Origin of the sequence: Sphingobacterium sp. WOUb80 (assembly GCF_050058145.1) — a bacterium.
GTDB lineage: Bacteria > Bacteroidota > Bacteroidia > Sphingobacteriales > Sphingobacteriaceae > Sphingobacterium.
In genome coordinates this window covers 4,498,379-4,556,049 of the sequence record NZ_CP165617.1, presented here as the reverse complement: position 1 = coordinate 4,556,049, position 57,671 = coordinate 4,498,379, and the positions used below count along the sequence as shown (strand labels likewise).

Sequence of the window (57,671 nt, the reverse complement as noted above, 5' to 3'; positions counted from 1 at the left end):
ATTCAGAAACGTGTTCGCCTGATGGGGATTGATATAAGCCTGCGTTATGAACACAAGCAACCTGTGTTTATAGGCGTTTTGAATGGATGCTTTATGTTTATGGCAGATTTGCTTAAGCAAATTGAAGTTCCTTGTGAAATGTCATTTATTAAGCTGGCTTCTTATATCGGAACAGGCCAATCTGAACTGAACGAGCTTTTGGGGCTCGGTATCGATCTGGAGGGGCGCGATGTGATTATTGTGGAAGATATTGTTGATTCCGGGCATTCACTTAAGCATACCTTAGATGCTGTGAAAAAATTAAATCCAGCTAGTGTTATAGCCTGTGCACTTTTGGTGAAACCGGAGGCGCTGCAGTATCATTTCGAGGAATTGACCTATGTTGGTTTTGAAATAAGTAAAGAATTTGTGGTTGGGTATGGGATGGACTTTAACGGTCTTTGTCGAAATCTTCCTGATATCTATAAAAATATACCGGTTTAAAAATTCCGCCTACTCTCGGGCTTGTGAAGGAGAGCAATTTCCACGATGTTCTTGTTGTCCTGCGCTGTGGATCTATCACAGCGCAGGACAGTTGAATACTGGTTTCAGATGTTATGATATCTGCTCGTATTTAAAAGAGCAGGTTTCAATATGATCATTGACCATGCCAACGGCTTGCATATAGGCATAACAAATGGTAGATCCAAAAAACTTGAACCCTTTTTTCTTCATGTCCTTTGCTATTTTGTCTGAAATCTCCGTAGTAGCAGGTACATGCTGCAAACTTGGCCAATGGTTTACGATGGGCTGCTGTTCAGGTAGGAAGCTATATAGGTAGTTATAAAAACTGCCATATTCAACCTGGATTTTTTTGAAAAGCTGTGCGTTGGCAATAGTTGATTCAATTTTATTGCGATGTTTGATAATACCGGATTCCTTGAGTAACTGTTCGACAGTTTCGTTGCTGTACGCCGCTACCTCATCGACATCAAAGTTAGCGAAAGCTTCCTGGTAGGCGTTTCTACGACGGAGGATAGTAATCCAGCTCAAGCCCGCCTGAGCAGATTCCAGTACTAAAAACTCGAATAAGGTTCTGTCGTCTCTGACTGGCCGCCCCCATTCTTTATCGTGATAGGCAACGTATTGCTCGTCAGATCCGCACCATTGGCAACGTGTAATCTCTTTGTACATGTTCTATGAAGATTTTTTGGACGCAATATAACTTTTTATCCTAACTTTACGACCACAATTAAAGAGTTTCGAATGTAGACGGTCGTTGAGCATCTCATTGCCGTTAAGAGACAATTCATTTTAATGAGCGTAACAATCTTCAAATATCATATTCTATTTGTATTATTTCTGCTGTTTTCAATATCGGGATTGAAAGCACAGCGGCGGGCGCAGCGAGCTGTTATTCAAAGCAGCACAGTTGCGGCTGATAGTCTAAATGCTGTAAAAGATTCCGTTATTTCACCCAGCCAGAAAGTTTTGGAATCCTTGAATCCAGCACTACAAAATCAATATCGAATTGTAACCGTGGAAGAGAAAGGACTAATGGTTCATAACATTGATAATTTTGATGTACGGCAGTATTTTCAGGGGGAATTGAGGTACAGCAATTTGGATCGGCAATATGGAACGCTCAAGGTTCATCGTGAAAACTGGATCCTATTTACGGTTCTCGCATTAATTTTGGGGGTTGGGATGATTCGGGTATTTTTTCCTTCAGATATTAAATTGGTCTTTCAGGGGTATTGGGATGATCGTGTTTTATTGTCTGTGAGTAAGGAGGATACGATCTTGACATCTTGGCCATTTATATTTCTATTTATATTATTTTCGGGAGCGATAGGCTTATTTGTAAGTCTATTTTATGCGTATGAATTGAATAGATTCGATTTTATTACTTTCCCTAATTATATGAAGACTGTAGGAATGGTTGGTGGTTTGTTCGCGTTAAAAATCGGATTTATCAGATTCTTATCCTTTGTTTTTGAAATTAGAAAGTTAGTAAAAGAATATGTGACGGTGTTGTATCTGATCTATTTCAACACACTTTTTTTAATGCTTCCTGTGTTATTAATTTTGAGCCTTGTTCCCTTGACATCGGTCGGTGTTGTGTTGCATTTGGCCATTGTTGGAGCCGGTTTGCTCTTTTTCTATCGGTTTCTTAAGACAGCGGCTCATATTATGTCCATGTATAAATTTTCAATTTCCTATTTAATTTTGTACCTTTGTTGCCTAGAAATAGCACCAATATTAATACTGTTAAGATTATTGAGCTAAAACTGGTTAATATGCAAACTTCAGACGTAGAAAGAGCAAAGAAGGTAAAAAGTGTACTGGTGACTTTACCAAAGCCTGAAAACGATAAGTCCCCTTATTATGATTTAGCAAAGAAATACGGGTTAAAATTAGACTTTCGAGGTTTTATACACGTAGAAGGAGTTCCTGCCAAAGATGTGCGTAGGGATAAGGTTAATTTAGCAGATTATTCTGCGGTAATATTTACAAGCAGAAATGCTGTAGATCATTATTTTAGAATTTGTGAAGAGATGCGATTTGAAGTATCTGCAGAAATGAAATATTTCTGTATTTCAGAAACAATTGCCCTCTATCTTCAAAAGTATATTCAATATAGGAAACGGAAAATTTTCTTTGGTAAACAGACCGCAAAAGATCTTGAGGAGGTGTTGAAAAAACACAAAGGAGAGAATTTTTTATTCCCATGCTCGGATGTTGCTAATGAGGAAACAAGTAATTGGTTACAGCAAAATGGCTATAAGTTTACGCCGGCTGTTCTTTTTAGAACTGTTGTAAGTGATTTGACTGATCTGAAGGATGTTTTCTACGATGTTATCGTGTTCTTTAGTCCTTCCAGTGTGCAGTCTTTATATGATAACTTTCCGGACTTTAAACAGAACAATACCAGGATTGCTGCATTTGGTGCATCAACCCAGCAGGCACTTTTAGACCATGGATTGATTTTAGATATTCCAGCTCCGACACCAAAAGCGCCTAGTATGACAATGGCTGTTGAAGAATATATCAAAAAAGTAAATAAGTAATAGCCTAGCATAAGGTAAATAACAAAAAGAGGGTTTTTTAAGACCCTTTTTTTGTTATTTAATAAGTTGGAAGTCCGGAAGGCTCTATGCACTTTTCCGTTGGTGTTGTTGCAGACTTTACCTTTCCGTATTGGATCGACACGATTGCTGTCTTTTGGCCAGATTTGACAGTTTACCCGCTGATATGCTTCTATTTATAGGCTACAAGGGGTTAGAAAAGAGGCGGCCTATTTGTGTTCAGTAGGGTACAAAAATGACTTCGGGAGAGATCAATCGTGTTAAAATGTAATAAAAGTGACGTAGGTCATTGAGATTTTAAGTATATTTCTATTAAATTGCTTGGGGTAATTTATTCCAATTAAAAATAAGGTCTAGGCCGTATTTTTAAAATTTGATAGAAATATTTTTTTTATGTTTGTAATTAAGCAAAATTAGTCAGTCGTGAAGTTAAAGCAAGTTGATAAAATTTCGGGCATTCGATCAGAGGACTTCTTAAAAAATTATCTGAAACCAGGTTTTCCTGTCATTATATCAGATTTTATCAGTGCAGAAAGTCCAGCGTGGAAGAAATGGAGTTATGATTACTTTAAGGAAATTGCAGGAGATATAAAAATAGATGTCTACGGAAAAGAGGAGGAGTCAATGGACCGTGCTGCCAGTGCCCCTGTTGGCCATATGACATTTGCAGAATACTTGGATCTGATTACAAAAGAACCTACTGAATTGCGGTTGTTTTTGTTCAATCTGCTCAAAATACGTCCTGAACTGAAACACGATGTTATTTATAACGATGTGACAGGAGGCAAGGTCTTGCAATGGTTGCCATTTATGTTTTTTGGTGGAGAGGGTTCAAGTACCCGTAATCATTTTGATATTGACATGTCACACGTGTTTATTTCTCAGTTCCAGGGATTAAAACGTATCTGGCTTTTTCCGAATGATCAATCTGATTTGATGTATAAATTGCCGTACAACTTTCATAGTATTGCCAATCCAAAATATAGCAGCGAAGAGGAGTATCCTGGTATTAAGTACCTGGACGGCTACGAAGCGGTAATCCATCCTGGAGAGACCTTATACATGCCAGCAGGATGGTGGCATTATATTCAATATGAAACGGAGGGCTACTCGATTTCTGTTAGGGCTTTAGCAAATTCGATCAGTGAGAAATTGAAAGGCGCGCGTAATCTGTTTATCACAAGGCATTTTGATAATACGATGCGAAAGATCTTTAAAGACCATTGGTTCCACTATAAAATTAACACAGCAAAACGTCGAGCCAATAATGCAATTAAAAGAAACAAACGTTAATATAGAAAGGGGACTTTAAAATGTCCCCTTTTGTTTTTAAGTATATTTTATATAAAGGATTTAGTTTGATCTCTCCTTAGAGCCTTTGCTGTATTCATTCTTCTGCATCAGCCCATTTACTGGCTTCCCGATAGAATAGGGTATAAGGGTCGCTTGGGTAAACTACCGTGTCCGGATTATGTCGAAATGGAATATCTGGGTTGAAGATTTCCTGAAGAATATCTCGCAAGAATCTGACAAAATTCTCTTTCTGGAAAGCAAGGAATTCATCGGTCATTATTCCCTCTTTACCACTGAATAATGTCCCTTCTTCCCGCATTTTGCGCGCGACATAGAGATGAGGCTCAAGTTGTTTTCTTCCTGTTTTCTGTTCGAATACATAGGCATAGAATAGCGTTTGGACCATCGCTTTATTTTCGGTATTTGGAGCAAATACCTGATCGATTTCTTTAAATATGATCGAATCCCCTCCTGTTTTGTAATCGACAATTCTACTGATGATGCGGTCGTCGTGTGTTATGACCTCGTCTACACGGTCGATGATGCCGTATAGCGAGACTTGTCGTTCCTCTCCATTGATTTGAAGGGGGAAAGGCAATATATAGTCGTTATCATTCTCGAGTTCGATAATCCGAAATGCTTTGTAGTTGTTGATGTCATATTCGAGATACATCTTGACATATTCGCAGGCAATCTTCAGCATGATCCGCTGCAAACTGTTTAAATCATTTGCCGCCTTTAATTCGACCTGATATTGAATGCCGATTTCACGAATGACATGTGCCTCTATCTTGTCGATCTGCCCTTGCAGGATACTCGTCGGTGTAAAGTCCTGTTGCCCCTTGAATGGCAGAAATATGCGCTCCATTACATTATGAATGACTGTTCCCAGCTTATTCATCTCAAATTCCTGGGAGATCGAAGGTGGTTCTTTGATGTTGGCGATATGTTTCAGGAAAAACTGCAAAGGAGATTGTAGGTATGTCGTAAGTGCTGTTGCCGATATCTTTTTCTGGTTAACGATAAAGTCCTGATACATCTTTTCCCAGACTTCGCCACGTTTCTCGATAATAATTTCTTGAGCTTTATCTGCAAATTGGATGGTCTGCTGCTGAATTCTTCTGTCAAATTTAAAATTGCTTTCAAATTCCAACTGTTTGATAAAGCGACTTTCTTCACCCGTTGAGCTCTCGTCAACCAAGCCATTGTAGAAAATATGTATTCCTTCACTGTATTGAAAATGGCGATAAAATAAATAGGCTGAAAGGGCATCTTGATTCTCCAATATAGGGAGTCCATAAGCACTTCTTAGACTATTGGGTATAAAGGTAGGTGAGTTGGAAGTCTTGGGAAGAATGCCTTCGTTTGCTCCTAGGATATAGACATTGTCAAAATTTAAACAACGACTTTCCAAGAGACCCATTATTTGGATGCCTTCGAGCGGATCACCTTCTATGGCCGAATTTATTGGAGCAATGGCTTTTTTAATCAAGCCGATCTGAAAGCTGATGCTTAAAGGAGCTACGGTTTCAAAACCTAAAAGTAGCTGGTTTAGCGTTTTCTTTGTCTCGATCAGGAGGTTGTTGTCAATTTGGCGGATTCGCTCCTGGGAAGAAATGCCATGTAAAAGATCATCAACGAGTAGGATGAGCGATGGTATCAAATAGGCAGAATTTTCAATTGGAACAAAAAATTGGGGCAAAGCGCTCTCGAAATGAAGTTCTTCCAAAGCGATCTCAAATAACTGTTTGTCGGCGATTTCCCGTTGAATCTGCAGCTTATCTGCCAATGGAACCATTGTCAGCGGATGATTGATGAAAGTCTCGATAACCTGATAGGAGATCTTTCGCCGTTTGAACTGTGATATTTCCAAATGCACCTCCATCCATAAGTCCAGTATGCCATAAATTGGAGATTGCGTCAGTGGATAACCCGTCGTGATATTGGGTTTTACGTCCGGCAGGCTTTGCAGCAAAGGTACAAGCAGGTTTTCATCGGCCAGCAGGATAGCGGAAGTCTGTTCCGTGTTGTTGTGCTGTTCGAGGATATCATACAGCAATTTTGTCTGGCTTATTTTCCCCGTACTCGCATATAGATTGACGGTGGATTTTCTATTTCCAATAATATTGGGGCTATCACCCAGTGCATTGACCAAGCCTGTCTGAAAGATGTTGCGACGAATAAAGAGGCCTGCTTCCTGCATGTTGTCTTCTAGGTAATAAGCGTCTGCATCGAAGTAGAATAATGCGCGACCCTGATCCTGCCATTGTCTGAATAACTTCGCTTCGGCCTTATTCAACGCATTAAACCCGACAAACAGGATGTGCTGAAAAGAAGATGCAAATTGCTGATTTGTAGCCTTGCCTTCAACCAGGTCGCGGTAAATTGTTGGATAATTGGTTTGCCCCTCTGCTTTAAGTTTTTCTTTGAAACGATCGTATAGAAAGGGCAATCTTTTCCAGAGCTGCAGAAAGCGTTCTTGGACCCCACTATGCCCAGCAATAGAAAAGGACTGCCAAAACTGACGGATAAATCCTTGCTGTTCTTGCGTGAGATGTTGAAAAGCAATATCAATTTTGGTATTGTCATAAAGTTCTAAATAGATCTGCTCGATGGGGACGAGATCATAATCCAGCTGGCCAAAGTCGCTCAATATAATTTCTGCAATTGGATAAAATTCTTCCAATGTTTCCGGCTGTTTGCCTTCTGCGATCAATAGCTCATTATGAATATTAAAAAGATGGAAAAATTGTGCTAGAGGACTTGCTTCAGTATCGTCGGTCGAAAGTCTAAAAAATTCCTGAATTGTAAAAAACTGAGGTGACCAGATCGCCTGTCCATACACTTCGGAAAGATGTTTTTTGAGGTAGGTAATCGGCCGTTTATTATTAAACACGATGGCAATCTCACTCAGATCGTTCCCAAAACGTTTTTGAATGTCTGCTGCTACTAATTTTAGAAAGGCTGTCTGCATCGTGCTATTATTTTACTTCAGTTAATTGATTTGATTTCGCATAATAGAGATAGGCTTTAACGTTGTTATAGCCAAGGTTCTCCAAATTCTTTTTATAGTTGTCGACTTGGTACTTATGTCCGATATAGTCTGTTTGTGTAAACTTGAAATCCAGGACGATTGTTTCTTCTTCTGAGGTGAAGACTTTATCAGGACGGATGGTCTCACCTTTGGCGGTAATGATACTCGCCTCGTTCCAGATCTTATAATTTCCGGTAAGCCATTTATTGATCATGGGGTGTTTCCAGATCTGATTGATCTCTTGCATGAGAAAGGGTTCTTCCTCTTTGGAGAGAATACCTTCTTGGATCAGTTGGCGGACTAGTTTATGGATATCTTCTTCCTTTGAAATCTGAGCCATAATATCATGGGCCAATATACCGTACTGTGCCGCTTTTTCTAGCATCATGATATCATTGATGCTGCGTGAGCTCGATTTTTCTAAGGCCATTTCCAATTCTTTGGAAATAGGATAATGGCTCAGCGAAATAATATTGTCTTTTTGAGCCTGATGTTTTTTTTGTTCGATCGTTTGGTCGATGTATACACCTTTTTCTTCCAGTGCAAACGGAGCTATCGGGGTATCCAAGACCTGATAGAGTACATCGCTGATATATTCGTCTTTCATATCATAGCCTGTAATCTCGCCCGTCTTTTTATCAACAGTTTCTTTAAAGGACGGAGCTGTAATATAAAGGTGCTCAACTGCGCGGGTTGTTGCCACATAGAATGTATTGAGTGCATCCATGTAGTTGAACAGCATCTCTTCAAAGTATTGTTTGAAAAAAACAGATTTTCCGACGGTGGAAGTATATTTAATTGGAATTTTTCCCAATTGAGCAAAGGGTGTATCTGACGTCTCGATCCAAAAATCGCCATTGATCATGCCGTCGAGATCCCAGGAACAAAAAGGAATCATCACCACATCATAAGCCAGCCCTTTTGATTTGTGGATTGTGGTTACTTCGATCGCATTAATTTCTCCGTTGGAAGGGAGCACGGCCCGATTACCATCTTCTTCCCAGAATTCCAGAAACTGTATAATTCCACGTTCGCCGTTGGTGGAGAAGGTTGAGATCATATCTTTGAATGCGAGGAGGTAGGGGAGATGAATGTTGTCCATGGTTGTGAAACCGTAGATTTCAATAAGCTTTTCAATCAAATGAACCAAAGGCTGTTTCTGTGCCATTTCCCAGGAGTCAATCAGCGCCTCAGGGAGATAGGCTTTAAGAGCATGGATATCATTGACAGCAAATTTTAACCACGCATCCTGATCGATTGTGTTATTTTGTATATGCTGATAGAGATAGACCATCTTTGCTTTATGGATGGTATGTTTATCCGAATTATAGACTAGCGCTTTCAAAGTTTCGATCAACAATAATACGGCATCATTACTCGCCAGCGACAGCGCATCACCGGATATGACTTCAAATGCAAGCTGCTGTTCTTTTTTGAAGTCCATGAGTTTCTGGATGACCGATTTGGCTTGCGCATTGCTCCGCACCAGAATCCCGATCTGCTGTGATTGATAACGTCCGCTACGGAGCCAGTCACCTATTTTCTGACATAGTTGTACAAGCGATTCCTCAATAACCTGGTTTCTTCTGTAACGCCCATCAGTAACGGGGATGTAGGAGATCTCAATGGATCCTAATTGGTCAAGGTTTCCTTTTTTATGTTTAGGGACTTCCTGTTGGCTGTTTTCATAAGCTTTGACAAGCATCTGATCATTGCCAGAAGAAACCCACCACTGTTTACCTTCTTCATCGAGGCTTTCGGATACTTTTTCATTCAGTACCTGTTGCAGGTGCTGGGGAATACTGCTAAACAGATAATTGTTTAATTGAATGATATTCGGAAGACTTCTAAAATTGGTGTCGAGGCTTCCGTTTTCGATAAAAGTCGTTTTGCCATGCTCATCCAGGTGAAAGGCCTGGCCAACCTGTTGCTCGACCTGTTGCAGGAGGATACGCCAATCCCCGTTTCGCCAGCGGTAGATACTTTGTTTAACATCACCTACAATCAGGTGTTCGCTGACTGTGCCTCTGGCATCTGCTAATGCATTGATCAATAGGGGGCTGTAGTTTTTCCATTGGATCCGCGAGGTATCCTGAAATTCGTCGAACAAAAAGTAGTTGAAGCGATTGCCGATTTTCTCCCAGATAAATGTGGGATCACTATTTTCATCAAGTCCGAGTTTATTTAATAGAATCTGCGAATCGGAAATTAATTGAGCCCCATTGTCCCGTCGCCACTGTGTCAGTAAGTCGCTCATTTCCTTGAGCAAGCGTAGGTAATAGAGATTGTTCTGTACTGCTTGATAGGCAATATAAGCCGACAGGTTATCGTGTAGCTTTTGGAACGATGCCAGGATGGGGCTAAGTGCTGCGATAAGATCATGGCGTATATTTTTGTCACTATCCGTAAATGCATCTTCATTGTCGATCAATTGGAGATATTTTTCCAATACTTTGGCGATTTCAGAAGCGCTCAGTTTTTCTGTTTTTTTGTTGGTTTTGCTAGCGGATATTATTTTATTGCGCGATTTGCCTTTTAGGTCACTTTCGGAGATGTTAAATTTCTTGAACGTTTCACTAAACGCTTCAATCGTCATAGAGAGTGCTTCGGTGAAGGAGTTTATCTTCTGTTCAACCTCCTGATTAAGGAGATTAAAGACTTCCTTTGGATTGGCGGAGTTGATGTAACCATCAAATTCTTGGAAATTTTCAGAAAAAATAAGGCTTGCCAGGCCCATTAATTGTTGGCGGTAGTTCCAATTTTCATTTTTTGCTATTTTCTTTTCCGCATAGGCAATAATCCAGTCAAGGAGATCGGGGCGTTCATCCAGCAATTGATTCAGCATGACTGTGAGGTCATTTTTCACTTTATTGACATTCATTTCAATCTTATAAGCTGCATCAAGATTGAGTTCATAAGTAAATGCACGAATGACTTTTTGAGAAAAACCATCGATTGTACTGATCGTAAAATGACTGTAGTCATGTAGAATACGACGATAGACCCGATAAGCTTTCTCTTGTACGAGATGTGGATTCCAATCGGGCTGTTGCTCGAGTAAAAGCTTTCTGAAATCTTCAATTTTAGCGCTGGCATTGCCTGTTGCCAAACCATGGAGTACCGAAAGTATACGTTCCTTCATCTCCGCAGTTGCCTTATTGGTGAATGTTACAGCCAAAATCTCTTTATAGCTATGCTCGTTGGAAAGCAGGAGAGTGAGATAGTGCAAAGTCAAGCTAAAGGTTTTTCCCGAACCGGCCGAAGCTTTAAGTATTTTTAATGGCGCAACAGATTTCATAGAATGAAGGTATAAAGTAAAAAGTGAATTGGCAAAAATGTCGAAGACAATTTCGCCGGCAAAATACACAAGCGGTTCATCCTGTTTACATTTCGTAAAATAGCCCTTTTTTTCTGAAAGTGCCTGATCTTATTGGCCAGGAAGAACCTTCAGTTTGCTTTCATTGCTGTTGGTGTCTGCGAAGTCATGAAGGTTTTGAGGAGAAAGGCTATTTTGTACACTGATTTTTAAAGACTTATTTTAACTGCTGAATAGCAAGAACAAAACATTGGAGAACAGGGGCGGTGTTTAGCCTAAAAGCGGATACTGAAAGAAGCTAACCCTGTCGTTTTCAGTGAATTTTTATCAAATAATAATGATGATTAAAAAAAAATAACTATCTTTGCATCCCCTCTAGCATGAAGCTCGGGGGATATGTTGAATACATAAAATAAAATTAAAAAATGGCAACTAAAATCAGATTGCAAAGACACGGTAAAAAAGGACGTCCTTTTTACCACGTAGTCGTAGCGGATTCTCGCGCTCCACGTGACGGTAAATTCATCGAACGTATTGGTTCTTACAACCCAAACACAAATCCAGCAACTATCGTTTTGGATTTTGAAAAAGCTTTGGATTGGATGAATAAAGGTGCTCAACCAACTGACACAGCTCGTGCTATCCTTTCTTACAAAGGTGTTCTTTACAAGAAACACTTGCAAGGTGGTGTGAAAAAAGGTGCTTTTGATGAAGCTGCTGCTGAAGCTAAATTTACAGCTTGGACTGAAGCTAATGATGCAAGAATCTCTGGTAAAAAAGATGGTTTAGCACAAACTAAAGCTGAAGCTAAAAAAGCTGCTTTAGTAGCTGAAGCTAAGAAAAAAGAAGAAAAAGCTGCTGCTGTAGCTGCTAAAAATGCTCCTGTAGCGGAAGAAACTGCTGCTGAAGAGACTGAAGCTCCTGCATCAGAAGAAACTGAAGGTTAATTCTTTCATAAAGTATTCGAGAAAGCCGACTCAATCTTGAGCCGGCTTTTTTTGAAACAGCCAATAGGCAAATGGTTTGCCAAATCATGTCTCACATCTAATTGCTAAATACGAAAATATGACTATTGATCAAAGCTTTTACATCGGTTATGTCAGTAAAACAAGAGGTCTTAAAGGAGAGGTACAATTGTTTTTTGAATTCGAGGAATACGAGAGTCTGGATATGGATGTTGTCTTCGTAGAAGTCAACAAAAAGCTTGTTCCCTATTTTGTTGATACGATTAAATTTCAAAAAAATAGTACAGCTTATGTGACATTTGAGGATGTAGATCATATCGATAAGGCTCAGGTACTCGTTCGTAAAAAATTATATCTATCCAATGATAAAATGCCTGAGCGCGATCCAGATGATTTTAGGTATACTGATTTAATCGGTTTTTTAGTGATCGATGAAAGCCATGGTGAACTGGGTGAAATAACAGATGTTCAGGAATTTCCGCAACAATTTGTCGCAACAGTCGATATGGATGGCAAAGAGCTGATGTTCCCTTTATCGGACGATTTAATCTTAGGAATCGATGGTGAAGAGCAGATCATTGAAGTCGAATTGCCAGAGGGTTTAGTGGATCTCTATAAAGAATAAGCTATCCCCGAGCTTATTCAAATGAATAACGATATACTATAACTATTGCAGTAATTTCTTATCTTGGTTCGTGTATTATTATTGGCCATAATTATTAATTGATTTTGAAACCGTTATTACTGCTGCTATTCACATTTTCGTTGTCTTCTTGTGCTTTCTTTGGAAAGAAAAAGGAGTTTCCTGAAGGCAATTACCAAATGATATTTGGTTATTCAAATGAAGAGTATCGTAAATTAAAAAGCGAATCTCCCCAAAATGTGGAGGCAGATACCTATGGTAATGATCCTACTATATACCGATCCTTTCTCTCACTTCATGATAAAGACGAGTTTGTCCTGGCGATTGATGATATCTTACTTTTCGGCAAGTATAGATTCAATGGAGATCGATTAGAATTGACTGATGAGAAAAAAGGCAGCGTCGCATTGGATATTATTAAGGTAAAAGATGGTTTTGTTCAGCTGAGAGGTGATTTTTCACAGTTTAACTCAGCACGTGTCCCCACTACCGAAAGACTTTATATCAATTTTGCGTTAGATAAAACCCTTGTTCGGGAGACGCCCAGTAAATTTGATAGCCAAGTGAATCTCTGGCGGAACGCGCCTGTAAAATCAGAAAATGAAAAGGAGATAAAAGCCAGAGCTTTGAATTTTGTAGATTATTCTATCGCTTATTTTCAGCATATATCAAGTTCCGGTACACATCACGATTATCGAATGGATGGTGTTGAATCGCCAATTATCTATGCTGAGAATGGTATTGTGCTAAAGCAGTGGGCAGACGTTCCTGCATCATGGAAAGAATTGTTTTACAACGAACAGAATGCATTGCTCGCTTATCAATATTTATTTGATGGTTTTAAATATGGGTCGAAAGAGGAGTATCATGTTACAGGGCTCTTATTGATCACATTTTATCTCAAAAATCTACGGAATTCCCTGGCGACTAATCTTTAGTCAACTGTTATGATTCAGTCAATATCTTCTTAGTCCATGAACCTCAATCGCTACTTTCACCTATTTTTTTAAAATCGTCGGTTTTTGGTGGCGTGTAAATTCCTGTTGTTGCCTGGGAATAAATCTGAAGCCGTATTTATTGCAGTCTTTTTGTCGCTATTTTTGCCTTTTCGAAAAAATATTTTTGTCTTTTGATTTTTTAAAACGATATTAGCAACGCTTATAGAGAAAGGCCGAGGGACTAGACCCAGTGAAGCCTTAGCAACCTGTATTGTTCAAGGTGCTAAATTCTACCCTGCTCCATGTGGGAAAGATAAGTTACATGTAGATAAACGATTCCTCGACTTGTGCGTTTCGATGTAAGCCAACCAAACTAAAAACAGTTTTTTAATGAAGATTATCGATCATATCCAGAATGCCAAAGGAAAGACATTGTTTTCTTTTGAGCTATTGCCACCGGCGAAGGGACAGGGTATCCAAAGTATTTTTAAAACCATGGATGAACTGATGGAGTTTAAGCCCCCTTTTATCGACGTAACCTACCATCGAGAAGATTATATCTACAAGGAGCATGCGAGTGGATTACTGGAGCGCGTATCTTATCGTAAACGTCCGGGGACAGTGGCGATATGTGCTGCCATCATGAATAAATATAAAGTGGATGCCGTTCCTCATTTGATATGTGGTGGTTTTACGAAAGAGGAAACCGAAAATGCACTGATCGATTTGAATTTTTTGGGTATAGATAACGTTTTGGTATTGCGGGGGGATGCGCGTAAAGGAGATGCCGATTTTATCCCAACCGATGGCGGACATGCTTTTGCAACGGATCTATTGGAACAGGTAACTGATATGAATAAAGGGAAGTATCTGCATGAAGATATTATCACATCAGAGAAGACTGATTTTTGCATCGGCGTAGCGGGGTATCCCGAAAAGCATTTTGAATCACCAAATTTCAACACGGACTTTAAATATCTAAAACAAAAAGTCGATATGGGAGCGGAATTTATTGTGACTCAGATGTTCTTTAATGTCGAAAAATACAAGGAATTTGTTACAAAATGTAGAGACAATGGAATTCATGTGCCTATTATTCCTGGACTAAAACCATTGACAACGAAAAAGCAATTGGTGACTTTGCCTCGGATCTTCCATTTAGATATTCCGGAGGAACTAAGTGACGCTGTCGCGGCATGTAAAACGAATGCCGACGTCAGACAAGTCGGCGAGGAGTGGCTGGTACAGCAATGTCAAGAGCTGATTAAATTTGGCGCTCCGGTATTACATTTCTATACGATGAGTAATCCTGGTCCAACAAAGAAGATTGTTGAAAAGATAGCATAAATGGTAAACGGAAAGGGAGCATATAGGCTCCCTTTCTTGTTCGTATACCCCTATGGAAACTGCCATCTGATCTGACTTTTACGGATTTTTTATAAACCGACTTATATAACCTGAGTAGCATGTTTATTGTCAGTTATTTGTGTTAAATAGTGTTAATTAACCTATTGGAGTCAAGATAACTTTTTAACTTAAAGTGCTAAAAAGGATTTTAACAATAGACCAATTGACCTTATGACGTATAACAGATTAAATTCTCTACTCGGTTTTGCTTGCGGAATTATAGCTACATGTGTGTATATCGCTACGGTAGAAAGGACCGTAAGCTGGTGGGATTGTGGTGAATTTATCGCCTGTGCCTATAAATTGGAGGTGGCACATCAACCCGGAGCACCATTGTTTCTTCTTATTCAGAATATATTTTCTAATCTCGCTTTAGGGAATAAGGGGCAGATCGCCTATTGGATGAATATAGGTTCTGCAGTTTGCAGCGGACTTACCGTGACCTTTTTATTTTGGACAATAACGGCGATTGCCAAAAAGATACTTAATAAAAACAAACAGGCTTCTTTATCAACCTGTCTGCAGATCTTCGGCGCAGGAATTGTCGGTGCAATGGCATTTAGTTTCAGCGATTCATTTTGGTATTCGGCAGTAGAATCTGAAGTTTATGCAATGTCTTCCCTATGTACGGCAGTCGTATTTTGGGCAATTTTAAAGTGGGAAGTCCGCGCAGATGAAGAAGGTAGTGATCGTTGGCTGGTTTTTATTGCTTTTGTTATGGGGCTTTCGATTGGAGTGCATCTATTAAATCTTTTAGCAATCCCGGCTATCGCAATGGTTGTCTATTTCAGAAGGGCAAACCGGGTTAGTGCGAAAGGGACAATAAAAGCTTTCCTCGTAGGCGTACTGATCTTGGGCGCAGTTTTGTGGGGAATTATTCAATGGTTAGTCGGTTTAGCGGCTAAAGTGGATCTCTTATTTGTAAACTCACTAGGAATGGGATTTGGTAGCGGAATTTTCTTCTCTTGCCTATTATTAGGGGGATTGATAATTTATGGTCTATATTATTCCAATAAAAAGCAGAAATATACACTCAATACCGCTTTGTTGGTTTTTTGTTTTGTTTTATTTGGATACAGCTCTTACACCATGGTCATGATCCGGGGAAAAGCCAACCCATCCCTTAACAATAATGCGCCAGACAATGTATTTTCTTTTTTAGGTTATTTGAGCCGGGAGCAATATATTCGAGAGCCTTTACTCAAAGGACCCTATTATGATTCACAAGCCGTTGGTGTCGAAAGTAAAACGGGTTATCGTAAAGATGAATCCGGATATATTCCTTTTAGTCAGGTTGATAAGTATAAGTTTGATAAGGAAACTTTCTTTCCACGCATATATAGTCAAGATGGGGCCCATCAGGCTTATTATAGAAGTTATCTTAATTTAAAGGAGGGGCAACAGCCACAATTCTCTGATAATTTTAAGTTCTTTTTTAATTTTCAACTAGGCGATATGTATACCCGCTATTTCTTATGGAATTTTGTTGGTAGACAGAATGACAGGCAAGGATATGGGACCTATAGTGACGGCAACTGGTTGTCGGGGATCAGACCATTAGATAATTGGCGTTTAGGGGGGCAAGATAAACTCTCCCAATCGCAGGAGCATGATCCGAGCCGGAATACCTATTTCTTTCTTCCGCTGCTTTTGGGGATCGCCGGTGCGATCTGGTTGTATAAAAACAATAAACCTTATACCTTGGTCTTGACCTTGCTGTTTGTGTTTACGGGAATAGCGATCGTTGTTTATCTCAACCAAACTCCGATGCAACCTCGGGAACGAGATTATGCTTACGTAGGGTCTTTCTATGCTTTTGCGATCTGGATCGGGCTGGGGGTAATTGCATTTGTTCGGTTTTTCAACCGTTTTGTACAAACACGGTACGCATTAGCGACGGGTATTTCTTTCGCTTTATTGGGAGGTCCTATTATTTTGGCTTATCAAAATTGGGATGATCATAATCGTTCTGAGAAATCGTTGGCAAGGGATATGGCACGTAATTATTTAGAATCCTGTGCTCCAAATGCGATCCTATTTACCTATGGAGATCATGATACATTTCCTGTTTGGTATTTGCAAGAAGTGGAGGGAGTACGCCCGGATGTCCGGGTTGTCGTTTTAAGCTATCTCACTGGCGATTGGTATATGCAACAGGCTAAGCAACCAACCTATCAAGCGGCAGGTCTCCCTGTGACGATTCCAGCTGAAAAGACAAAAAAAGGCGTCCGTGATTATATTCCTTTTGTGGATAGACAACTTGACAATGCCGTAGATATACAGCAATTATTACAGTTTGTTACATCGGATGACCCGGATTATAAGGTTCAGTTGAATTCTGGTGATATGGAAAACTATTTCCCTTCCAAGAAAGTCCAATTGCGCATTGATAAAGAGGAGGTGGTTAAGAAAAATGCGGTCCCGGCTTCTTTTCAAGGAGCTATTGTTTCTGCAATGGAATGGGAAATTCCGAATGATCATCTGACCAGGGCGGATTTAACCTTGTTGTCGGTGCTTGAAAATAATCATTGGGACAGACCAATATATTTTTCGAATATGCTACCAAGTGACATAAAATTGGGTTTGGATAAATACCTGGTCAATGAGGGCTTTACATCCCGGTTAATGCCTATTACTGCTACAGATCAGTCGATAGGAAAACGAAGTGAGCAGGGAGGGCTAGTTAACATAGAAGCGTTATATAACAATATTATGCATACGTACAATTGGGGTAATGTTAAAAATGCAAGATACTTGGATACAGATTCGTTTCGCTTTGCAAGCATGTATGCCCGTGATATATTTGGAAAAGCTGCCCGAATGCTCTTGGTCAATGGTCAGGTCAAACAAGCTGGAGAAGTAGCAAAAAAAGCATATGATCAATTACCTGATCGTGTATATGCGATGTCGGATGCCATCAATTATGCAGATATTATTGACAGTCTGTATCGCTCGGGGCAACCTCAGCTAGCCAACAGGATGATGGACCGAAACCTTGACTATGTTGCTGAAAATATGGAGTATCTACATCAGTTGGTGTCGGATAAGAAAAACCTGAGCTTCGAGTGGAATGATATTCAGACCGGTTTGGACTCTGTAGACCGGTATAAGGCTATCTTGTTGGAAGCAAAAGATACCAAGCGATTGGCACGAGTTGAGCGCTTGAGACAGCAATATCAAAATTGGTACGGAATAGAATAATTTTGATGATAAACTGAACCAAATTTACCCGGTCTGCCTAAACGGCAAATTGACCGCTATATTTGAGGTAAAAAAACCAGATGAGGCCTCTTCTAAAATATTGGAAGAGGCCTCGATACATATAGGATAGGGAATGAGCCAAATGATTAGAATTTCATGCCGACTCCAAAGCCGAGCAGGAAGGGGTTGATGTCTACTTTTGCCGGTATGGATAAGTTAGGTGCAAGATTTGATGCATCAACATTGACATCGGTTTTTAAAAGAATATACTTCGCATCCAAATTCACGAAATATTTTTCGGATAGCTTAAAATCAATTCCCAGCTGAGTCGCAAAACCGAAAGCATTATCATATTTTACATTCTTAACCGTTTGTCCCGCATTGACGTTATAGAATATGGTGTAATTTATTCCCGCACCTACATAAGGTTTAATGGCACCGTCGGGAAAGAAATGGTATTGTGCAGTCAGTGTGGGAGGAAGGAGCCATACGCTGCCAAGATCGACATTGCTGGATGAACTGCCACCAATGGCAGTCAGATTTGAACCTGTTGTATTAACTTTATGTTTTGTAGTCCCAAGGATCAATTCCGCAGCAATGTTTTTTGTGAAGAAATAGGTGAAGTCCAGTTCAGGGATAAATTTCGTATTGATGTCGACGTCTCCGCCTATTGTGTTGATATTGGCCGATTCGTTTGGCATGACTGTCACACCTCTCAGTCTCATTTGCCAGCGTTGATTAGGGATTGTTTGTGCCTGTAAACTTAATGCGCCCAAGGTGAGGGTTAGTGCAATTAAAAGTAACTTCTTCATATCGTTAATGGTATTTGTTTGCTGTAAAACTATTGCTAAAACCACAGCAAAAAAGTGACGATAATCAGGTTGAAAAATGAATGATACAATGCTTTGCTTATTGCAGATGGCGTATCTTTATAAATTACTGTTTAAAAAAAGGAAAGTATGGGAAGAAGGGGGCTGGAGTTTAGTTTAGCAAGATTAATGGGGATAGAAATCCTGCATGCCAAAGAATATTGAATGGATAGGAATGGCTGTAAAATAGAACAGGTCGGAATCAATCCGACCTGTTCTATTTTATAAGTTACGGTTTTACGCGTTTTTCTTCACTTCCTTACCCCAAGAATCTTTTAATGTAACCGTACGGTTAAAGACTAAATGAGTTGGAGTTGAATGTGTATCTAAGGTAAAATACCCCAATCGTATAAATTGATATCCTTTCTCCGAGGTTGCATTTGCAAGATCCGGTTCGATGTAAGCACGTTCAATAATATGTAGGCTTTCAGGATTGATCGATGCTTTAAAATCTTCGGCAGCAGCAGGATTTTCATCATTGAACAATCTGTCGTACAGTCTCACTTCGGCCTCTTTTGCATGTGGAACCGAGATCCAGTGGATTGTTCCTTTTACTTTTAATCCTGAAGTGTCTTCTCCTGATTTTGAGTTTGGAACATAGGTACAATGCACTTCTGTTACTTTTCCATTTTCATCTTTCACAAAATCATGACAGGTGACGATGTAAGCATGTTTTAAACGTACGGAAAGACCTGGTCCCAAGCGGAAAAATTTCTTTGGAGCGTCTTCCATAAAATCATCGCGCTCTATCCAAAGTTCTTTTGAAAATGGAATGGAGCGTGAGCCTTCTCCGCCTTCAACTTCAGGGTTGTTTTCACCAATAAGTTCCTCAACCTGATCTTCCGGATAGTTTGTGACCACCAATTTGATCGGGTCAAGTACAGCCATTCTGCGCCATGCCGTTTTGTTGAGATCCTCACGGATACAGAATTCCAAAAGGCTGACATCAATCATGTTTTCGCGTTTTTGAACACCAATCTTCTCACAGAAGTTGCGGATACTTGCCGGCGTATAACCTCTTCTCCTCAATCCTGAAATCGTTGGCATGCGCGGATCATCCCAGCTTTCGACAAATTTGTCATTGACCAGTTGCAACAACTTACGTTTACTCATGACCGTATAGGTCATATTCAAACGGGCAAACTCGTATTGTTTAGATGGGAAAATCTCCAATTTATCAATACACCAATCATAAAGTGGGCGATGTGGAATAAACTCCAATGTACAGATCGAATGTGTAATTTTCTCAATGGAATCGGATTGTCCATGTGCAAAATCATACATCGGATAGATACACCATTGATTGCCTGTTCTATGGTGATGAGCGTGTTTGATGCGGTATAACAAAGGGTCGCGCATGTGCATATTTGGACTAGCCAAATCTATCTTTGCACGGAGTACTTTTTCGCCATCTTTGTATTTTCCGGCACGCATGTCTGCGAATAAAGTCAGATTTTCTTCAATAGTTCTGTCGCGGTATGGTGTTGGAACCCCCGGTTCTGTAGGAGTGCCCTTTGCTGCCGCAATTTCTTCAGCTGTGCTATCGTCAACATAAGCTAAACCTTTTTTGATTAGCTCAACTGCATAACTGTATAATGTCTCAAAATAATCTGAAGTATATAATTCCTCTGCCCACTGGAATCCAAGCCATTGAATATCTTTCTTGATGCTTTCAACATACTCCGTATCCTCAGTGACAGGGTTAGTGTCATCAAAACGTAGATTAGTCTTGCCATTATACTGCTGTGCTAATCCAAAATTCAAGCAGATGGATTTGGCGTGACCAATGTGGAGGTAACCATTTGGCTCAGGAGGAAAACGTGTCAATACACGTCCGCCATGCTTTCCTGTACGAAGATCCTCTTCGACAATTTCCTCGATAAAATTTAATGATTTTTCTTCACTCATAGTACAAAGTTAATTATTCGCGGCGAGATATTAGCTAGGAGATCGTAGATATTCGGCTTAGTATGAGCGATCGAATGTGCTAGCTGTTTCGGTAAGAATGGGGAGACTTAATAACATTTGGACCTTCAATAAAAAAGGGACGAAACTTCGTCCCTTTTTACCGATTTTTATTACTACTCTATTTATAAGCGAAGACTTCACCTAGCTCATCATTATTGGTAAAAGTGCAGTGTTGATCGATCAATTCTCCCGTGCCGATATTGATAATCATGCCATGTACTGCAAGATCATCACGCTCTTTCCACGCATTTTGAATGATCGACGTCGCACACAGATTAAAAACTTGCTCTTGTACATTGAGCTCAATTAAACGGTCCACTTTTTTGTCATGTTCTTGGATCGCATCGATCTCTGCACTGTGTAGGCGATATACATCTTTGATATGACCCAGCCAGTTGTCGATAATACCATACTGCTTACGGCTTAAAGAAGCCGCAACACCACCGCAGCCATAGTGACCAGCGATAATCACATGTTTTACTTTCAGCACATTCACGGCATAGTCTAATACGGAAAGCATACTCATATCCGAGTGAATGACCATGTTGGCAATATTGCGATGTACGAATACCTCTCCCGGCTTTGTACCTGTCAATTCATTTGCAGGTACTCGGCTATCTGCACAACCGATCCAAAGAATTTCCGGATTTTGACCTTTAGAAAGCTGTTGAAAACGTCCTGTGTTGTCATTCTTTACGAAGTCCATCCACTCTCTATTTCCTTTAATGATATTGTCAAATCCTATTTTTAAATCTTTATTTTCCATATTCTTCTTATTTCACTCTTGCCCGAAGGCGTCGTTTTTATTTTATAATAATACAAATGTCTAAATTCATTGTTTACTTCAAACAACTTATTTTTATTGAAAATCTTTTCTTGATATTCAATAATCGTTCTCCCTGTTTCAACCCAGAGTTGTTGGCGGAACGATGGAAGGTAACGGCTTACGATATACGGCGTAGGCCTGTACCCTATGAAGGTTTCTTATAGACAACCTGCAAAAGTTCGATGTCTTTGCCCTTACTTCTTGCATTCTGTTCAAAATCTTTGATGACTTCGATGACATCCTTGTCTATAAATTTACTGAATGTCCCATCAATACGGATTTTGCTGATCGATTTTGGTAAGCTGTACAATTTCTGCTGGATGGGAACTTTATTCAAAAATGATACTTCCTCAGCTAATGTAATGACAGCTTTATCTTCTTCATTGTCTTTTTCAATATTATATTTAAAAGCATTTTTCATATTTGCTCTCAAGATATAGAATGTCGCCACGACAATACCTATTCCTACGCCCATAAGGAGGTCGGTAAATACAATTGCTACAATAGTGACAAAAAATGGGATAAATTGATCTAGACCTTTTCTGTACATGGAGGTAAACAAACTAGGTTTAGCCAATTTATACCCCGTATGGAGGAGGATAGCCGCCAGACAGGCCAAAGGAATCATATTCAGCATTGTCGGGATGGCAAGCATCGCGACTAGCAGCCAAATGCCGTGCATGATTGCCGATTGTCTGGTTTTTCCACCTGCATTTACGTTGGCCGATGAGCGTACAATGACTGATGTCAGTGGCAGACCTCCTAGAAGTCCGCTTGTCATATTTCCGATCCCTTGTGCAACAAGTTCGCGGTTAGTTGGCGTATTCCTTTTGTAGGGGTCTATTTTATCAACGGCCTCGATGCTCAATAAGGTCTCAAGGCTGGCGATAATCGCAATGGTAAATGCTGCGATCCACACCTCTTTGTTGGCAATCTGCGTGAAATCTGGAAGGGTAAATAATCCTGTGAATTCGGAAAATGATCCTACAATAGGTACCAGAACAAATTGTTTGTCATGCAATTGGAATGCTGAACCGTTGAAAAGATAAGCTAAGCTTACGCCTAGAATCACGACAACCAATGGGGCCGGAATCTTATTGAGCTTTGGAATAGATGGCCAAAAGATAAGGATAGCCAATGATAAGGCGCAAATGATCAAGGCGCCAAAGTTGATCGCAGAGACTATTGTATCAAAATAGGCGCCAATACCGTGTCCATTGTCCATTTCGAAGGCATGTGCTTCTATCAAGCCTAATGCCAAGGGAATTTGCTTCATGATAATTGTAATACCGATGGCAGCCAGCATCCCTACAATGACCGCTGAAGGGAAATAATTGCCGATCATCCCAGCTTTTAATATACCAAGGATAACTTGCACTACGCCGGCGATTACAACGGCAAGTAGAAAGGTTTCATATGCACCTAGGCTTTGAATTGCACCTAAGACAATAACTGTAAGACCAGCAGCTGGTCCGCTTACACTGAGTGGTGATTTACTGATTGAAGCGACAACGATTCCACCAATTACACCAGTCAATAATCCTGCAAACAATGGCGCACCAGAGGCCATTGCAATTCCCAAACATAATGGAAGTGCCACCAAAAACACCACAACACTAGCAGGGAAGTCATATTTTAAGTCTCTTTTCGATAATTTTAGAAAAGCCGACGTACGAGTTCCAAACATAAAATTTGTGTTTATCTGTAAAAAAAATTCATCTGGCAACCTTTACGTTACTGCAGCATTATGTCGCGTATATCGTTTGACATGCAGCATTAAAAAATGCGTTGTGCTGGGTAAATCCAACGATAAAATTCGATCATGCTAGAGCAGACAGATTACTTCAGAAAAATCAAGGATACCACACATGCTTTCTCTTTCGCATGCAGGTCGATGGGAGTACACCCCTTAAGGATGCCTTTATGAATAGTTAGGAGGCGGTGTTGGAACCGTAGGATGGAAAGCTAAAATGCTTTTCTCATTTTTAAGATAATTCTTCTGTTTTCCTTGGTTCTCAACGATAATGGTTTCAAATACAATAGGTTCTTCTGTTTTTGTATTGAAAAATTTTGAGGCGGTTTCAAGTGTATCATTACTTGCGCCGTTATTGTTTTCTATTTCCAGTTGTAAAACGACCTGTAAGATGGTGCTTTGATCTAAACTGTTGGAAAAAATAGGCGAAATAGAGATGGCCATCTTTGTGAAAAAGATGATAGCACAAAGGAATGCTGCCACAAATCTAAACCGCTTATTTAACATTTTTTATTACCTTTAATCTTACTGTTTTACATCGTAAAAATAGTAATTCTATGTTAAATTCAAATTAATAGTGCACTAAAAATAAAATTTGGCACGAAATTGTGACGAAGAGATTATTTTTTGAAAAGTTTTCAATTTTTATTGATTTATAAACATTAAGCCTTTCGTATGGCAAATAAAGAACAATTTATTGAGAAGGTCCAGGCTTCCTATAATCCCAAAGGAGCATTTATCTATCTGGGAGCGGGAATGCTTAATGGCGAAATTTTGGCAGAGGCAAAAGTGAATTTAGCCTTGAAAATGATGAACCGTCACGGACTTATTGCCGGAGCCACAGGAACTGGTAAAACACGTACGCTACAATTAATTGCTGAACAATTGTCTGATGGCTCTGTGCCTGTATTTATGCTAGATGTAAAAGGTGACCTATCGGGCCTAGCAGTGCCAGGGGTGACCAACCAAGCACTTATTGATCGGGGAAATGCTGTGGGGGTACCGTTTGAGCCATCGTCGTTTCCGGTAGAACTGTATTCACTTTCCGGCAATAAGGGGATTCCGATGCGGATTACTGTAGAAGATTTTGGTCCGGTCTTGCTGGGCCGGATACTCGAACTCAATGAAACACAGACGGGAGTATTGGCTGCGATGTTCAAATATGCACAAGATCACCAGATGCCGTTGATCGATTTTTCAGATACGAAGAAACTGCTGACTTACCTTTCAGAAGGACCCGGTAGCGAAGAGATCAAAGCTGATTATGGTAAGATTAGTTCGGCAAGCTCGGGAACCATCCTGCGTAAGATCGTCGCCTTGGAGCAGCAGGGTTTGGCTCATATCTTTGGCGAGAAAGAGTTTGATATCAACGATTTGTTTCAAAAGGTCGATGGTAGAGGGGTGATTAGCCTATTGAATATTTCTGATGTGCAAGATCAGCCGGTGCTTTATTCTACGTTCTTATTGAGCTTGTTGGCACAGCTGTTTAAAAATATGCCTGAGGTGGGTGACTTGGACAAACCTAAGCTGGTCTTTTTCTTTGATGAAGCCCATCTTCTGTTCAATGGGGCTCCTAAAGCCTTTTTGACACAAGTAGATCAAATCATTCGCCTTATTCGATCGAAAGGGATCGGTGTTTTCTTTTGTACACAGTCTCCAACCGATGTGCCGGAATCTGTATTGGCCCAGCTGGGGAATCGTGTGCAACATGCATTGCGAGCCTTTACACCCAACGATGCCGAAAATCTGAAGAAGACCGTAAAAACCTATCCAAAATCCGATTTTTATGAAATAGATCAGGTTTTGACTTCTTTGGGTACTGGACAAGCATTAATTACGGTATTGAATGATAAAGGTATTCCTACAGAGGTTGTTGCTACACATCTGGTGCCAGCGCGTGCCGTGATGGGCCCGGCTGATGATGCGACGGTGAACCAAATTATAAACCAGTCTGATTTGCGTGCAAAATACCAGGAGCGGCAAGAAAATCGCTCTGCGGCTGAAATCATAGATGAGCGAATGCAGGCCGCTGAGCAGGAACAACAACGTGCGGCGCAGGAAAAAGAAGCGGAGAAGGCAAGTCGGCCTTCTTCCAGGAGACAGACGCCTTTGGAAGCTGCACAACGAACGGCGACAACGACTCTAGCAAGAGAAGGCGTTAAGTTTTTGGGCAAATTGGCGACGGGGTTATTAAACGCATTCTTAAAAAAGAAATAACAATAATTTTTTGATTCTTTTCGTTTCAATACTATACCTTTGAAGGTGGAGCTGAACTTAGCTAAATTTGCTTTTAAGGGCAAATTTAGCTAAGTTTGCGGACGAAAAGAAAATTCTATTAACGCAATTTAAATATGAGTAAACCAACCCTTTTGATTTTGGCAGCAGGAATGGCTAGCCGGTATGGTTCTTTAAAACAAGTAGATGGTTTTGGCCCACACGGCGAGACAATTATTGACTATTCAATTTACGATGCCATTCGCGCAGGATTTGGAAAAGTTGTATTCATTATCCGGGAAGAATTTCTGGAAAAGATGAAATCGGTATTTGATGAAAAATTGAAAGGTAAAATAGAAGTAGATTACGCTTTTCAAGATTTTGACCTAACAAAATTCGGTGTTAACCACGTTATCGAAAGAACTAAACCTTGGGGTACTGCCCATGCGGTGATGAGCGCTAAGGATAAAGTGCATGAACCTTTTTGTGTAATCAATGCAGACGATTTCTATGGCTCGGATTCTTTTCAAAAAATGGCCCAATTCTTAACAACCGAAGTTTCTGATGAGCAAATGTCATTGATGGGCTTCCAGGTTGGAAATACCATGTCTGATTATGGTTATGTTTCACGCGGAGTATGTGAGGTTACCCCTTCTGGCCACATGGAAAGTGTAACTGAACGTACAAATATATACTATAAAGGTGAAGGTGACGATCGTAAAATCGTTTATGAAGAAAATGGTGTTGAAACAGACCTAGATCCAAAAACTCGCGTTTCGATGAATTTTTGGGGTTTTACACCAAAGATTTTCGAAGTAGCCCAGGCGATGTTCCCTGCATTTGTTGAGGAAAATAAGGAGAATTTAAAAGCAGAATTTTTTATCCCTTCTGTCCCTGATTATATGGTGAAACATAAGTTGGCTGATTTTAAAGTGATCCCAACTTCTTCGAAATGGTTTGGCGTAACTTATAAAGAAGATAAACCTATCGTACAAGAATCAATTTCAAAATTAGTAGCTGATGGAATATATCCAGAAAAGTTATTTTAAGAGCTAAAAGAAATACCTTATATTGAACCTGTATTGTCAAGCAATACAGGTTTTTTTTTGCCCTGTATGCTAGATGAATGAGTGGAAATAGATCTTAGATGAAAAAAATTCTTAAAGTGTTAGGTTATCTTATTTTAGGATTGTTGTCTTTTTGCGTGCTCTATATTGTTGCAGAATACAGCCTGTCGAGAATTTCGGCTCCAAGAAAAAATATAGACGAAGAGAAGACGATTCAGGTTTTTGTTCAGTCCAATGGAATTCATACCGATATTGTAGTGCCCGTCGTCAACGAAGAAATGGATTGGTCACTGCTATTTCCTTATGCAAATACGGTTGGTAAACATAGCGGATATCGGTATGTGGGTATCGGTTGGGGTGATAAAGGATTCTATTTAGATACACCAGAATGGAAGGATCTGAAAGCATCGACGGCCTTTGTTGCTGCCTTTGGATTGGGGGAGTCTGCCATTCATGTGACCTATTACAATTCAGTTCAGCAGGATGAGTTATGTTTTGCTTATCAAATCAGTAGATCCCAATATCGGGATCTGATAAAATACATAGAAGATTCGTTGGATCGAAATCAAGCGGAAACTATCTTGGTGAAAACAGATGCACAGTATGGTGATTCAGACGCTTTTTATGAAGCAAAGGGAGCCTATAGCATGTTTTATTCCTGCAATACCTGGACAAATAATGCCTTAAAGAAGGCGGCTATGCCAGCAGGTATATGGGCGACATTGGACAAAGGAATATTAAGCCACTATAAAAATAAGAAGTAGCTAGAAATCCATAAGCAGGATCTCGTTGAATGTGAAGTGGGATAGTGAAAATGATAGACATAAAAAAAGCTCCAGGATTAATCCCGGAGCTTTTTTTATGAGGAGGAGTGATTACTTCACTTCTTCGTAATCTACGTCAGTTACATCATCACCACCTTGGTTTCCACCTTGAGCTTGACCTGCATCACCTTGAGGTTGTTGTGCACCACCTTGAGAAGCAGCATACATTTCTTCAGAAGCAGCATTCCATGCATTTTGCAATTCTTCAGAAGCAGCATCGATATCAGCAAAGTTTTTCGCTTCGTAAGCAGCTTTTAATTTTGTTAAGCCCGCTTCAATTGGCGCTTTTTTATCTGCTGAAATTTTATCGCCATATTCTTTCAATTGTTTTTCAGTTGAGAAGATTAAAGCATCAGCTGCATTTACTTTGTCAGCTTCTTCTTTCATTTTTTTGTCAGCATCAGCATTTGCTTCAGCTTCTTCTTTCATGCGTTTGATTTCGTCGTCAGACAAACCTGAAGATGCTTCGATACGGATATTTTGTTCTTTTCCAGTAGCTTTATCTTTTGCAGATACTTTGATGATACCATTGGCATCAATATCAAAAGTAACTTCGATTTGAGGAACGCCACGAGGAGCTGGTGGAATGTCATTCAAATGGAAACGGCCGATTGTACGGTTTTGGTTTGCCATAGGACGCTCACCTTGTAAGATGTGAATTTCTACAGATGGCTGATTGTCTGAAGCAGTAGAGAACGTTTCCGATTTTTTAGTTGGAATTGTTGTATTTGCTTCGATCAATTTAGTCATCACACCACCCATTGTTTCAATACCCAATGAAAGTGGAGTAACATCCAATAATAAAACGTCTTTTACTTCACCTGTCAAAACACCACCTTGGATTGCAGCACCTAAAGCGACAACTTCATCAGGGTTTACACCTTTAGAAGGCTCTTTTCCGAAGAATGCTTTTACAGCGTCAACGATTGCAGGGATACGAGTAGAACCACCTACTAAGATAATTTCGTCAATATCAGATTTGCTGAAACCAGCATTTTTCAATGCAGACTCACAAGGAGCAATTGTTCTCTTGATCAAGTCAGCTGCCAAAGCCTCAAATTTAGCACGTGATAATGAACGAACTAAGTGTTTTGGACCAGTTGCATCTGCAGTGATATATGGTAAATTGATTTCAGTAGAAGTCGCGCTTGATAATTCGATTTTCGCTTTCTCAGCAGCTTCTTTTAAGCGTTGCAATGCCATTGGATCTTTTTTCAAGTCAAAGCCATTGTTTTCGCTTTTGAATTCTTCATTTAACCAGTTGATGATTACGTTGTCAAAGTCATCACCACCTAAGTGAGTATCACCATCCGTAGATTTAACTTCAAATACACCGTCACCTAATTCCAATACCGAAACGTCATGTGTACCACCACCACAGTCAAACACAACAATTTTCATGTCTTTGTGTGCTTTGTCCAAACCGTAAGCTAAAGCTGCAGCTGTAGGTTCGTTGATGATACGTTTTACAGATAAACCAGCGATTTCACCAGCTTCTTTTGTTGCTTGACGTTGTGCGTCGTTGAAATATGCAGGAACTGTAATAACAGCTTCAGTTACTTCTTGACCTAAGAAATCCTCAGCTGTTTTCTTCATTTTTTGAAGAATCATTGCAGAGATCTCTTGTGGTGTATATTTACGGTCGTCAATTTCTACACGCGGTGTATTGTTGTCACCTTTAACGATATTATAAGGTACGTGTTCAGCTTCTTTTACAGCTTCATCGTATGAAAGTCCCATAAAACGTTTGATGGAATAAATAGTTTTATGTGGGTTAGTAATTGCTTGACGCTTTGCTGGGTCCCCAACTTTGCGCTCGCCACCTTCTACGAAAGCTACGATCGAAGGAGTTGTACGTTTACCTTCGTTGTTCGTAATTACTACAGGCTCGTTACCTTCCATTACGGCAACACATGAGTTTGTAGTACCTAAGTCAATTCCTATAATTTTAGACATATCTTGTGTTTTAATTTTTTACTTAAATAAATTCTATCAGTCTATTATCAACCCTTATGCCAATCCAAAAGTTTTGTAAAAAAAACACTATTTGTCATCAATTTGTCCTTAGGTACTGCCAAACTGACATTTTCAATACACCAGTTGTTCTAATATCCTTTTTTTGGCTGACTCGTTTTGGCGATTGCGTGGCATATATCTGCCAAAGATTTCCGAGAATTCAGCAAGTTTCATTTTTTTTGATTTTTTATCCCGCCAGTCAGCAGGAACAAGTTTATTGGTATAGGCGATATTTGTAGCCCAATATTGAATGTGCATTTCAGGGATGACAAGACCCAATATCATGCCTGGGAGGCCATGGCTTAATGCTGGTCCTGCCGAGACTGGAATCTCTTCCGAATAGTAAGCGATCAGATAGAGTGAGTCTTTGGTAGCACCATTGACTCTGCGGCAGTTTACTCCGGCAATATTGCGGAATTCCTCGGTGAAACGCCAGGTAATGCTGTCCAAAGTTTCTGAAAGAATGTATTTTTCGTCAATGTCAAGCTGAATGTCTGCTGTACCAGCTTTTAGATCCTGGTAGAGGACTTTGCCGTTCTTGTTGGCACCGCCTCTAAATTGCCCCCTTTGGTTTCCTCCGATTCGGGCTGCACCCTGAGATCTACCCCCTCTGCCATTGGACGATGTTATTGTAGGTGCAGCCATTTTTACTTCACCACGTTGTTTTTCGCTATCTATGCTTTCCTCAGGCATCAACACGGTAGAATTCTCGTCAAAGTAGAAGTTTAGTTTTTCTGTATGCGAATCTGGCATCCTGTCTAGATATTCCGACATTCCCATACCTCTGTCCATCCTTTTCGAGCTCATCTCGTTAGAGAGCTGACGCATGCGGGCTTTCGTATACGTGACTTTGTCAAAACTGATCGTACCCCTACTTCCAAAATAGGCATATTGCGCCTGAAGCGATAAACCGAATAGGCAGCAGATGATTACTGTTAAATATATTTTTTTAATCATTTCCTTTTCCTAGATATTTATTAAAATCCCATTTTACACCGACCAAAAAATACTGTGTTAATACCTGTTGAACAGATTCAGAGTAATTGGTGTCACTCGAATTGCGGCGTGTGTTATTAAACGTGTTGAAAAGGTCAAAGGCCTTTAAGCTGAGTGTCATGCTCTCATCCTTCAGTACTTTTTTCTCCAATTCGATATTGGTATAAAATTGATTGATTGATTTCTTATAGAGTTTCGTGGGACCTGTATAGCTATAGAATATGTTGGCCATGATATTAAACTTCTTCGGTAGAAAGTATTTGACATAGGCCGAGGTCCCACCTTGAAAACTTGTTGCGTTGTATTGTGTATTGATTGAATTTTGCTGGATATTAAAACCGGCGTTCGCGGAAAGATCAAAATCGAATCCTTCTGAATCTTGTTCATTTAAGCTAGAACCTAAACTAAAGTTGGTATTCTTTGCATTATTCAACAGAAACTCGCCGCCGGATTGTCCGCCTTCAAATTTGGTATAGCTATAGCTATTGTTAAACCTGACGTTTGCACTCTTGTTAAAATTGATGCGACGATTGGCCAATGGCTGCATATGATTGATGTTCAAACCGCCATTCCAGTTGGATTTACCCGATAGGTTTTCATAAGAACTGATCTGAGCCGAATTGTCTAGTATGGTTGTTTTGTTGACAATAGGATTGTTAACGAATGACAAGTTCCCGTTGATATTAATATTCGTTCCTTTCAATAAACTGAACGCATTATAATTGGCCGAAATATTATTGTTCACCGCGCGTTTTAGGTCGGGATTACCAACTTGTTGAAATAAAGGATTGGTCTGGGGCTGTAGTGGTTGTAGCTGGTCAAACGATGGAATGATATTGGAACTTTGATAGGCTAAACGTATATTTCTACTATTTGAAATACGGTAATTGGCATCAACATTTAAATTGTTGTCCCAAAAATTACGAGCAAGATCGATTGATCTATAACTATCATTTAACTTTTGATTCTTGTAGAATGTGCGGTTGGAAAAATTGATCTCCAGCTTTTCTTTGCGATAGGAAAAGTGCACATTAACACCCTGATTGGTATTGTCGTCGATCTGATTTTGAGAATAAAGGGAATCCAATTTTTCGGTAATATTGTCTATTGATCTTTGGGTGTTTGTATTCTTCGAATGATTGAAACTATAGCCCAACGCGAGGTTGATGTAGTCGTTGATCCGGTTATTGAAGTTGATCGAAGAATTGAAATCATTACCTTTATTATTGCCGTATCGAGTTTGGTTGATAATTGTGCTATCCCCCGTTTTGTAGAAATAAGTTCGTGAATTGACTTTACTTTCTGAATCTGATTCTTTGTGATTGTTGCCGACCATCAGGTTTAAAGAACGTCCCGCTTTTAACCGTTTTCTATAATTTAATCGAAAATTATTGTTCGAGCTTGAAGAGTTCGATTGATTGTTTTCCCTAAAGTCGCTGATCGGATTTCCCGAATCATCGCCTGTTTTACTGTCTGTATACGTCTGACTCGTGTTGCTTGCCCAGTTGGCATTGGATTGGAGTTCCATATTTTGCGTGGAATCCAGCCGCATGCTGAGGTTCGACCTGAGACCATTGCTTCGGCTATGTCTCTCGCTATCGTTTTTACTGTTTTTTTCCTGAATGGATTGGTCAGGTAGCACATTTTTATTGTAAGTCTCTGAGTGGTTCTTGTTGCTGTTGTTGTCATAACCATAGTTGGCGTTTACCTTTAAGGCCTTTTTGAAGAACTGATTTTCATAGTTGGCCCCAAGATTTGTGTTCAGTGGTTCGCCTGTAATTTGGTTGTTCATTCGTAAAGAACCTTCACGACCACTTGAACTCCCCATGTTATTGTGACTGCCCGTGATGCCAATGCGCTCAGTCTTATTGAATTTGGCTGCAAAGAGATTTCCAGCATACAATCCTTTGGATCCCGCCAATGCCTCCATGTTCCCAAAGATACCCTTTCTTGCTTTCTCCTTAAGGACTACGTTAACGGTTTGGATCCTTACGCCATCATCGATGCCTGACAGCTCCGCTTCCTCGGATTTTTTCTCATAGAGCTGCACCTTGTCAACGGCATCTGCCCGTACATTTCGAATGGCTATTTTGGGATCATAACCAAAAAATTCTTCCCCATCGATAAACACTTTCTGTACGGATTTTCCTTGGGCCGTGATACTTCCATCGCCGGTAACTGTGAAACCGGGAAGACGACGTAGTAAATCTTCTAACTTGGCATTCTTTTCTGTTGCAAAACTCGCTGCATCATATTCGATGGTGTCACCTTTCAGTGTAATTGGAAGACGACGGGTAACAATTACCTCCTGCAAGACATTTTTTTGAGAATTGATTTTAATATCATGTAAGTCGAGATCTTTGTCTGCGATTTGGATCGTATCACTATAGAGTTCAAACTTGGGATAAGTGGCCAAAATAATGTAGCTTCCCGGTTTGATATTTTTTACCTGGAACTTTCCCTCCTCGTTGGCTCGGTTAAAATAACGGAGAACTGAATCGCGATTCAATAAAATAATTGAAGCATTGGTAAGCGGTTTATCATCTGCTTTATCTAGAATCCTCCCTTTGATGTTTATTTGGGAGTAAGCACTGTTGATAACGATAAATAGTAAAAGTATTAATTGAACTAATCTTTTCATGTACGGGTTGTATCTTTCAAAGATAATTTACTTAATCGTTAATAAATGTAAAATATCTTTTCTGAATGTAAAATCTTTGGTATATGAGGTAGAGGAGAGGACATTTTTTGTTGCTATAAATGTGCTTTTCGAAAATCATATTTTTTATTGCATTCAATACAGATTGTTGACCTTGGGTTTTTTGAGAAAGTTGGAAGTAAAATTTACCTTTGCACAAATTTGATGTTATGACGTTTGAAAATTATTTGCAACAATTCGAAGATATCTTAAATCATCCTGAGAATCACCCTACCTATCAAGATGACGAATATTATCAGTACACAAAAATGAACTGGACAAGAATGGGCCGTTGGTTAAAACGCTTTGAACCAACGTCGACTTTTGAACAATTTGTGGAGTCAATTACTGAAAAGCAACAATGGATCATTATTACTGAACCTTGGTGCGGGGATGCAGCGCATTCGGTGCCTATGTTGGCGAAGATGGCCTCAAAAAATCCCAATATCACCGTGGATATCCAACTGCGTGACAGTGCTCCATTTCTGATCGATTCTTATTTAACTAACGGTGGTAAATCTATTCCGATTCTAGTGATCCGTAATGAAGCTGGACAAGATTTGGCTGTCTGGGGACCAAGACCCAAAGCCTGTCAGCAACTGTTTTTAAACTTGAAAGAACAGGGCGTAGATTTCTCCGAAATCAAAGAGGAGATTCAAAAATGGTATAATGCTGATAAAGGAGCCGAAATCCAAAAAGAAATCCAGACACTGCTAGAGAAATAATTGTGTGCTGCTGCATTTAACGGCCTTTTGTCTATTCAGATGAATTATTTCCTACGGGATAAATTGATAATAAGCTGTATCGAACGAGCGCTAATTTCGACCGCTTTACAAGTATAAGACATAGGTATCATTTTCGGAGATTACTCAGTGCTTGTTCGGTGCTTGTTCGGTACTTCTTCGGTGCTTGTTCGGAGCTCGTTCGGTCGTAACCGAATAAGCTCCGTTTAATCTCCGTCGGAACTCCGATGATAAACCGACTGAATCACGAATTTGTCCTCTTTGTTATATAATCCGATTGTATACTTTACCCTTGCTCATCCGCTAATTGATTTTTGTGTTTTTTTGTCTGTTTTTAACGTACAGCCATTAAAAAAATAAATTAAAACGACCCACTGTTTTTTGTTAGCTTTATATAGATTATTGTCCAGCTTATTGTGGGCATTTAGCTTAATTTGGAGATAATTAAAACAAAAAAAATATGAACATTGAAGATCTGAGAGAATATTGTTTATCTATTGGGCCAGTCATGGAAGAAACGCCATTTGGTCCGGATACACTGGTATTTAAGGTTGGTGGCAAGATTTTTTTATTGGTCGGGCTGGATCAGATTGATGAGTTGCGGTTTAATGTGAAATGTGATCCGGAACGAGCCGTTGAACTGCGTGAAAGATATGAACATACAATACTGCCAGGGTATCATATGAATAAAAAGCATTGGAATACAGTTATTGCCAATCGGGAACTTAATGACCGAAAACTGGAAGAATTGATTTTGCATAGTTATCAACTGATTGTTGAAAGTCTGCCCAGTAAGACCAAGCAAGAAATCGGCGGACTCTAGGTTGCTTTGCGTGTAAATAATTAGTTGCTCGATGAGAAAAGGGCGTTAAAATGACTCTTTTTGAGACTAGGAATGGTAGCTTTGCCAAATCAATGCGTCGCTCGATAGCTTTGATCATTAAATTTACACTAAATATTATTTTTATGAAACGAACACGAAATTACTCGTGGGTAATTTGTTTTATACTTCTTCTCGGCTTGGGAAGTTGTATAAAGGAAGAAGCGCTTAATATGGAAGCAGATATTGTTGGAGTGCATGCAGATGAAGATGTTTTTTTGTTGAATCCGGTCATCTCAAATACACAAGTTACGCTTTATCTTCAACCTAAAATTGATGATCTGACTAAGTTGAATATGACTTTTGATCTGACTCCTGGAGCATCCATTGAACTTTTAAAGGATTCTTTGAAAATGCCTGCAGGAACGCAAAACATTGATAAGGCCTTTGTGGATCAATTACTAAAAGACGGGGTGTACTATAAGGTTACGTCCGAAGATCATCAGTTTACAAAGAACTATCTGATTAAAATTGTCAAAACAGACGGTGGATTTGTGCCAACGGAGTATGGTTTTGAGGATACCGCGATCGATAAAGATGATAAATACACTATTTTTTATAATAAAATTGACGGTCAGGATTTCTACAATTGGGCTTCCGGAAACCCAAGTTTTTCCTTAACACTGAGTTTAGGAGGAGGGAAAAAAGAACCTGAGTCATATCCTACCAAGACGACGTCGGATGCACATTCAGGAACGAAAGCAGCCTTATTGGAGACGAAGCTGACTGGTGCTTTTGGAGCGATGTTTAAAAAACCTATTGCAGCAGGAAACCTGTTTATCGGAACATTTGACACCGGTCCAGTATTGACAGATCCACTGTCGGCAACGCAGTTTGGTCTTCCTTTCAACCAGATACCCTTAGCTCTGGAAGGTTACTATAAGTATAGTCCTGGAGCAAACGTGACCGATGAAAACATGAAGCCTGTGAATATCAAAGATTCCTGCGATATCTATGCGGTGTTTTATAATCGCAAGCAGCTGATGGATTCCGAGCCTGATCCGAAGAAGAAAGTATCCTATTTGACGGGGCACAATATTTTAAAAGATCCAAGCATTGTGGCTATTGCTAGGTTAGAAAATGGTGGCGCAACAGCGGCAGATGGCTTTGTCAAGTTTACATTGCCGTTTAAATATACGGCTAAAGTAAGTGACGCTGATGTAGCTAACTTGGACTACAATATCGCTATTGTGATGTCTTCAAGTAAATATGGTGATAATTTTATTGGGGCCGTCGGAAGCAAGTTAACGGTAGATGATCTCAAAATTGTAACGAAGAAATAATGAAAATGATAAAATATACAATCGCACTTACTGCGATGGTTTTGATCGGATCTATTGCAAATGCGCAGGAAAATACAGCAGATGAAAGTAAATTGGACTTCGATGTGATGGTGGGCGGTAAGATCGGTGGGGCGGCACCGCTATCATTGCCGCGTGAAATCCGAAAAATTAAAAGTTATAATCCTAATGTTCCTTTTTTTGTTGGAGCAAGAGCAAATTATCATATTGATCCCAAATGGGGAGTATCCTTGGGGTTAACCTTCGAAGGAAAGGGGATGGATACGAAGGCGAGTGTTAAGGGATATAAGACGACATTCAATGCTGTGAATGATGCAAAAGAGGAGCTGAGAGGTTATTATACGGGTGATATTACAACCAAAGTGCATAATCTGTATCTGTCTGTGCCGATTCAGGCGACTTATCAGCTTTCAAATCGTTGGAATGTGCAGGCAGGTCCGTATATCTCCTTCGCGGTGAAGAAGGAGTTCTATGGTGAGGCCTACAATGGGTACCTTAGGCATGAACAGCCTACAGGAAATAAAATTGTTGTTGATAATGCCGATTATGACTTCGCGGAGAGTGTCAGGAGTATTGATGTTGGCATGAGTTTGGGAGCCCACTATGCGATCGATAAAAAGTTTTTTGCCTTAGCGCAGTTTGACTATGGCTTCAATAATATTATGAAAACCGGATTTGAAAGCATCAGTTTTGGTTTACATAATATTTTTATGAATGTTGGCGTCGGTTATCGATTGAAATAGTCTAACGATCCGAAAAAGTAAAGGCCGATTCTAAGATCGGCCTTTACTTTTTTATGCTGTTATGATCACTTAAATTAAATGATGGTAAGTATTACATTTTTAATCCAATTTCTCTTAAGCGTTCATCCAGATACTGACCAGCAGTATAGTCTTCGTAGACTTTTGGATGCTCTGCGTCGATACAAGAGTCTAGGGAAGCTAAGCTCATGGAAGATTTTGGATGCAAAAAGAATGGAATAGAAAAACGAGAAGTGCCCATTTTTTCACGTGGAGGATTTACAACTCGGTGTGTCGTTGATTTCAGCTTATTATTGGTCAAACGTTGCAACATATCGCCTACATTAATAACGATATCTTCACCTTTGGCTTTAATAGGGAACCATTCACCATCTTTTGTCAATACCTCAAGACCATCTGCGCTAGCACCGATCAATAAGGTAATGAGATTGATGTCTTCGTGGGCGCCTGCACGTACAGCGTCGGGAGCTAAGGCATCGGGATCACTGATTGGGAAGTAATGGATCGCACGCAGAATAGAATTACCATTGATAACAAATTTTTCAAAGTAATTTTCTTCCAGATCAAGGTAGGTTGCAATCGCTTTCAATAAGTCACGGCCCGTATCCTCTAACTTTTTATAAACCTCAGCTGTAACACCATTAAAGCGGGGAATTTCAGCTACTTCAGGATTATCTGGAAAATCAACTTTGGAATATTCTTCACCAACGATCGTTTGACCACGTTGCCAAAATTCTTTTAAGTCTGGGGTCTTCGAATCTTTGGCTTTTTCTCTTCCCTTTGCTGTATAGCCACGTTGACCTGCAAGTTCCGGAAATTCATATTTTTCCTTGGTCTCGGTCGGCAAACCAAAAAATTCAGGAACTACTTGATATAATTCCTCAATCAGTTCTTTTGATAAACCATGATTAGCAATCGTTACAAAGCCTGTTTCGTTAAAAGCCTTGCCAATATCTTGAATAAATTGATTTCGTTGTTCTTGGGTTCCTTGTGTATAATGTAGCAAGTCCAAGCGAGGTATGTTTACTAAAGCCATACGATGTTGATGTTTGTTCGGGACAAAGTTAACGGAATTAATTTTGATTATTAAACAGGACTTGTTAATAAAAGTTTTGTGTTTTGTTTTATTGTGCTGTATTTCAGTGTTTAAAAGTTTTCCACATTTCACGTTGCTAGTGGGTGGGGCAGAAAGATAGAGGCAGATCCATACTGACGAATAAATGACAAAATTTATATTTTCGAGCTTGTTATTCTAATTACTAACTAGTATATTTGTTATGCAAGCATAATAAATAACTTGTGAGTACGCTTATGAACCAAAATCAGACAATCGACTATTTTTTAAAAACAGGCTGGCAGACAATTGCCAATAAATATAATCAAATTGCTTCACAGTACGGTTTTACCCAGGCTGCAGGCTATATTTTGATTAATATTCATAAAGAAGGTACGCCTGTTTCTCAGATTGCAAATTTGACAGGAGTTAAAACAACTAGTTTGTCTCGGGTGTTGAATAATTTGGAATCATTGGGATTTATTTACCGCGAAACTAGTGAAACGGATAAAAGATCTGTAAAAGTGTACTTGACCGAACTAGGTCGGGAGAAAAGAAGAATTGCCAAAGATGTGGTCCGTAATTTCAATCAATATCTAGCGGATAATTTTTCAGAAAATGAACGTGATCAATTGATTGCTTCTTTAGCAAAACTCAATGAGCTGGCAACGAGCTACAAGGAAGAGGTAATCGTTTAGAAGTTAAACCAAATGTACAGAAGTGCATACTAAATATGTTATGATGAACAGAAATATTAGAAAAGTGGCAGTTCTCGGTTCGGGTGTTATGGGCTCGCGAATTGCTTGTCATTTTGCTAACATTGGTGTTGAAGTTTTACTGTTGGATATTGTTCCGCGTGAACTGCTCCCGGCGGAAGAAGCCAAAGGTCTAACGTTGGAGAGTAAGATTGTCCGAGATCGTATTGTCAACAGCTCCTTAGAAACGGCTCTAAAAACAAATCCGTCACCAATTTATAGCAAGTCATTTGTCAAACGTATCAAAACAGGAAATTTTGATGATAATCTAAAAGATATTGCTCAGGTGGATTGGATTATCGAGGTTGTCGTTGAGCGGCTCGATGTTAAAAAATCTGTTTTCGAGCGTGTTGAGCAATTTCGTAAACCCGGAACATTGATTACTTCCAATACTTCTGGTATTCCTATTCATTTAATGACAGAAGGGCGAAGTGAAGATTTTAAAGATCATTTCTGTGGTACACACTTCTTCAATCCACCGCGTTATCTCCCTTTATTGGAAGTCATTCCAACACCGCATACCAAGCCTGAGGTCGTTGATTTTATTCTTCACTTTGGCGATAAGATGCTGGGCAAATCGGTTGTATTATGTAAAGATACTCCGGCTTTTATTGGTAATCGTATCGGTGTTTATTCTATGCTGGCGGTGACTCATCTGGTGGAGCCACTTGGTTTGACCGTTGAAGAGGTCGACAAATATACTGGCCCTGCAATGGGACATCCCAAATCTGCAACATTTCGTACGGCCGATGTGGTAGGACTTGATACTTTGGTGAATGTTGCCAATGGGCTGGCGCAGAATGCGCCTGAAGATGAAGCCAAAGGCGTTTTCCAGCTTCCTGAATTTATCAGTAAGATGGTAGAGAATAAATGGTTGGGAGAGAAAACCAAGAAAGGGTTTTATGAAAAAGTAAAAGCTGCCGATGGTAATTCGGAGATTTTGTCTTTAAATCTAAAAACACTGGAATTTGGTTCACAGCAAAAAGTGAAATCCGCTACTTTGGAAGCCACCAAGCCTGTAGAGGATATCCGCAAGCGGATGAAGGTATACGAACAAGGAAGCGATAAAGCGGCGGAACTCTTCCGTGCCATGCATTATCCATTGTTTGAATATGTTTCCCGTCGTGTTCCCGAAATTACGGATGATTTCTTCCGGATCGATGATGCCATGCGTGCTGGATTTGGTTGGGAATTGGGACCATTTGAAGTATGGGATGCGCTAGGTGTTCGCGAGACTTTAGCAAAAATTAAGGCGGAGGAAAAGAGACTGCCAGGTCAAGATGGGGAGGTTGCTTCCTGGGTACACGAGATGTTGGCAGCGGGATGTGAATCATTCTATAAAATTGAAAATGGTGTGCGTCACTATTATGATATTGCGACCAAATCGTATAAAGCTATTCCCGGCACGGAAGATCTGATCGTATTGGATCACATTCGGGAAAGTAAAACAATCTGGAAAAATACGGGTGTTTCTATTATTGATCTTGGCGATGGTATCATTAACTGTGAATTTCATACCAAGATGAATACCATTGGTGGCGATGTTATCCAGGGCTTGAATAAAGCCATTGACCTTGCTGAAAAGGAATATCGCGGTTTAGTGGTGTCCAATGATGGGAAAAACTTTTCTGCTGGAGCCAATATCGGAATGATTTTCATGATGGCGGTAGAACAGGATTTTGATGAATTGAATATGGCCGTCCGTGCATTTCAAAATACATCCATGCGCTTACGTTACTCTTCAATTCCCGTAGTCGTTGCGCCTTTTCAAATGACGCTCGGTGGAGGCTGTGAATTCTCCATGCATGCCGATTTTGTTCAGGCTCATGCCGAAACCTATATGGGTTTGGTTGAACTGGGCGTCGGTGTTATTCCTGGTGGCGGTGGAACTAAAGAATTTACACTGCGTGCTTCGGAGGAATTTAAAGAGGATCAAATTGTTCAAAATACGTTAAAAGATAAATTCCTGACCATTGGCCAGGCGAAAGTTTCAACTTCTGCTTATGAAGCCTATGAACTTGGCTATTTGCAGAAAGATAAATTTGCAATCACCATGAACCGTGCCCGCCTTTTGGCGGATGCCAAGGCAAAGGCATTGGAATTGGCTGACGAGGGCTATGTTCAGCCTGCTCCACGCAATGATATCAAAGTTTTGGGAAATCAAGGATTAGGAATCGTGTATGTGGGCGCTTCATCGATGCGTGAAGGTAATTATATCTCTGATTATGATCGTAAGATCTCAGAAAAACTAGGCTGGGTGATGTGTGGTGGAAATTTATCGTCACCGACTGAAGTGTCTGAACAGTATTTACTGGATCTTGAACGTAAAACGTTCCTTGAGCTTTGTGCCGAGCGCAAAACGCTTGAAAGGATTCAATTTATGTTGACCAAGGGTAAGCCTTTACGGAACTAAAACTCACTACTCACGAAAAAATAAAAATCATGGAAGCATACATAGTAGCAGGATTTCGTACAGCAGTAGGCAAAGCGCCCCGGGGAGTATTTCGCTTTATGCGGGCGGATGATTTAGCCACGGATGTTATTAAACATCTTGTATCCACTGTACCGAATTTAAATAAAGAAGATATAGATGATGTCATTGTTGGGAATGCCATGCCGGAAGCGGAGCAGGGGCTTAATATGGCACGTTTCATTTCACTTATGGGATTGGATACGGATAAAGTCCCCGGAGTAACCGTTAATCGGTACTGCGCATCAGGCTTAGAAACCATTGCAACAGCGGTCGCAAAGATCAAGACTGGGATGGCAGATGTTATCATTGCCGGTGGTGTAGAGGTGATGTCCGGAATGCCTTTTGGAGGTTGGAAGATTGTGCCTAATCCTGTTGTGGCAAAAGAGCATCCCGACTGGTACTGGGGTATGGGATTGACTGCTGAAGCTGTAGCCAAAGATTACAATGTTTCACGCGAAGATCAGGATGCTTTTGCCCTTAAATCGAATCAAAAGGCAGTTGCAGCCATTCAAAATGGTCATTTGAAAGATGGTATTGTGCCGATCACTGTAAAAGAGAATTATCTGAAAGACGGTAAGATTGCAACGCGCGAATATGTTGTTGATACAGATGAAGGTCCTCGGGCCGATACTTCCCTGGAGGCTTTAGGAAAATTAAAGCCAGTTTTTGCAGCGAATGGTTCAGTGACAGCAGGGAATTCCTCACAAACTTCTGATGGAGCAGCATTTGTTTTGGTTATGTCTGAAGCAAAAGTGAAAGAACTTGGTGTAAAACCGATTGCAAAGCTTGTTAGTTTTGCTGTGGCAGGTGTTCCACCTCGCATTATGGGTATAGGACCTATCTACGCTATACCAAAGGCTTTGGCGAGAGCTGGGCTTAAAAAAGAAGATATTGATCTATTTGAACTGAATGAAGCTTTTGCGTCTCAATCGTTAGCCGTTATTCGCGAACTTGGATTAGACGAAGAGAAAGTAAATGTCAATGGTGGTGCCATAGCATTAGGGCATCCACTTGGTTGTACAGGAGCGAAATTGACAGTCCAGGTCTTAAACGAGTTGAAACGCAGAGGTAAAAAATACGGCATGGTGACGATGTGTGTGGGAACCGGTCAAGGAGCAGCGGGTATTTTTGAGTTATTGGACTAAAATAGGTCTTTAAAAACAGCAATATAAATAAAATATGGGTCTTTGATCTCATAGCGAATAGAAGTATTTAACAACATTGTGGACAGCGTTCGTCGCATAGTAAGATTTTGCTGCCCATACAAATCTAAAAAGACAATGAGCGAAAATAAAGCAATTAAAGGCGGAGAGTTCGTGATTAGGGAGACTCCCTATACAGCAGTTTTTATTCCGGAAGAATTTGATGAAGAAGCCAAAATGATTCGTCAAACTTGCTTGGATTTCCTGGATACGGAAGTACTGAACAAACTGGACCGTATAGATGCGCAAGAGGAAGGTCTTATGCCTAGTTTGATGGATAAGGCCGGTGAACTGGGGATGTTGGGTGTTTCTATTCCCGAAGAATATGGTGGTTTCGGCAAAAATTTCAACACTTCTATGCTTGTTGCAGATGCGGTAGGTGGTGGCTTTTCTTTTGCTGTGGCATTGTCTGCTCATACGGGAATCGGTACGTTGCCTATTTTGTATTACGGTAATGATGCCCAAAAGGCGAAATATATTCCAAAGCTTGCTACCGGTGAATGGAAAGCTTCATATTGTTTGACAGAACCCAATGCTGGATCGGACGCAAATTCGGGACGTACCTCGGCAAAATTAAATGCCGAGGGAACACATTATTTGATCAATGGTCAAAAAATGTGGATTACGAATGGTGGTTTTGCAGATATCTTTATCGTATTTGCAAAAATCGATGATGATAAAAATCTGACGGCATTTATTGTCGAGAAAGACTTTGGAGGTATCACGATGAATCCCGAAGAACATAAATTGGGTATTAAGGGATCTTCAACACGTCAGATCTTTTTCAATGATTGCGCCGTTCCCGTAGAAAATATGCTTTCTGATCGTGAAAATGGATTTAAGATTGCTGTAAATATCCTGAATATCGGACGTATAAAACTGGGCGCTGCCACGATCGGTTCGGCACGTATGGTGATCAACCATGCGGTGCAGTATGCCAATGAACGTGTGCAGTTTAATCTGCCGATTTCTAAATTTGGAGCCATTCGTTATAAGCTGGCTGAGATGGCAACACGTTTGTTTGCTGTGGAGTCTGCATCCTATCGCGCGGGTCAAAATATTGATGATGCCTACGATGCATTGATTGCTGGGGGTATGGATGAAGCAAAAGCAAAATTGAAGTCTGTGGAGCAGTTTGCAATTGAGTGCGCTATCATCAAAGTATGGTGCTCGGAGATGTTGGATTATGTGGTTGACGAAGGGGTCCAGATTTATGGTGGAATGGGTTACTCAGCAGATGCGCCAATGGAACGCGCTTATCGGGATTCACGGATCAACAGGATCTTTGAAGGTACGAATGAAGTGAATCGATTGCTTGTCGTTGACATGCTGTTAAAACGGGCCATGAAAGGTGAATTGGATCTGATGGGACCTGCCCAAGCTGTAGCTGGAGAGCTTCTAGCTATTCCAGATTTCGGTGAAGAGGACGATGCGCCTTTCGCTGCAGAAAAGAAAATTGTGGCAAATCTAAAAAAAGCTGGATTATTGATTGCGGGAGCAGCTGTTCAAAAATTGATGATGTCTCTTTCCAAAGAAGAGGAAATCCTCATGAATATTGCGGATATTATCGGGTATGTTTATATCACCGAGTCAGTCTTGTTACGTGCAGAAAAATTGCTGCATACGGGATCTGATAAAGCAGACTATGCAAAAGATATGGCTTTGATCTATCTGTATGGTGCTATTGATAAAATCAGCGCTGCCGGTAAAGAAGCATTATATTCTTTTGGTGAAGGTGATGAACTGAATATGATGTTGGTTGGTTTGCGCAGATTCACGAAAGCACAGCCATTTAATGTGAAAGATGCACGTCAGCGAATCGCAAAGAAATTGATAGATGAGAATAAATATTGTTTTTGATTGATAATAGATTATTGGTTTTGGTTAATGGCCGGAGAGAAATCTTCGGCCATTTTTGTGTTACAATCCTAGAAAGTAACTGTAATTATGCTAAATTTAACCTTTTAAACCCTAACCATTCTATGACATCTTCAAGATCATTTACATTTACAGAAGACTGGGTAGTCGTCATTTTGGGGATCGCTACCATATTTCTCGCACTCTCAGGAATTGTTGCGCCAGTACCTAGTTTTTCCTGGAGTAATTCCACCGAACTCGTCGCAACGGTTTTCGACCCGACAAATTTAATGAAGCTTTTTGAGCAGTTTATTTTTGTATTCGTTACCGCAATATTGGGCGCCTTTCTTTTAGGGAAATCTGTAAAACATCTATTCGTTGTATTTCCTGTTGTATTTATCCTTACCGTATTTGCATTGGTGCTGGCAGGGAATGCAACGGTTAAAGAATACAATCTCGAAGCTGTAATTTTTAGTTTGATTATCGGTTTAATTATCAGCAATTGCTTTAAACTGCCTAATTGGTTTAAAGAGGCGCTCAGTACGGAACTTTATGTTAAGATAGGTCTAATTTTGCTCGGAACTACAGTGATCTTCGGAGATATTCTCAAAGCGGGATCCTTGGGACTTATTCAAGCACTAGCCGTTGTACTGTCTGTTTGGTATTTCGCTTTTTGGATCTGCAAAAAGCTAAAGATTGACAAAGAGATGTCCTTGATGCTGTCGAGTGCGGTTTCTATTTGTGGTGTCTCCGCCGCAATAGCAACATCGGGAGCCATCAAAGGCGATAGCAAAAAACTTTCCTATGTGATTTCGTTGGTCCTGATTACAGCAATTCCAATGATGATTTTCATGCCCTATATGGCGGAGTGGATGGGCTTGTCGCAAGAAGTTACAGGCGCTTGGCTTGGAGGAAGTATTGATACAACGGGAGCAGTCGTAGCTTCTGGCTCCTTGGTCGGTGAAGAGGCGTTGAAGATCAGTACCATTGTGAAGTTCTCCCAAAATGTATTGTTGGGGCTGGCTGCTTTTGCCATTAGTATTTATTGGACTTATGCTAAATCTGTTGATGATGAAACCAAACGCGATAAACCGACATTGAAAATTATATGGGAACGTTTCCCGAAGTTTGTATTGGGATTTGTATTTGCATCGTTGCTATTTTCATTCGTGATATCTCCTGAGAAGATAGATGCGGTCAAAGGAAGTTTGAAAAACTTACAGGGCCTCTGGTTTACTTTAGCATTTACATCAATCGGTCTGGAAACAAACTTTAAAGACCTTTTTGTACAAGATAATAAGAAGCCTTTATATGCTTTTTTGATTGCTCAGACTTTTAATGTTATCATTACTTTATTGATTGCACTGGTGTTATTCCGCTAAGAATGGAAGTGTTATGATCTGAAACAGATCGGTAAATATGATTGTATAAATGGCTATCCAACAGGGATGGCCTTTTTTATGCTTTTTCATCAAGGGATTATGAGTGGCGATTTTTTTCTGGTTCATAGCACAGATCTTCGTTTTTTATAAAATCGAGTGCTTCTTGATTTTCGCTGGATTGTTGGTGTGTAGGATAATTGCCTTCGTGGTTTTTTCATGCTGAAAGAAATTCGAAGCGCTTTTTATTTGCTTTAAGTGTCTTAAAATTAAGGTTTAATGGAGGTTTTTAAAAAAAAATATCATTAAATCTATCAAATTAGTAGTCTTTTAAAAAATATTTATATATTTGTATCGTTATCTGATTTACAGGTAAATAGGAAGGCGAGCAAAAAGGACTGACTTGATTATAAATCGAACTAGCCATGAAATTGATTTTATAAAAAAGACATGTGATTAAAGTTGTTTGAAATTGCCGCTTGATAGGTGCATATACTGATTCGTTTATGCAGCAGGAAATAAAAGAAAATAACAAGATAAAAAGAATGAAACAAAATTACTCTTCAAAAACAAGTTTATTGGTTGCTTCGGTAGAAGCATCTCTAGTGACCCTGAAAATTTATCGGGAACGAATGTGTTGTTAAAATTTCTCTCTTACACTCTCTTATATTAGAAAAGGGAAGCCGAGGCTTCCCTTTCGCAAAGTTTTAACAATGAAGCAAGTATCGATTGGCGTTGGCACTTGTTTTAGATTCACCATTAAACTGAATAAATTTATGAAAAAAAATGCTATTTTTCGAATTAGCGTCATTTTTAGCTTGCTTTTAACAGGTTCTTACCATACCTACGCGCAAGTAGAAAACCCTAAACCTATTATAAATGCCTCGTTAACAGGTACCGTAATTGACGCCGTAACAAAAGAGCCCCTGCAAGGTGTAACGGTTCAGTTGGAGGCCGTTACACACCAGGTGAAAACCGACAGTAAAGGAGTTTTCCAGTTTGTCACTGGACAGAAATTGCCATTTTCATTGATTGTATCCATTGTTGGTTATCAAACCCGTCACATCGTGGTAGATCATTCTCCGGCAGTGATTGAACTTACACCACGATTGGAAGCATTGGATCAAGTAGTGGTCACTGCACGCCGTCGTAAGGAACAGTTACAGGATGTTCCGATTCCCGTATCGATTATTCGTGGCGCTGCATTGGAGGATGCAGGGGCATTTAATGTCAATCGACTAAAAGAGCTTGTACCTACAGTTCAATTATATGCATCGAATGCACGTAATACGACGCTTAATATCCGGGGACTGGGCTCAACTTATGGCCTCACCAACGATGGTATTGATCCTGGAGTCGGATTTTATCTTGATGGCGTATATATTGCCCGTCCTGCTGCAACTTGGCTTGACTTCATTGATATCGACCAGATAGAGGTACTGCGTGGACCGCAAGGTACCCTCTTTGGAAAAAATACAACTGCGGGAGCTTTCAATATCACCTCACGTCTGCCTCAATTTACACCCGAGGCTAATGTAGAAGTGAGTTACGGGAACCAGGGGTTTATTCAGGCAAAAACTTCCATATCCGGACCTCTAGCTAAAAACCTAGCCGCAAGAGCTTCCTTTTCAGGAACACAGCGCGATGGCAATCTGTTCAATGTACATACCAATAGAAAGATTAATGATATTAACAACCTTGGCTTTAGAGGGCAATTGCTTTTTACCCCAACTGAAAATATCAAACTGGTGCTTTCCGGTGATGTATCTTCACAGAAACCAGATGGCTATGGTTGGGCTGTTGCAGGAGTCGTAAAGACACAGCGTGCAGACTATAGACAGTTCGATGCAATTATCAAGGATCTCGGTTACGAACTCCCGTATAAAAGTGCTTTCGAACGGAAGATAGATCTGGATACACAGTCTAAAGCTGATAATAAATTGGGCGGTGTGGCGTTGAATGCCGATATTAAGATTGGTGAAGGGACACTGACTTCTACTTCTGCATGGCGGACATGGACATGGGTTCCGCTCAATGACCGCGATTACTTGGGACTTCCGGTATACACGGTTTCAGCAGGTAATTCCGTCCATAATCAATGGTCACAGGAATTTAGATACTCTGGAAAAATCAGTGAAAAGGTCAGCGGCGTTGTTGGGTTATTTGGTCTGTGGCAGGATCTCGGTACAGATCCTGTACATACCGAAGAAACGGGATCTGCCTTTTGGCGTTTTCAAAAAAGCTCGACGAGTGCTTTATGGCAAACACCGGGATTATTTGACAATTTTGGAATCAAGACCGTTTACGAGATTAAGAGCACAAGTTTGGCAGCCTATACACAGATTGATTGGGCTGTGACTCCAAAATTACATATCCTCCCAGGGTTGCGCTACAATTATGATAAAAAGGTGGCTAACTACGATAGGCAGACCTATGGTGGTTTGCAGACCTCAGACCCCGCACTGCTTGCTTTAAAGAACGGTGTATATACCAATCAGACTTTTGATGTCAATGCGGATGCAGACAATTTCTCTGGTCAGCTTTCGGCAAGATATCGCTTCAACCCGAAGATAAATGCTTACGCAACGTATTCCATCAGCTATAAACCCGTCGGTATCAACGTCGGTGGATTGCCGACAGCTAATGGAGCAGTGTTGCTGGATCTCGCCGAAGTAAAACCTGAAGCTGTCCGTCATAAGGAGATTGGTGTGAAAACAAATCCCACACGCAATTCACTCCTCAATCTGACCGTCTACCAAACGGATATCAAAGACTATCAGACCCAAGTGCAGACGCCTGAACCAGGGGTGAACCGTGGTTATCTGGCCAATGCCGAAAAGGTGCGTGTAAAGGGTGTTGAATTGGATGGAAACATCAACATCGGACATTTTCTCCGATTGAATGGAGCGCTAGCCTATACAGATGCCAAATATGTCAAATTTACCAATGCACCAGTCCCTTTAGAAGAGGTTGGCGGAGCTCAGGCTTTTAAAGATATCTCTGGCGGCGTTCTTCCTGGTGTTTCCAAATGGTCTTGGTCGCTGGGTGGCGAAGCGAATAAAAGCGGTAAGCTGATCGGAATTAATGGATCTTACTTTTTAGGCGCAGACCTATTCCATCGTTCTAAATTCTCCTCCAGTTCCTCTCCATCCCAATACCTAAACATTGATGCCTATTCGGTATTGAACGCAAGACTTGGATTTAGAGGATCAAATGGTATTTCGGTGTTTGTGTGGAGTAGAAATCTAACAAATAAAGATTACTACGAGCAGTTGCTGGCGGCACCTGGAAGTTATGGGCAATACGCAGGTGTAGTTGCTGATCCAAGGACTTATGGCGTTACACTGCGATACAATTGGAAACAAGGAAATTAAATCCGTAATTCATATTATATTCTTATCGACCGTCTCCATTTCATCATGGGGACGGTTTTTGTTTTTTCGGTAATTTTCAATAGCTTCTTTTTTTATATATGGAAATTTGTATATTAAATCATCATTAAGGTGAATGATTTGCGCATGAACGAAAAAGAGCTTTTACAACACTATAAAACAAGCGGTGACTTGTCTACACTGGGGAAATTATATTCACCCTATATGTCTTTGCTTTATGGTGTGTGCTTCAAATACTTACAAGATCCCGATCGTAGTCAGGATGCGGTCATGCAGATATTTGAAGAACTTATTCAGAAGCTGCGTCAATATGAAGTCGATAATTTTAAGAGTTGGCTGCACGTTTACAGCAAGAATTATTGCCTTATGCAATTACGTAAAGATAAGCGTACAACGCAGGTTGATATTGAAGACAATTTGTTTGAAAGCGAACAAAAGCTAAATGATACCAGTGAAGTCAAATGGGAAGAAAAAGACTTTGAGAAATTGGAAGGCTGTATGCAAACTTTAAACCGCGAGCAAGAAGAATGCGTACGTTTGTTTTATCTCGAGCAAAAATGTTATAAAGATATTGCAGATTTGACCGGATATGATTTGAATAAGGTCAAGAGTGCTATTCAGAACGGAAAGCGCAATTTAAAAATCTGCATGGAAAGGAAAGAAAATGGAAAATAATTATCAATTATCACGGATCCATAATTATATCCATGGTTTGATGAGTAAAGAAGAGATGTTTCAATTGGAGCGTGAGGCATTGGACGATCCTTTTTTACAAGATGCTATCGATGGTTACCGATTGCAAAATGGTGTGGATGCTCGGCAATTGAGCCTGTTGCAGCAACGTCTTAATCGACGTGTCGAAGATACAATCGCGACAAGGCATGCCCAGTATTTTACTTGGCAGCGTTTGGCGATCGGTGCTACTGCGGGGGTACTTTTTGTTACTTTATTGGCTCTACTTTATTTTAAACACTTTAGCGGTAAGGCAGAGCGCAGGACAGATGTAGAGTTGAGTGAGCCTGAAAATAGGGTATCTGTTGAACCTTTGTTGGACGGAGGTGATGCAAGACCCCGTGAAGGCTGGAAAACTTTTGAACAGTACCTCAATCAGGAGTCCGTTATGTCTGCAGGTGGTGGCGAAATTATTGTCAATTTTACGATTGGCAATAATGGAGTGCCTACCCATATTAGTGCCGAAGGACAACCGGATCAGTCGCTCTTTGATGAAGCGGTTCGACTTCTACAGGTTGGGCCAAAATGGCAGGGAACAAAAGGGCGTCTGAAGATTGTATTTCCCGTCAAAGAGGAAAAGAACTCGGCACAGTTAACTGTAATTAAACCACCACATTGTTTTGGTATTGAGAAAAAATAGACGAGATCCGATAAAACGCAGCGAGCCATTTCTTTCAGAGAAAATGGCTCGCTGCTTTTTTTATATGGTCTGAATTACTTAAAATGCATATCTCAGACCCAACTGTACCTGATAAGGATTACCATTTAAGTTAGATACGCCAACGCCTGAACTCATATTATAAACATATTGTTGATTCGCGGCATCAAAGCTTTTGATGGCATATAGATTTTGTTTACCCAGATTGTGTCCTACACCCCAAGTTTTTTTCAAAAGGTTGGCTACATTGAAAATGTCTATCGAAGCTTCAATGCCATGTTTCTTGTAAACTTTTAGATTTTTGGCCAAGTGCAAGTCAAATACGCCGTAAAAACCGTTGATACCACCGTTACGTTCAGCGATGCGGTCGAGGTTTCCATTGATGTATTTTTTAATGCTCTGCTCTGCATTTGGATCATCCAAAATAGCTTGAATGCCGGTTTTGATGTAATCGGGGGTGTTTTTGTTGTTGGGATCGTAAACGAAGGCAAGATCGTTGGAATTTACAAAATCGCCATTAACATTCCCATTAACCGCTAGGGAATAGCGTGTTCCTGCAATTCCGCTAAAACGTAAACCCATAGATACCCCCCATAGCGATGGCATAGTACCATAAAAAACAACTTTATGGCGGAATTGATTGTCCGAATACGTCATCGTACTCAAGTCGCGTGGATCATCTTTGACCATCAGAGAAAGGGTAGCCGAGTTTGCTACGTTACCGTTATAGGAGGTATTGTCTTTTGTGTCGTTCCAGGTGTAAGATACGGTGATCTGACCGTCTTTATAATAGCGATAAGTTCCGTCCAGTACAACCGTATAAGAATTGTTTTTTCCCTCACTGTTCATTTCCAGTACGCGGCCTATTTGTTTTGTTTTACGGCTATTGGTCCAGTTGGCGGCACCATTTGTCGTGTTGATGCTCGATGCCGGAACATACACCCCACGGTTACCTTCGGCAGTCAACCTAAAATAAGGATCCTCCACCATGTTACGATCTACATACATATAATTGTTGCGTCCCCAGGTTCCGTAAGCGCTTAAACCGATGCGTAGCGAAGGTGTGAAAAAGTGATTGATGGAAATATTGGCTTTATATACAGTTGGCACTTTCACATCCTTGCTATTGGTATTGATGGTGACCAATTTTTCGATCTTTGGGTTGTCCAACAATTCACGTCCCGGGGCTGTATCGGGATCCTTGCGATATCCTGCAAAATTTGGTTTGGGAATTAAAGTCGGGTCAGTAATATCTACACCGGCAATGCGTGAACCATCAAACAACATATTATTTAACATAGAGTAGGGGTTGAGGGCCGAACCGAATATACCAGCGCCAAAACGGATGATATTTTTCTTTTCTTCATTGATATCCCAGTTGAACTGCACGCGAGGCTGTATCTGAAAAGTGTTGATCCCATTGTCGGTTGAAAGGCCCAGTTCGTCATAGACTGTTTGGTTGAATGTAGCCTTCTTTAGGTATTTCGTGTTGTCCAGACGTAGGCCGCCGACAACCTCAAGACCTCTAGCGATTTTAGCTTCCATCTGCCCGTAAATACCTACAGCTAGATTGTTGACCAAGGTGTTCTCCTTGTCAGTCATATACACATCGCGCGCATAGCGATAAGGAGTCAGGTTGTCGAAATTTTGCAAACCTGTAAAATAGAAACGGCCATTCATTTCACTACCATAGCGGAAATCCATGTTGGTATACATGATATCTGCACCAAATGTATATTTGATTTTATCTGTATTATAATATAGGTTATTGACCAGTTGTAACATATTTCCATTGAACCATTCTGGCGCAAAGCGCTGACCTCCAAGTTGTATTGAATTGGTATATTTATTTGTACCGTCTACGGATTGGACGGATTCAACGATCGCACGAGGAATACTGTGTGACTGATCAAATCCAGCTACATTGTGCTGTGCTTCAGAACGCTCATAGAAATGTTGCACCTTCAAATCGTTCGTCAATTTGGAACTGATAGACGTACGCAGGGAGGCCATTAGACTGTTGTTGATGTATCTTCTGTTGGTGTAGGATTCAAAAGCATTGATACCTGTATTATCCCCTTCTTGCTGATTGTCCATATCGTATACAAAGTTGTTCCGAATAGTCAATAGGTTCTTATCGTTCAATTGCCAATCAATGCGGGCAAAGGCCGCGTCGGTCTTTTTCTTCTTGTCAAAGGAACCAAACAGATGATCCGCACTTGCGCCATATTTTCCTACAGCAATGCGGGTAAACTCATCTAAAGTAGCCTGCGTTACTTTGTAACGTGCAATATCCTCCGTTGTTTGAATATCTGCGATCTGGAGAGGACGGGTGTCCATTTGACGATCCCAAGTCACAAAGAAGTGGGCTTTATCCTTAATGATTGGACCTCCAAGTGAGAAACCATATTGATAGGTGGAGAATTTTTGTTTTCGTGCTGTTCCATTGAGGTTATATTTACTCGAAAGCCAACCTGCCCGGGCAAAAGTAAATGCACTTCCAGTTAAGGTATTTGTACCTGATTTGGTTACGGTGGTAATGCTGCCCCCACCGCTGCGACCGAATGTGACATCGTAGTCATTGGTCACTACTTTGAACTCTCGAATGGCTTCCATGGAGATTGAATACGCTCCGCCGCTATTTCCACCTGCTACTGTGCTGCGCGAATTCATTCCGTCTACCGTAAAATTGGTCGATGAAGCGCGTTGTCCAGCTAGATTCGTACCACTACTGACAGGCGATAAATCAATCAGAGAGGAGAAATTACGTCCATTTACAGGCATTTTTTTGAGGTCATTGGCCGTAATGGCTGTAGATGCACCCAATGTCTTGATCTTATTTTTTAGGTCAGCCGCAGTTCCCTGAACGATAACTTCATCCAATTTATTTTCAGCTGATGATAAGGTGAAATCCACATTGAGTTCGTCACCATAACTCAATTTATAGTCGGTCTTTTTTTGTTCTCCATAGCCAACATGGTTTACTGTGATGCTGTATGGCGAGCCCAAAGGTAATTGTTGAAAGGTGTAGACACCATTTTGGTTGGTCAGTGTCGTTTGTCTAAACCCTGTTGATTCATTTCTGACCGATACAGATGTTCCTTTTACTGGCCCATTGATGTCTATGATCCGACCTGTAATAGTGGCTTCGGTACCCTGAGCCCAACTGTTAGTTGGAATTTGGAAAAATGTAATAATGGTTAATACCATTAACCAAACGATGTTTCTTTGCATAATAATTTCACTTTTTAGTTGATTAGCGTTTGTCACAAGTATGTTGCGAAATTATCCCTACAAGATTGTTAAATGGTTAAGGTCTCATTATTAAATATTTAATAAAAATGGGTTTTGATGGTCCATCAAGCATAATTAATTAACCTAATAAACGGCGAGCGGCTCAGATTCCTCTAAGCCGCTCGCTGTTTATTATAAAGTTGAGAAGATTTATTCTTCCCAACGAATTTTATCTGCAATAGGTGTGCGTATAGGTTCGCGCGCCTCAGTTTGATGGTGTCCTAAGTAGAATAGACCAATACATTTTTGATTTTCTTCGAGATTTAAGAAACCACCCAAGTGATTGATTAAACCGGGAGTCGCCCAGTATCCACCAATGTTTAGCGAGTGTGCGGCTAACCACATGTTTTCGACTGCTGCAGCTGTACAGGCCAATTCTTCCCATTCAGGAACTTCACCGGTATAATTGACAACAATAGCGATCGCAACGTTTGACTGTGTTGCTTTTTTGCCCATTGTTATTTCTGTTGCTTCAGCATATTTCTCTGCGGGTGTTACCGATTTGTAAATACGTGACAACTCAGTACCCAAACGTTCCAATCCCTCCTTGCGGAAGATGACAAAACGCCAAGGTTGTGTTCTTTTATGTGTTGGAGCAGCATTGGCAGCTTCCAAGATACTCAAGATATCTTCTTTACTGACTTCTTCTTCAGTAAAGGAAGCTTGAAATACTGATCTTCTGTAGTGTATTGCTTTTAATACGTCGTTTTTCATTATAATTTATTTTTCCTTTATGCTTTTTCTTCCCATAAAGATACAACATGCAAAATTGTTTTGACGGCTTTTTCCATATCTTGTACAGCTACCCACTCTTGCTTTCCATGGAAAGCATGCCCTCCGGCAAAAATATTTGGACAAGGTAGTCCCATAAACGAAAGACGGGATCCATCTGTTCCGCCGCGGATACTTCTTCTTTCGGCCACCATTCCTGCTCGGTTGATTGCCTCCATGCCGATTTCCATAATTTCAGGATGCTGATCCAGCACTTCTTTCATATTACGGTATTGTTCTTTTACAACAAAAGTATAGGTACAGTTTGGATATTGTTCAACGATTGATTTTGCAATACCCTCCAGTTCATCTTCATGTTTCTTGAGATTCGCCGTAACGTGATCACGTACAATAAATTGAATTTCTGCTTTTTCCACAGATCCACTGATATGAACAGGATGTACAAAACCATCTTTTTTATTCGTACTTTCAGGTGAAAGTCGATCTTTCGGTAGCGCATCAATTACTGCACTGGCGATTTTGATGGCGCTTTGCATCTTCCCTTTAGCAAAACCTGGATGCACCGATACGCCATGAATAGTTAATGTAGCTCCATCTGCGGAAAATGTTTCATCTTCGATGGTTCCGGCTCTTTCACCATCCATGGTATAAGCGAAATCTGCTGCTAAACGTTTTAAATCTGCTTTATCAACGCCTCGGCCAATCTCCTCATCTGGCGTAAAAAGAATTTTGATATCACCATGTTTGATTTCAGGGTGTTTCATTAATAGACGAGCAGCATCCATGATTTCCGCTACACCGGCTTTGTCATCTGCACCGAGTAAAGTGGTGCCACTTGCTGTAATGATATCATTGCCAATTTGATTGGCTAGATCGGGATGTTCGGCATATTTGATGATAATACTCTTGTCGTCAGGGAGCACGAGATCCTGGCCCTGATAGTTAGAATGAACCAGTGGTTTAACATCTTTTCCAGAAGAGTCTGGAGATGTATCCATATGAGAACAGAAACAGATAACAGGAACTTGCTTTGTGGTATTAGATGGAATAGTTGCATAGATATATCCATTTTCATCCATTGCCGCGTCTGCAATACCCAATGCCAGCAACTCTGTTACAAGTAACTTTCCAAGGTTCTTTTGCTTTTCTGTAGAAGGACATGTTGGTGAATTTGCATCAGATTGTGTGTCAATCTGTACATAACGTTGAAATCTTTCGGATACCGAAAAATCACTTATGTTGTTGATCTCAAATGTGCTCATTTTCTAATAGCCCTAATGTGATAAGGGTGGTCAAACTTAGATAAATTGCTTTTTATTTGCAATTTAATTTGGTTGCATTTACAAACAATTTGCTCTTAATATATTTGCTTGACTGTTTTTGTGAACAAACGGGCAATAACTGAAACTGAAACTAATCGGAGCGGATAGGATCCTAATTCCCGCTAGAAGGAATTTATGGTTATCTATAATTTATTGCTACATAGAATGTGCTGTAGCGCTTTTGAACAGTAAAGTTTTACCCATAGATATGTGAACAGAAATTTTGGATGATCCCACATTAAAAAAAAGACCTATCAAATCGTTGACAGGTCCTTTTTTAAGTGTATCGTTCTCTATTTCTTTTCGTCTGCGTAACCAAATACTTTCTGTAAAATATTGGTATTTCTACTGCCGCCTATGTTCTGTCTAATTTTTGACTCCTGGTCGGCAACTTTGATGAAAAGACCGTCTATTGCTTTCTGCGTAACGTATGCAGTAAGATTTGTCTCCACTTTATTGCCTAAAGGGAGGTTGTTGTAAGCTGAGGTCAATTGTGTCCAATACTGGTCCACATTGTTTGTACCCATGGCAGATTTGATAACTGGACTAAATTTGTTCGTTAATTCTGTCGATGTATTTGTTTTAAAAAACGTTGTCGCGGCGTCTTCTTTGCTGCCTAGAAGAATATTGGTCGCATCTGTAATTGTCATCTTTGAAAGTGCATTGACAAATACGGGGGCCGCCTCTTTAACGGCTCCCTCAGCAGCTCTGTTCATGCTCTGTATAAACTGATCGCATAATTTTCCCATACCAACAGCACGAAGTGTTTTTTCTACTTTCTGTGCTTCGGCAGGCATCAAAATCTTTACTGCCGCATCACCCAAAAAACCATCCTTCTTGGCTAAAGATTCGATACTCAGATTTAAACCATTGCTTAAAGCCTGTTTGATCCCCAATGAAGCATCTTTGTTGGATAAAGACGTCAAGGTATTTGATTTTGATGCTGTTGCTTTAGTATTTGATGCTGTGGTCGTTTTAGTACTGTCCGTCTGGCCCTGACTTGCTTTTGTCAATGTTTCACTGATTTTCTTAAAAATCTGCGCTTCACTTGCATTGGAGTAAAGTAGTCCTGAGACAAATAGTGTACAATATAATAGTGGAAATTTCATCATGTTATTGTTTTGCTGTCAAAATTAAACATATCGACTGTTAATTTATGTGAAAGTTTAAAGCAATTGCTACGAAGCATAGCTATTGTCAAGAATCGTAGCAGATGCGCTACATTGTGCTGAATCGCTATCCCTGATGCGGTATAAATAAAAAGCTATCCCATAAAATTAAAACAGCAGATTCTAAGTGAACCTGCTGCTTGTGTTATAGGGTTGTTGTTATTAACAAGATATTATTTCCAGGAGAGTGTCGTTGCGACTGGAAAGTGATCCGATGGAAATTTATTCATGTATGTGTCCGTCAGGATACCATATTTTTTTACTTGGAAAGGTTTGGTGATAAAAATATGGTCTATGCGGCCTGTTGGTCTAATGCTTTTGCCCCAGCCATTGAAAGAAGAATTGGGCTCATATTTAAATGTTGCCAATTCATGTACATCAGTGACCACTTTGCTATTGGCTAAGGTGAAATACGCATCATCCTTTTCATCGACATTGAAGTCGCCTGTTAAAATTAATGGAAGGTCTTTGGCAAACTCTTTTGCTTTTGCCAGAATCAATTTTGAACTTTCGGTACGTGCTGTACGACCGATATGGTCAAAATGTGTATTCATAAAGATAAAGCGTTTTTTGTTAGCCTTGTCTTCAAAAATACCCCAGGTACAGATCCGTGGTAAGGCTGCATCCCAGCCCTTGTTTGGGTGCTCGGTATCTGTTGCTGAGAGCCAAAAAGTACCACTCTTTATCGCCTTGAACCGATTGGTATTGTAATAAATCGCAGAGTGCTCGCCCTCTTGCGCGCCATCGTCGCGGCCAACACCCACGTAATCAAATCCAGGTAGGAGTTTTTTGAGATCTTGAACCTGGTCAAAGAAACCTTCCTGGATACCAAAAATATCAAAGCCATGATATTTAATCAGATTGGTAAGTG

Annotated in this window: 41 protein-coding genes and 1 riboswitch (2 of these 42 running past the window's edge); of the genes, 24 read left to right on the top strand and 17 right to left on the bottom strand. The window is 40.2% G+C overall.

Translation table 11 applies throughout. The features are described 5' to 3' along the window. Nucleotides 1-483 carry the 3' portion of a hypoxanthine phosphoribosyltransferase gene (gene hpt, locus AB1Z56_RS18915; protein WP_309365596.1) on the top strand. 57 nt of this gene lie to the left of the window's left edge, so only the last 483 of its 540 coding nucleotides appear in the window; the start codon falls outside the window, past its left edge; the stop codon is at nt 481-483. A 111-nt stretch (nt 484-594) separates the two neighbouring features. Here the strand turns inward: hpt and AB1Z56_RS18910 are convergent, their stop codons facing one another. Then, entirely contained in the window at nt 595-1,173 is a 579-nt protein-coding gene (locus AB1Z56_RS18910) for a DNA-3-methyladenine glycosylase I (protein WP_309365598.1), read from the bottom strand. A gap of 123 nt (nt 1,174-1,296) precedes the next feature. Here AB1Z56_RS18910 and AB1Z56_RS18905 point away from each other — a divergent pair, with 123 nt between their 5' ends. From AB1Z56_RS18905 to AB1Z56_RS18895, 3 genes are all read left to right on the top strand, one after another. After that, nucleotides 1,297-2,268, top strand: a complete 972-nt coding sequence (locus AB1Z56_RS18905; protein ID WP_309365600.1) for a DUF4271 domain-containing protein — start codon at nt 1,297-1,299, stop codon at nt 2,266-2,268. Between the two features lie 11 nt (nt 2,269-2,279). Then, nucleotides 2,280-3,050, top strand: coding sequence for a uroporphyrinogen-III synthase (locus AB1Z56_RS18900; protein WP_075994453.1), 771 nt, complete (start codon nt 2,280-2,282; stop codon nt 3,048-3,050). Nucleotides 3,051-3,491: 441 nt separating this feature from the next. Beyond that, a complete protein-coding gene (locus AB1Z56_RS18895; RefSeq protein ID WP_293900965.1) occupies nt 3,492-4,361 on the top strand; it encodes a cupin-like domain-containing protein in 870 nt (289 codons plus the stop codon). Between the two features lie 94 nt (nt 4,362-4,455). On the opposite strand, the gene AB1Z56_RS18890 is transcribed toward AB1Z56_RS18895, so the two are convergent. Both AB1Z56_RS18890 and AB1Z56_RS18885 read right to left on the bottom strand, forming a co-directional pair. After that, nucleotides 4,456-7,335, bottom strand: coding sequence for a PD-(D/E)XK nuclease family protein (locus tag AB1Z56_RS18890; RefSeq protein WP_309365602.1), 2,880 nt, complete (start codon nt 7,333-7,335; stop codon nt 4,456-4,458). 7 nt (nt 7,336-7,342) lie between these two features. Then, nucleotides 7,343-10,693, bottom strand: a complete 3,351-nt coding sequence (locus AB1Z56_RS18885; RefSeq protein WP_309365604.1) for a UvrD-helicase domain-containing protein — start codon at nt 10,691-10,693, stop codon at nt 7,343-7,345. A gap of 443 nt (nt 10,694-11,136) precedes the next feature. On the opposite strand from AB1Z56_RS18885, the gene AB1Z56_RS18880 reads away from it, so the two are divergent. The 5 genes from AB1Z56_RS18880 to AB1Z56_RS18860 all read left to right on the top strand — a co-directional run bounded on the left by AB1Z56_RS18880 (nt 11,137) and on the right by AB1Z56_RS18860 (nt 17,865). Then, nucleotides 11,137-11,658: a 30S ribosomal protein S16 gene (locus AB1Z56_RS18880; protein ID WP_075994449.1), complete on the top strand. Its 522-nt coding sequence runs from the start codon at nt 11,137-11,139 to the stop codon at nt 11,656-11,658. 118 nt (nt 11,659-11,776) lie between these two features. Next, nucleotides 11,777-12,301, top strand: coding sequence for a ribosome maturation factor RimM (gene rimM, locus AB1Z56_RS18875; protein ID WP_309365606.1), 525 nt, complete (start codon nt 11,777-11,779; stop codon nt 12,299-12,301). Between the two features lie 104 nt (nt 12,302-12,405). Further along, nucleotides 12,406-13,257, top strand: coding sequence for a hypothetical protein (locus AB1Z56_RS18870; RefSeq protein WP_309365608.1), 852 nt, complete (start codon nt 12,406-12,408; stop codon nt 13,255-13,257). Between the two features lie 217 nt (nt 13,258-13,474). Continuing rightward, nucleotides 13,475-13,577, top strand: a riboswitch (SAM riboswitch). Between the two features lie 70 nt (nt 13,578-13,647). Beyond that, on the top strand, nt 13,648-14,604 hold the full coding sequence (locus AB1Z56_RS18865) for a methylenetetrahydrofolate reductase (protein ID WP_309365610.1): 957 nt from the start codon (nt 13,648-13,650) through the stop codon (nt 14,602-14,604). Nucleotides 14,605-14,835: 231 nt separating this feature from the next. Next, nucleotides 14,836-17,865, top strand: a complete 3,030-nt coding sequence (locus AB1Z56_RS18860; protein WP_426789862.1) for a glycosyltransferase family 117 protein — start codon at nt 14,836-14,838, stop codon at nt 17,863-17,865. A 146-nt stretch (nt 17,866-18,011) separates the two neighbouring features. Here the strand turns inward: AB1Z56_RS18860 and AB1Z56_RS18855 are convergent, their stop codons facing one another. The 5 genes from AB1Z56_RS18855 to AB1Z56_RS18835 form a co-directional block, all read right to left on the bottom strand. Next, on the bottom strand, nt 18,012-18,677 hold the full coding sequence (locus AB1Z56_RS18855) for an OmpW/AlkL family protein (RefSeq protein WP_309365614.1): 666 nt from the start codon (nt 18,675-18,677) through the stop codon (nt 18,012-18,014). A gap of 294 nt (nt 18,678-18,971) precedes the next feature. Next, on the bottom strand, nt 18,972-20,642 hold the full coding sequence (locus AB1Z56_RS18850) for a glutamine--tRNA ligase/YqeY domain fusion protein (RefSeq protein ID WP_309365616.1): 1,671 nt from the start codon (nt 20,640-20,642) through the stop codon (nt 18,972-18,974). Nucleotides 20,643-20,820: 178 nt separating this feature from the next. Next, nucleotides 20,821-21,468, bottom strand: a complete 648-nt coding sequence (locus AB1Z56_RS18845) for a carbonic anhydrase (RefSeq protein ID WP_309365618.1) — start codon at nt 21,466-21,468, stop codon at nt 20,821-20,823. Between the two features lie 205 nt (nt 21,469-21,673). Further along, on the bottom strand, nt 21,674-23,215 hold the full coding sequence (locus tag AB1Z56_RS18840; protein WP_309365620.1) for a SulP family inorganic anion transporter: 1,542 nt from the start codon (nt 23,213-23,215) through the stop codon (nt 21,674-21,676). 234 nt (nt 23,216-23,449) lie between these two features. Further along, the gene (locus AB1Z56_RS18835; protein WP_309365622.1) at nt 23,450-23,788 is read right to left on the bottom strand and encodes a hypothetical protein; all 339 of its coding nucleotides are present in this window, start codon (nt 23,786-23,788) and stop codon (nt 23,450-23,452) included. A 168-nt stretch (nt 23,789-23,956) separates the two neighbouring features. Here AB1Z56_RS18835 and AB1Z56_RS18830 point away from each other — a divergent pair, with 168 nt between their 5' ends. The 3 genes from AB1Z56_RS18830 to AB1Z56_RS18820 all read left to right on the top strand — a co-directional run bounded on the left by AB1Z56_RS18830 (nt 23,957) and on the right by AB1Z56_RS18820 (nt 27,326). Further along, nucleotides 23,957-25,498 carry a helicase HerA-like domain-containing protein gene (locus AB1Z56_RS18830; RefSeq protein ID WP_309365624.1) on the top strand — a complete coding sequence of 514 codons (1,542 nt, stop codon included), beginning with the start codon at nt 23,957-23,959 and terminating at the stop codon, nt 25,496-25,498. A 134-nt stretch (nt 25,499-25,632) separates the two neighbouring features. Continuing rightward, entirely contained in the window at nt 25,633-26,544 is a 912-nt protein-coding gene (locus AB1Z56_RS18825) for a sugar phosphate nucleotidyltransferase (protein WP_120335075.1), read from the top strand. Between the two features lie 98 nt (nt 26,545-26,642). Beyond that, on the top strand, nt 26,643-27,326 hold the full coding sequence (locus AB1Z56_RS18820; RefSeq protein ID WP_309365627.1) for a TIGR02117 family protein: 684 nt from the start codon (nt 26,643-26,645) through the stop codon (nt 27,324-27,326). 111 nt (nt 27,327-27,437) lie between these two features. Here AB1Z56_RS18820 and dnaK read toward each other — a convergent pair whose 3' ends face one another. The 3 genes from dnaK to AB1Z56_RS18805 all read right to left on the bottom strand — a co-directional run bounded on the left by dnaK (nt 27,438) and on the right by AB1Z56_RS18805 (nt 33,039). Next, nucleotides 27,438-29,342, bottom strand: coding sequence for a molecular chaperone DnaK (gene dnaK, locus AB1Z56_RS18815; protein WP_120335073.1), 1,905 nt, complete (start codon nt 29,340-29,342; stop codon nt 27,438-27,440). A gap of 132 nt (nt 29,343-29,474) precedes the next feature. Next, a complete protein-coding gene (locus tag AB1Z56_RS18810; RefSeq protein WP_309365629.1) occupies nt 29,475-30,359 on the bottom strand; it encodes a GLPGLI family protein in 885 nt (294 codons plus the stop codon). Further along, a complete protein-coding gene (locus tag AB1Z56_RS18805) occupies nt 30,352-33,039 on the bottom strand; it encodes a TonB-dependent receptor (RefSeq protein ID WP_309365631.1) in 2,688 nt (895 codons plus the stop codon). Before AB1Z56_RS18805 ends, AB1Z56_RS18810 begins: the two co-directional genes overlap by 8 nt. 227 nt (nt 33,040-33,266) lie before the next feature. Between AB1Z56_RS18805 and AB1Z56_RS18800 the strand changes: the two genes are divergently transcribed. The 4 genes from AB1Z56_RS18800 to AB1Z56_RS18785 all read left to right on the top strand — a co-directional run bounded on the left by AB1Z56_RS18800 (nt 33,267) and on the right by AB1Z56_RS18785 (nt 36,763). After that, nucleotides 33,267-33,821: a thioredoxin family protein gene (locus AB1Z56_RS18800; RefSeq protein ID WP_309365632.1), complete on the top strand. Its 555-nt coding sequence runs from the start codon at nt 33,267-33,269 to the stop codon at nt 33,819-33,821. Nucleotides 33,822-34,299: 478 nt separating this feature from the next. Further along, nucleotides 34,300-34,662, top strand: a complete 363-nt coding sequence (locus AB1Z56_RS18795) for an MmcQ/YjbR family DNA-binding protein (protein WP_309365633.1) — start codon at nt 34,300-34,302, stop codon at nt 34,660-34,662. Between the two features lie 143 nt (nt 34,663-34,805). Then, nucleotides 34,806-36,002, top strand: a complete 1,197-nt coding sequence (locus tag AB1Z56_RS18790) for a PCMD domain-containing protein (RefSeq protein WP_309365635.1) — start codon at nt 34,806-34,808, stop codon at nt 36,000-36,002. Nucleotides 36,003-36,007: 5 nt separating this feature from the next. Continuing rightward, nucleotides 36,008-36,763 carry a porin family protein gene (locus AB1Z56_RS18785; RefSeq protein ID WP_309365637.1) on the top strand — a complete coding sequence of 252 codons (756 nt, stop codon included), beginning with the start codon at nt 36,008-36,010 and terminating at the stop codon, nt 36,761-36,763. A gap of 91 nt (nt 36,764-36,854) precedes the next feature. Here the strand turns inward: AB1Z56_RS18785 and AB1Z56_RS18780 are convergent, their stop codons facing one another. Beyond that, on the bottom strand, nt 36,855-37,817 hold the full coding sequence (locus AB1Z56_RS18780; RefSeq protein WP_309365639.1) for an isopenicillin N synthase family dioxygenase: 963 nt from the start codon (nt 37,815-37,817) through the stop codon (nt 36,855-36,857). A 275-nt stretch (nt 37,818-38,092) separates the two neighbouring features. Between AB1Z56_RS18780 and AB1Z56_RS18775 the strand changes: the two genes are divergently transcribed. The 8 genes from AB1Z56_RS18775 (at nt 38,093) to AB1Z56_RS18740 (ending at nt 50,265) form a co-directional block, all read left to right on the top strand. Then, complete coding sequence (locus AB1Z56_RS18775) at nt 38,093-38,533, top strand: MarR family winged helix-turn-helix transcriptional regulator (RefSeq protein WP_075995002.1); 441 nt, start codon at nt 38,093-38,095, stop codon at nt 38,531-38,533. Nucleotides 38,534-38,573: 40 nt separating this feature from the next. Further along, nucleotides 38,574-41,003, top strand: coding sequence for a 3-hydroxyacyl-CoA dehydrogenase/enoyl-CoA hydratase family protein (locus AB1Z56_RS18770; RefSeq protein ID WP_309365642.1), 2,430 nt, complete (start codon nt 38,574-38,576; stop codon nt 41,001-41,003). Nucleotides 41,004-41,032: 29 nt separating this feature from the next. Then, nucleotides 41,033-42,208 (top strand): acetyl-CoA C-acyltransferase, encoded by a 1,176-nt coding sequence (locus tag AB1Z56_RS18765; RefSeq protein WP_088163166.1) that lies wholly within the window; start codon nt 41,033-41,035, stop codon nt 42,206-42,208. Nucleotides 42,209-42,343: 135 nt separating this feature from the next. Continuing rightward, nucleotides 42,344-44,125 carry an acyl-CoA dehydrogenase family protein gene (locus AB1Z56_RS18760; protein WP_309365645.1) on the top strand — a complete coding sequence of 594 codons (1,782 nt, stop codon included), beginning with the start codon at nt 42,344-42,346 and terminating at the stop codon, nt 44,123-44,125. Between the two features lie 122 nt (nt 44,126-44,247). Next, on the top strand, nt 44,248-45,504 hold the full coding sequence (locus AB1Z56_RS18755) for a YeiH family protein (protein WP_309365647.1): 1,257 nt from the start codon (nt 44,248-44,250) through the stop codon (nt 45,502-45,504). A 773-nt stretch (nt 45,505-46,277) separates the two neighbouring features. Then, nucleotides 46,278-48,875 (top strand): TonB-dependent receptor, encoded by a 2,598-nt coding sequence (locus tag AB1Z56_RS18750; RefSeq protein ID WP_426789861.1) that lies wholly within the window; start codon nt 46,278-46,280, stop codon nt 48,873-48,875. Nucleotides 48,876-49,019: 144 nt separating this feature from the next. Next, nucleotides 49,020-49,568 (top strand): RNA polymerase sigma factor, encoded by a 549-nt coding sequence (locus AB1Z56_RS18745; protein WP_313267588.1) that lies wholly within the window; start codon nt 49,020-49,022, stop codon nt 49,566-49,568. Continuing rightward, nucleotides 49,558-50,265 (top strand): hypothetical protein, encoded by a 708-nt coding sequence (locus tag AB1Z56_RS18740; RefSeq protein ID WP_309365651.1) that lies wholly within the window; start codon nt 49,558-49,560, stop codon nt 50,263-50,265. Before AB1Z56_RS18745 ends, AB1Z56_RS18740 begins: the two co-directional genes overlap by 11 nt. A gap of 78 nt (nt 50,266-50,343) precedes the next feature. Here the strand turns inward: AB1Z56_RS18740 and AB1Z56_RS18735 are convergent, their stop codons facing one another. From AB1Z56_RS18735 to AB1Z56_RS18715, 5 genes are all read right to left on the bottom strand, one after another. Then, nucleotides 50,344-53,517 (bottom strand): carboxypeptidase regulatory-like domain-containing protein, encoded by a 3,174-nt coding sequence (locus AB1Z56_RS18735; RefSeq protein ID WP_426789860.1) that lies wholly within the window; start codon nt 53,515-53,517, stop codon nt 50,344-50,346. A 210-nt stretch (nt 53,518-53,727) separates the two neighbouring features. Then, nucleotides 53,728-54,291: a nitroreductase family protein gene (locus AB1Z56_RS18730; RefSeq protein WP_309365655.1), complete on the bottom strand. Its 564-nt coding sequence runs from the start codon at nt 54,289-54,291 to the stop codon at nt 53,728-53,730. A 17-nt stretch (nt 54,292-54,308) separates the two neighbouring features. After that, nucleotides 54,309-55,571: a peptidase T gene (gene pepT / locus AB1Z56_RS18725; protein ID WP_309365657.1), complete on the bottom strand. Its 1,263-nt coding sequence runs from the start codon at nt 55,569-55,571 to the stop codon at nt 54,309-54,311. Nucleotides 55,572-55,924: 353 nt separating this feature from the next. Next, nucleotides 55,925-56,743: a DUF4197 domain-containing protein gene (locus tag AB1Z56_RS18720; RefSeq protein ID WP_240199704.1), complete on the bottom strand. Its 819-nt coding sequence runs from the start codon at nt 56,741-56,743 to the stop codon at nt 55,925-55,927. 230 nt (nt 56,744-56,973) lie between these two features. Next, on the bottom strand, nt 56,974-57,671 hold the 3' portion of the coding sequence (locus AB1Z56_RS18715) for an endonuclease/exonuclease/phosphatase family protein (RefSeq protein ID WP_426789859.1). It continues 139 nt past the right edge of the window; the window shows 698 of its 837 coding nt (coding positions 140-837); its start codon lies beyond the right edge, outside the window — the gene reads right to left on this strand; the stop codon is at nt 56,974-56,976.

Bases quoted from the DNA above. Each gene is read 5' to 3' on its own strand.
- AB1Z56_RS18820 (WP_309365627.1), top strand. From the start codon at position 26,643: ATGAAAAAAATTCTTAAAGTGTTAGGTTATCTTATTTTAGGATTGTTG.
- AB1Z56_RS18825 (WP_120335075.1), top strand. From the start codon at position 25,633: ATGAGTAAACCAACCCTTTTGATTTTGGCAGCAGGAATGGCTAGCCGG.
- AB1Z56_RS18800 (WP_309365632.1), top strand. From the start codon at position 33,267: ATGACGTTTGAAAATTATTTGCAACAATTCGAAGATATCTTAAATCAT.
- AB1Z56_RS18835 (WP_309365622.1), bottom strand. From the start codon at position 23,788: ATGTTAAATAAGCGGTTTAGATTTGTGGCAGCATTCCTTTGTGCTATC.
- rimM (WP_309365606.1), top strand. From the start codon at position 11,777: ATGACTATTGATCAAAGCTTTTACATCGGTTATGTCAGTAAAACAAGA.
- AB1Z56_RS18900 (WP_075994453.1), top strand. From the start codon at position 2,280: ATGCAAACTTCAGACGTAGAAAGAGCAAAGAAGGTAAAAAGTGTACTG.
- AB1Z56_RS18850 (WP_309365616.1), bottom strand. From the start codon at position 20,642: ATGAGTGAAGAAAAATCATTAAATTTTATCGAGGAAATTGTCGAAGAG.
- AB1Z56_RS18785 (WP_309365637.1), top strand. From the start codon at position 36,008: ATGATAAAATATACAATCGCACTTACTGCGATGGTTTTGATCGGATCT.
- AB1Z56_RS18855 (WP_309365614.1), bottom strand. From the start codon at position 18,677: ATGAAGAAGTTACTTTTAATTGCACTAACCCTCACCTTGGGCGCATTA.
- AB1Z56_RS18770 (WP_309365642.1), top strand. From the start codon at position 38,574: ATGATGAACAGAAATATTAGAAAAGTGGCAGTTCTCGGTTCGGGTGTT.
- AB1Z56_RS18910 (WP_309365598.1), bottom strand. From the start codon at position 1,173: ATGTACAAAGAGATTACACGTTGCCAATGGTGCGGATCTGACGAGCAA.
- AB1Z56_RS18845 (WP_309365618.1), bottom strand. From the start codon at position 21,468: ATGGAAAATAAAGATTTAAAAATAGGATTTGACAATATCATTAAAGGA.
- AB1Z56_RS18830 (WP_309365624.1), top strand. From the start codon at position 23,957: ATGGCAAATAAAGAACAATTTATTGAGAAGGTCCAGGCTTCCTATAAT.
- AB1Z56_RS18765 (WP_088163166.1), top strand. From the start codon at position 41,033: ATGGAAGCATACATAGTAGCAGGATTTCGTACAGCAGTAGGCAAAGCG.
- AB1Z56_RS18720 (WP_240199704.1), bottom strand. From the start codon at position 56,743: ATGATGAAATTTCCACTATTATATTGTACACTATTTGTCTCAGGACTA.
- AB1Z56_RS18880 (WP_075994449.1), top strand. From the start codon at position 11,137: ATGGCAACTAAAATCAGATTGCAAAGACACGGTAAAAAAGGACGTCCT.
- AB1Z56_RS18755 (WP_309365647.1), top strand. From the start codon at position 44,248: ATGACATCTTCAAGATCATTTACATTTACAGAAGACTGGGTAGTCGTC.
- dnaK (WP_120335073.1), bottom strand. From the start codon at position 29,342: ATGTCTAAAATTATAGGAATTGACTTAGGTACTACAAACTCATGTGTT.
- AB1Z56_RS18810 (WP_309365629.1), bottom strand. From the start codon at position 30,359: ATGATTAAAAAAATATATTTAACAGTAATCATCTGCTGCCTATTCGGT.
- AB1Z56_RS18780 (WP_309365639.1), bottom strand. From the start codon at position 37,817: ATGGCTTTAGTAAACATACCTCGCTTGGACTTGCTACATTATACACAA.
- pepT (WP_309365657.1), bottom strand. From the start codon at position 55,571: ATGAGCACATTTGAGATCAACAACATAAGTGATTTTTCGGTATCCGAA.
- AB1Z56_RS18775 (WP_075995002.1), top strand. From the start codon at position 38,093: ATGAACCAAAATCAGACAATCGACTATTTTTTAAAAACAGGCTGGCAG.
- AB1Z56_RS18760 (WP_309365645.1), top strand. From the start codon at position 42,344: ATGAGCGAAAATAAAGCAATTAAAGGCGGAGAGTTCGTGATTAGGGAG.
- AB1Z56_RS18885 (WP_309365604.1), bottom strand. From the start codon at position 10,693: ATGAAATCTGTTGCGCCATTAAAAATACTTAAAGCTTCGGCCGGTTCG.
- AB1Z56_RS18735 (WP_426789860.1), bottom strand. From the start codon at position 53,517: ATGCAAAGAAACATCGTTTGGTTAATGGTATTAACCATTATTACATTT.
- AB1Z56_RS18790 (WP_309365635.1), top strand. From the start codon at position 34,806: ATGAAACGAACACGAAATTACTCGTGGGTAATTTGTTTTATACTTCTT.
- AB1Z56_RS18745 (WP_313267588.1), top strand. From the start codon at position 49,020: ATGAACGAAAAAGAGCTTTTACAACACTATAAAACAAGCGGTGACTTG.
- AB1Z56_RS18905 (WP_309365600.1), top strand. From the start codon at position 1,297: ATGAGCGTAACAATCTTCAAATATCATATTCTATTTGTATTATTTCTG.
- AB1Z56_RS18750 (WP_426789861.1), top strand. From the start codon at position 46,278: ATGAAAAAAAATGCTATTTTTCGAATTAGCGTCATTTTTAGCTTGCTT.
- AB1Z56_RS18740 (WP_309365651.1), top strand. From the start codon at position 49,558: ATGGAAAATAATTATCAATTATCACGGATCCATAATTATATCCATGGT.
- AB1Z56_RS18840 (WP_309365620.1), bottom strand. From the start codon at position 23,215: ATGTTTGGAACTCGTACGTCGGCTTTTCTAAAATTATCGAAAAGAGAC.
- AB1Z56_RS18795 (WP_309365633.1), top strand. From the start codon at position 34,300: ATGAACATTGAAGATCTGAGAGAATATTGTTTATCTATTGGGCCAGTC.
- AB1Z56_RS18890 (WP_309365602.1), bottom strand. From the start codon at position 7,335: ATGCAGACAGCCTTTCTAAAATTAGTAGCAGCAGACATTCAAAAACGT.
- AB1Z56_RS18805 (WP_309365631.1), bottom strand. From the start codon at position 33,039: ATGAAAAGATTAGTTCAATTAATACTTTTACTATTTATCGTTATCAAC.
- AB1Z56_RS18730 (WP_309365655.1), bottom strand. From the start codon at position 54,291: ATGAAAAACGACGTATTAAAAGCAATACACTACAGAAGATCAGTATTT.
- AB1Z56_RS18865 (WP_309365610.1), top strand. From the start codon at position 13,648: ATGAAGATTATCGATCATATCCAGAATGCCAAAGGAAAGACATTGTTT.
- AB1Z56_RS18860 (WP_426789862.1), top strand. From the start codon at position 14,836: ATGACGTATAACAGATTAAATTCTCTACTCGGTTTTGCTTGCGGAATT.